This window comes from Leptospira neocaledonica (genome assembly GCF_002812205.1).
Classification (GTDB): Bacteria; Spirochaetota; Leptospiria; order Leptospirales; family Leptospiraceae; genus Leptospira_B; species Leptospira_B neocaledonica.
Genome location: NZ_NPEA01000006.1, coordinates 1 through 57,671 on the forward strand (window position 1 = coordinate 1; position 57,671 = coordinate 57,671).

51 protein-coding genes (1 of these 51 running past the window's edge) are annotated in these 57,671 nt (G+C 40.5%); 23 read left to right on the forward strand and 28 right to left on the reverse strand.

Translation table 11 applies throughout. The annotated features are described in order from the left end of the window. The first annotated feature begins 252 nt into the window (after nt 1–252). Together CH365_RS11255 and CH365_RS11260 are read left to right on the forward strand one after the other, a co-directional pair. Entirely contained in the window at nt 253–906 is a 654-nt protein-coding gene (locus CH365_RS11255; RefSeq protein WP_100768685.1) for a glutathione S-transferase family protein, read from the forward strand. Between the two features lie 112 nt (nt 907–1,018). Beyond that, nucleotides 1,019–1,255: a hypothetical protein gene (locus CH365_RS11260; RefSeq protein ID WP_086446559.1), complete on the forward strand. Its 237-nt coding sequence runs from the start codon at nt 1,019–1,021 to the stop codon at nt 1,253–1,255. 7 nt (nt 1,256–1,262) lie between these two features. On the opposite strand, the gene CH365_RS11265 is transcribed toward CH365_RS11260, so the two are convergent. Further along, a complete protein-coding gene (locus CH365_RS11265) occupies nt 1,263–3,227 on the reverse strand; it encodes a M3 family metallopeptidase (protein ID WP_425268553.1) in 1,965 nt (654 codons plus the stop codon). A gap of 98 nt (nt 3,228–3,325) precedes the next feature. Between CH365_RS11265 and lsa23 the strand changes: the two genes are divergently transcribed. Together lsa23 and CH365_RS11275 are read left to right on the forward strand one after the other, a co-directional pair. Then, complete coding sequence (gene lsa23 / locus CH365_RS11270; protein ID WP_100768687.1) at nt 3,326–3,925, forward strand: surface adhesion protein Lsa23; 600 nt, start codon at nt 3,326–3,328, stop codon at nt 3,923–3,925. A gap of 75 nt (nt 3,926–4,000) precedes the next feature. Then, nucleotides 4,001–5,176 carry a MaoC family dehydratase gene (locus CH365_RS11275; RefSeq protein ID WP_100768688.1) on the forward strand — a complete coding sequence of 392 codons (1,176 nt, stop codon included), beginning with the start codon at nt 4,001–4,003 and terminating at the stop codon, nt 5,174–5,176. 151 nt (nt 5,177–5,327) lie between these two features. On the opposite strand, the gene CH365_RS11280 is transcribed toward CH365_RS11275, so the two are convergent. Genes CH365_RS11280 through metK form a run of 3 tightly spaced genes read right to left on the reverse strand, consistent with a single transcriptional unit; the run spans nt 5,328 to nt 7,805 of the window. Further along, a complete protein-coding gene (locus CH365_RS11280; protein ID WP_100768689.1) occupies nt 5,328–5,642 on the reverse strand; it encodes an ATP-dependent Clp protease adaptor ClpS in 315 nt (104 codons plus the stop codon). Between the two features lie 43 nt (nt 5,643–5,685). Continuing rightward, entirely contained in the window at nt 5,686–6,645 is a 960-nt protein-coding gene (locus tag CH365_RS11285) for a transketolase family protein (RefSeq protein WP_100768690.1), read from the reverse strand. Then, on the reverse strand, nt 6,645–7,805 hold the full coding sequence (gene metK, locus CH365_RS11290; protein ID WP_100768691.1) for a methionine adenosyltransferase: 1,161 nt from the start codon (nt 7,803–7,805) through the stop codon (nt 6,645–6,647). Before metK ends, CH365_RS11285 begins: the two co-directional genes overlap by 1 nt. A gap of 195 nt (nt 7,806–8,000) precedes the next feature. Between metK and CH365_RS11295 the strand changes: the two genes are divergently transcribed. The 3 genes from CH365_RS11295 (at nt 8,001) to CH365_RS11305 (ending at nt 11,469) form a co-directional block, all read left to right on the forward strand. Continuing rightward, a complete protein-coding gene (locus CH365_RS11295) occupies nt 8,001–8,399 on the forward strand; it encodes a ParB N-terminal domain-containing protein (protein WP_100768692.1) in 399 nt (132 codons plus the stop codon). Between the two features lie 263 nt (nt 8,400–8,662). Beyond that, nucleotides 8,663–9,469, forward strand: a complete 807-nt coding sequence (lipL32, locus tag CH365_RS11300; RefSeq protein WP_100768693.1) for a major surface lipoprotein LipL32 — start codon at nt 8,663–8,665, stop codon at nt 9,467–9,469. A 245-nt stretch (nt 9,470–9,714) separates the two neighbouring features. After that, nucleotides 9,715–11,469: an acyl-CoA dehydrogenase family protein gene (locus CH365_RS11305; protein ID WP_100768694.1), complete on the forward strand. Its 1,755-nt coding sequence runs from the start codon at nt 9,715–9,717 to the stop codon at nt 11,467–11,469. Between the two features lie 99 nt (nt 11,470–11,568). Here the strand turns inward: CH365_RS11305 and CH365_RS11310 are convergent, their stop codons facing one another. After that, nucleotides 11,569–12,258: an oxidoreductase gene (locus CH365_RS11310; protein WP_100768695.1), complete on the reverse strand. Its 690-nt coding sequence runs from the start codon at nt 12,256–12,258 to the stop codon at nt 11,569–11,571. 83 nt (nt 12,259–12,341) lie between these two features. Between CH365_RS11310 and CH365_RS11315 the strand changes: the two genes are divergently transcribed. Next, the gene (locus tag CH365_RS11315; RefSeq protein WP_244283148.1) at nt 12,342–13,769 is read left to right on the forward strand and encodes an adenylate/guanylate cyclase domain-containing protein; all 1,428 of its coding nucleotides are present in this window, start codon (nt 12,342–12,344) and stop codon (nt 13,767–13,769) included. A 96-nt stretch (nt 13,770–13,865) separates the two neighbouring features. On the opposite strand, the gene amt is transcribed toward CH365_RS11315, so the two are convergent. From amt to CH365_RS11330, 3 genes are all read right to left on the reverse strand, one after another. Further along, nucleotides 13,866–16,139: an ammonium transporter gene (gene amt / locus CH365_RS11320; RefSeq protein WP_100768696.1), complete on the reverse strand. Its 2,274-nt coding sequence runs from the start codon at nt 16,137–16,139 to the stop codon at nt 13,866–13,868. 238 nt (nt 16,140–16,377) lie between these two features. Then, nucleotides 16,378–16,713, reverse strand: a complete 336-nt coding sequence (locus CH365_RS11325) for an Mpo1-like protein (RefSeq protein ID WP_100768697.1) — start codon at nt 16,711–16,713, stop codon at nt 16,378–16,380. A 79-nt stretch (nt 16,714–16,792) separates the two neighbouring features. Beyond that, nucleotides 16,793–18,304: a cryptochrome/DNA photolyase family protein gene (locus tag CH365_RS11330; RefSeq protein ID WP_100768698.1), complete on the reverse strand. Its 1,512-nt coding sequence runs from the start codon at nt 18,302–18,304 to the stop codon at nt 16,793–16,795. Nucleotides 18,305–18,512: 208 nt separating this feature from the next. Between CH365_RS11330 and groES the strand changes: the two genes are divergently transcribed. Together groES and groL are read left to right on the forward strand one after the other, a co-directional pair. Continuing rightward, complete coding sequence (gene groES / locus CH365_RS11335) at nt 18,513–18,800, forward strand: co-chaperone GroES (protein WP_100707090.1); 288 nt, start codon at nt 18,513–18,515, stop codon at nt 18,798–18,800. Between the two features lie 18 nt (nt 18,801–18,818). Next, complete coding sequence (groL, locus tag CH365_RS11340) at nt 18,819–20,459, forward strand: chaperonin GroEL (protein WP_100768699.1); 1,641 nt, start codon at nt 18,819–18,821, stop codon at nt 20,457–20,459. Nucleotides 20,460–20,514: 55 nt separating this feature from the next. On the opposite strand, the gene CH365_RS11345 is transcribed toward groL, so the two are convergent. The 6 genes from CH365_RS11345 to lipB all read right to left on the reverse strand — a co-directional run bounded on the left by CH365_RS11345 (nt 20,515) and on the right by lipB (nt 29,790). After that, on the reverse strand, nt 20,515–25,482 hold the full coding sequence (locus tag CH365_RS11345; RefSeq protein WP_244283149.1) for an LA_1737 family protein: 4,968 nt from the start codon (nt 25,480–25,482) through the stop codon (nt 20,515–20,517). Further along, nucleotides 25,475–25,696: a DUF167 domain-containing protein gene (locus CH365_RS11350; protein WP_208861204.1), complete on the reverse strand. Its 222-nt coding sequence runs from the start codon at nt 25,694–25,696 to the stop codon at nt 25,475–25,477. The genes CH365_RS11345 and CH365_RS11350 overlap by 8 nt, the downstream gene beginning before the upstream one ends. 20 nt (nt 25,697–25,716) lie before the next feature. Then, nucleotides 25,717–27,306 (reverse strand): murein biosynthesis integral membrane protein MurJ, encoded by a 1,590-nt coding sequence (gene murJ, locus CH365_RS11355; RefSeq protein ID WP_100768701.1) that lies wholly within the window; start codon nt 27,304–27,306, stop codon nt 25,717–25,719. A 37-nt stretch (nt 27,307–27,343) separates the two neighbouring features. Further along, nucleotides 27,344–28,048 (reverse strand): STAS domain-containing protein, encoded by a 705-nt coding sequence (locus CH365_RS11360; protein WP_100768702.1) that lies wholly within the window; start codon nt 28,046–28,048, stop codon nt 27,344–27,346. 6 nt (nt 28,049–28,054) lie between these two features. Beyond that, on the reverse strand, nt 28,055–29,035 hold the full coding sequence (locus tag CH365_RS11365) for an LIC_12071 family protein (protein WP_100768703.1): 981 nt from the start codon (nt 29,033–29,035) through the stop codon (nt 28,055–28,057). Nucleotides 29,036–29,100: 65 nt separating this feature from the next. After that, nucleotides 29,101–29,790, reverse strand: a complete 690-nt coding sequence (lipB, locus tag CH365_RS11370; RefSeq protein ID WP_100768704.1) for a lipoyl(octanoyl) transferase LipB — start codon at nt 29,788–29,790, stop codon at nt 29,101–29,103. Between lipB and CH365_RS11375 the strand changes: the two genes are divergently transcribed. The 3 genes from CH365_RS11375 to CH365_RS11385 all read left to right on the forward strand — a co-directional run bounded on the left by CH365_RS11375 (nt 29,768) and on the right by CH365_RS11385 (nt 31,699). Continuing rightward, a complete protein-coding gene (locus CH365_RS11375) occupies nt 29,768–30,301 on the forward strand; it encodes a type II toxin-antitoxin system antitoxin SocA domain-containing protein (RefSeq protein ID WP_100768705.1) in 534 nt (177 codons plus the stop codon). The two genes, lipB and CH365_RS11375, sit on opposite strands and share 23 nt — an antisense overlap. Nucleotides 30,302–30,306: 5 nt before the next feature. After that, complete coding sequence (gene panD, locus CH365_RS11380; protein WP_008592788.1) at nt 30,307–30,663, forward strand: aspartate 1-decarboxylase; 357 nt, start codon at nt 30,307–30,309, stop codon at nt 30,661–30,663. Nucleotides 30,664–30,850: 187 nt separating this feature from the next. Further along, nucleotides 30,851–31,699 carry a hypothetical protein gene (locus CH365_RS11385; protein WP_100768979.1) on the forward strand — a complete coding sequence of 283 codons (849 nt, stop codon included), beginning with the start codon at nt 30,851–30,853 and terminating at the stop codon, nt 31,697–31,699. A 69-nt stretch (nt 31,700–31,768) separates the two neighbouring features. On the opposite strand, the gene CH365_RS11390 is transcribed toward CH365_RS11385, so the two are convergent. Continuing rightward, a complete protein-coding gene (locus CH365_RS11390; protein WP_100709534.1) occupies nt 31,769–32,011 on the reverse strand; it encodes a hypothetical protein in 243 nt (80 codons plus the stop codon). Between the two features lie 151 nt (nt 32,012–32,162). Next, complete coding sequence (locus tag CH365_RS11395; protein ID WP_100768706.1) at nt 32,163–32,450, reverse strand: hypothetical protein; 288 nt, start codon at nt 32,448–32,450, stop codon at nt 32,163–32,165. 60 nt (nt 32,451–32,510) lie between these two features. On the opposite strand from CH365_RS11395, the gene CH365_RS11400 reads away from it, so the two are divergent. Both CH365_RS11400 and CH365_RS11405 read left to right on the forward strand, forming a co-directional pair. Continuing rightward, the gene (locus CH365_RS11400) at nt 32,511–34,046 is read left to right on the forward strand and encodes an HDOD domain-containing protein (protein WP_425268554.1); all 1,536 of its coding nucleotides are present in this window, start codon (nt 32,511–32,513) and stop codon (nt 34,044–34,046) included. Further along, entirely contained in the window at nt 34,033–34,833 is an 801-nt protein-coding gene (locus CH365_RS11405) for an ABC transporter ATP-binding protein (RefSeq protein ID WP_100768708.1), read from the forward strand. Before CH365_RS11400 ends, CH365_RS11405 begins: the two co-directional genes overlap by 14 nt. A 296-nt stretch (nt 34,834–35,129) precedes the next feature. Here CH365_RS11405 and topA read toward each other — a convergent pair whose 3' ends face one another. The 6 genes from topA to CH365_RS11435 all read right to left on the reverse strand — a co-directional run bounded on the left by topA (nt 35,130) and on the right by CH365_RS11435 (nt 42,392). Continuing rightward, nucleotides 35,130–36,974 (reverse strand): type I DNA topoisomerase, encoded by a 1,845-nt coding sequence (gene topA / locus CH365_RS11410; RefSeq protein WP_100768709.1) that lies wholly within the window; start codon nt 36,972–36,974, stop codon nt 35,130–35,132. A gap of 38 nt (nt 36,975–37,012) precedes the next feature. Continuing rightward, nucleotides 37,013–37,861, reverse strand: a complete 849-nt coding sequence (locus tag CH365_RS11415) for an oxygenase MpaB family protein (protein WP_100768710.1) — start codon at nt 37,859–37,861, stop codon at nt 37,013–37,015. A 176-nt stretch (nt 37,862–38,037) separates the two neighbouring features. Continuing rightward, complete coding sequence (cysK, locus tag CH365_RS11420; RefSeq protein WP_100723592.1) at nt 38,038–38,967, reverse strand: cysteine synthase A; 930 nt, start codon at nt 38,965–38,967, stop codon at nt 38,038–38,040. 123 nt (nt 38,968–39,090) lie between these two features. After that, on the reverse strand, nt 39,091–40,161 hold the full coding sequence (locus tag CH365_RS11425; RefSeq protein ID WP_100768711.1) for a hypothetical protein: 1,071 nt from the start codon (nt 40,159–40,161) through the stop codon (nt 39,091–39,093). A gap of 51 nt (nt 40,162–40,212) precedes the next feature. After that, complete coding sequence (locus CH365_RS11430; RefSeq protein ID WP_100768712.1) at nt 40,213–40,770, reverse strand: gamma carbonic anhydrase family protein; 558 nt, start codon at nt 40,768–40,770, stop codon at nt 40,213–40,215. A gap of 101 nt (nt 40,771–40,871) precedes the next feature. Further along, nucleotides 40,872–42,392, reverse strand: coding sequence for an LA_3751/LA_3752 family putative glycosyltransferase (locus tag CH365_RS11435; protein ID WP_244283151.1), 1,521 nt, complete (start codon nt 42,390–42,392; stop codon nt 40,872–40,874). Between the two features lie 125 nt (nt 42,393–42,517). On the opposite strand from CH365_RS11435, the gene lepB reads away from it, so the two are divergent. From lepB to CH365_RS11475, 8 genes are all read left to right on the forward strand, one after another. After that, nucleotides 42,518–43,075: a signal peptidase I gene (gene lepB, locus CH365_RS11440; RefSeq protein WP_100768713.1), complete on the forward strand. Its 558-nt coding sequence runs from the start codon at nt 42,518–42,520 to the stop codon at nt 43,073–43,075. Between the two features lie 256 nt (nt 43,076–43,331). Further along, on the forward strand, nt 43,332–44,339 hold the full coding sequence (gene gap, locus CH365_RS11445; RefSeq protein ID WP_100768714.1) for a type I glyceraldehyde-3-phosphate dehydrogenase: 1,008 nt from the start codon (nt 43,332–43,334) through the stop codon (nt 44,337–44,339). A gap of 3 nt (nt 44,340–44,342) precedes the next feature. Continuing rightward, complete coding sequence (locus CH365_RS11450; protein ID WP_100768715.1) at nt 44,343–45,533, forward strand: phosphoglycerate kinase; 1,191 nt, start codon at nt 44,343–44,345, stop codon at nt 45,531–45,533. Nucleotides 45,534–45,554: 21 nt separating this feature from the next. Then, a complete protein-coding gene (gene tpiA, locus CH365_RS11455; protein ID WP_100768716.1) occupies nt 45,555–46,307 on the forward strand; it encodes a triose-phosphate isomerase in 753 nt (250 codons plus the stop codon). 133 nt (nt 46,308–46,440) lie between these two features. After that, nucleotides 46,441–46,821: a preprotein translocase subunit SecG gene (secG, locus tag CH365_RS11460; protein WP_100768717.1), complete on the forward strand. Its 381-nt coding sequence runs from the start codon at nt 46,441–46,443 to the stop codon at nt 46,819–46,821. After that, nucleotides 46,757–47,521 carry an endostatin-like outer membrane lipoprotein LenA gene (gene lenA / locus CH365_RS11465; protein ID WP_244283153.1) on the forward strand — a complete coding sequence of 255 codons (765 nt, stop codon included), beginning with the start codon at nt 46,757–46,759 and terminating at the stop codon, nt 47,519–47,521. The genes secG and lenA overlap by 65 nt, the downstream gene beginning before the upstream one ends. 5 nt (nt 47,522–47,526) lie before the next feature. Further along, nucleotides 47,527–48,651, forward strand: a complete 1,125-nt coding sequence (locus CH365_RS11470; protein ID WP_100768718.1) for an LIC_12097 family sensor histidine kinase — start codon at nt 47,527–47,529, stop codon at nt 48,649–48,651. A 1-nt stretch (nt 48,652) separates the two neighbouring features. Continuing rightward, a complete protein-coding gene (locus CH365_RS11475; protein WP_100768719.1) occupies nt 48,653–49,648 on the forward strand; it encodes a response regulator transcription factor in 996 nt (331 codons plus the stop codon). 138 nt (nt 49,649–49,786) lie between these two features. Here CH365_RS11475 and CH365_RS11480 read toward each other — a convergent pair whose 3' ends face one another. From CH365_RS11480 to CH365_RS11510, 6 genes are all read right to left on the reverse strand, one after another. Then, nucleotides 49,787–50,875, reverse strand: coding sequence for a hypothetical protein (locus tag CH365_RS11480; RefSeq protein WP_100768720.1), 1,089 nt, complete (start codon nt 50,873–50,875; stop codon nt 49,787–49,789). After that, on the reverse strand, nt 50,872–52,128 hold the full coding sequence (locus tag CH365_RS11485; RefSeq protein WP_100768721.1) for a nicotinamide-nucleotide amidohydrolase family protein: 1,257 nt from the start codon (nt 52,126–52,128) through the stop codon (nt 50,872–50,874). The genes CH365_RS11480 and CH365_RS11485 overlap by 4 nt, the downstream gene beginning before the upstream one ends. Then, nucleotides 52,125–53,891, reverse strand: coding sequence for an arginine--tRNA ligase (argS, locus tag CH365_RS11490; protein ID WP_100768722.1), 1,767 nt, complete (start codon nt 53,889–53,891; stop codon nt 52,125–52,127). Before argS ends, CH365_RS11485 begins: the two co-directional genes overlap by 4 nt. A gap of 270 nt (nt 53,892–54,161) precedes the next feature. Then, nucleotides 54,162–54,935 (reverse strand): DNA repair protein RecO, encoded by a 774-nt coding sequence (gene recO / locus CH365_RS11500; RefSeq protein WP_100768724.1) that lies wholly within the window; start codon nt 54,933–54,935, stop codon nt 54,162–54,164. Next, nucleotides 54,908–55,264: an rRNA maturation RNase YbeY gene (ybeY, locus tag CH365_RS11505; protein WP_244283176.1), complete on the reverse strand. Its 357-nt coding sequence runs from the start codon at nt 55,262–55,264 to the stop codon at nt 54,908–54,910. Before ybeY ends, recO begins: the two co-directional genes overlap by 28 nt. Before the next feature lie 127 nt (nt 55,265–55,391). After that, nucleotides 55,392–57,671, reverse strand: partial view of an HD family phosphohydrolase gene (locus CH365_RS11510; protein WP_100768726.1) — the 3' portion only. 129 nt of this gene lie beyond the right edge of the window; the window shows 2,280 of its 2,409 coding nt (coding positions 130–2,409); its start codon lies beyond the right edge, outside the window — the gene reads right to left on this strand; it ends in the stop codon at nt 55,392–55,394.

Genomic DNA, 57,671 nt, shown 5'->3' on the forward strand with positions numbered 1-57,671 from the left:
TCTTTTGCGGCCAATTTAGAAATTTCGTAACCGATACCTACGCTGGCTCCGGTAATTAATGCTGTTTTTTTCATGATCTATAAGATTCCTTTTCGAAAGAGTAAAAGTGTTTTTTATCGCTGCCAATTTTAGATTTAGATTTCCTTTCAGGAAAGTAGAAATTGAAAATCCATACAAGTTCCTATTCTTTCTTATCGAATCCATGAAAAAGACTTTACCATACTACTTGTATTTGGATGATCCTAGGCTCTTATGATAAAATTATACGGATATCCGATCAGCAATTATACGAATAAGGTCAAATTGGCACTTTTAGAAAAAGGTTTGGAGTTCGAAGAAATTCGCACACCCTTCTCCCAAGACGAGGAGTTCCTACAAAAAAGCCCAATGGGAAAAATTCCATATCTTGAAGTGGATGGAAAATACCTGGTAGAATCCCAAGCGATCATTGAATTTTTAGACGACGCTTATCCGAATAGCAAACGTTTGATCCCAGCGGATCCATTCGAAGCCGCCGAAGTTAGAACGATTATATCCTTCATCGAAAATTATATAGATATTCCGGCTCGCAGATTGTATGAATCGATTGTTGAAGGCAAAACGATCTCTCCCGAAACTGTGGAACTAACAAGACTCTCCATCCAAAAAGGAGCAAAAGCACTTTCCAGGGTCGTGAAATTTTCTCCATATATTGCCGGCAAAGAAATTACCGCTGCGGACTGTTCCGCGTTCGCCACCTTTCAGATCATAAACGATCATATCGCAGATTGGATCTCTCCGAATCCACTTTTAGAAATTCCAGGATTACAAGCATATCTGGATATGATGATGCAGAATCCGAATGCAGCAAAAGTAGACAAACCAAAGTCAGTCGTGATGAAAGCTTTAAAAAGACTCCGCAAATAGATTGGATCTAATTTTGTGCGCTGCGTTTCCTATGAGAAAAATTCAGTTCAAACCTAGTTTCAAAAAATCTGGTTGACTGGTTCGGTTCGCAAATTAACCTGCAGGTGTCTTTATGGAAGCAGAGAAAGTCATTTCGGTCCCAATCAAAGAACTTCCTCACTTAAAAGTGATCCTAGCCGGATGGTACAATTTTTTAAAGGATAGTTACGATCAGAAAACGATAGATGCAAATGCCTTTAAAGACTCTTTAAAGACGAACGTAGTCTATAATATCGATTCCGACCAGGTAGAACTGTTGCTTTCCGGCACGGAACAATTGCTCCAAAGCTTCCGCAAAAAACTTTCTTAAAGTTTCTTTAAGCTACTAAATCATAGAGTTTTAATAGAGCGTCCGGCTCCGGATCTCGTCCTAGAAAACGTTTGAATAACACCATTGCGTTTTCGGAGCCTCCTTTTTCCAAGACCTCAGTTCTGTATTTTACTGCCAGGTCCTGATCAAAAATTCCTTTGGATCTAAACGCAAAAAACGCATCCGCAGCCAAAAGTTCCGCCCATTTATAACTATAATACCCCGCAGCATATCCTCCAGAAAAGATATGCCCAAATCCATTCTGGAACTTGTTATATTCCGGAGGAAAAAGAACACTCACTTCTTTTCGAACAGTATCCAAAATATTTTGCACTTGTTCTTCCGAATATTTTTGGAGATGGATCCTTATATCAAAAATTCCGAATTCTAACTGTCGAACCACTCCCATAGCAGCCAAAAAGTTCTTTGTATCTTTTAACTTTTGTGCAAGTTCCTTAGGGATAGGCTTTCCGGTTTCATAATGGAATGCAAAAAAATCCAGCACTTCCGGCTCATAAGCGAAATTTTCCAAAAACTGGGAAGGAAATTCTACCGCGTCCCATTCCACACCGTTTATCCCGCTTACAGGAGGTTCTTCAATTTTTGCGCATAGATGATGAAGAGCATGTCCCATCTCATGAAAAAAAGTGACTACATCGGAATGATTTAAAAGAGAAGGCGCGGAATCCTTAGACGGAGGAAAATTACAAATCACGAATGCAGACGGAAGGATCGTTTTGTTAGGAAGTTTATTACGGGTTTCCCAATGGTTCATCCAGGCACCGCCCTGTTTGTCCTTTCTCGCCTCCAGATCCAAATACAACCTTGCGATAATTTCAGAACCGTTTTTTACATGATACACTTCGGTTTTAGGATCCCAGACCGGAGCATTCGTCTTTTCGAATTTTAATCCTAAAAGTTTTTCCAAAAAGGAGAAGGTCCCTTTTACGACTGTATTTTTTTCGAAATAAGGACGGGTCTGTTCTTCGTCAAAATCGTAATTTTTTTTCTTTAACTTCTCGGAAACATAAGCGCTGTCGAATGCTTGGAAATCGGGAATATGAACGGATTCTGCAAATTTTTTGAGTTCTGAAATTTCCTTCTCCGCTACCGGCTTGGCTAACGTTCCGATTCTTTGCAGGAAGTCCAAGACTTGTTCTGGAGAATCCGCCACCTTTGTTGCTAGAGAAGATTCTGCATAATTTTTATATCCGAGCAATTTAGCGGATTCATCTCTTAAAGCTAGGATCTCTTCTAAAATTTTGCCGTTATCTGGGGCACGAGTTACGTACGCCTTGTACAATTCTTCTCTTTTGGAACGATTGCTTCCGTAAGTCATATAACAATTATAACTCGGAAACTGAAGAGTGAATGAATAAGTTCCATCCTCATTTCTGTACAATGCCTTGTCCGATTCAGGAATCTCTTTTACATCTTCTTCTGATTCGATTTTCATCTCGAAAGAATTAGTAGAATCCAAAAGATTTTGGGAGAATTGGTTGGAAAGATCGGATAACCTAAGTTGTATTTCTTGCAGACGATTTTTTTTATCCTCGGCGAGACCTACTCCTCCCAGTTTGAATTGAAGGATCGCATCTTCTAAGACCTTGTTTTTAGGTCTGTCTAATGAGGATTTTTCCTTTTCGTAAATTTGAGAGTATAATTTGAATAATTTTTCGTTTTGTCCTAACTCCGTATAAAATTCGGTAATCTCAGGAAGTATCTCGGTATAATGCTCTTGGGTTTCTTCGCTATTTTTAACACTATTTAGGTGAGAAAGTACAGTAAATTCCTCCTGCAATTCCTCCATAGAATCGTTTAGAGGTCGTATTACGGACTCGTAATTTACATCCTTCTTCTTTACAACTTCTTCCAAAACTTTTTTGGAGTTTTGTATCTTTTCTCTCACCTTCTCCTTTTGGACGGAAAGTGCGATTTGGGGAAATTCTCGGAATAGAACTGCTGGACTCATCGGCTCCAGTCTTTCTCTTCCCGAATGGAAAAGCACCTATTTTCCATCTTGACAAGATTGAAAAACTGATTCGAATTCCCCCATCCCGACCTATTCATATGAAATCTTATTTTCTTATCCCGATATTCTTTCTTTATATTGGCTGTACTAGTCCACCCTTACCTGTATTCCAAACCATGGAAGGGATCTGCCCCAAGTCGGATCTTTTTGTATTAGCCCAACCTGAGATAGATGTACAGACAGGGAACGACCTTGTAGGGATCTATTGTAAGGCAAATATCACTCCTATTGGATTTGAATGGGAAATTAGTCTAGTATTTCGGGACGAGATCCATCCAAGTACTTGGAAGGATTTTTTCTATAGAATCTATAGAAGGATCCGTTATGGTAGGACCTACGATATTGAAACCTTTTTGGTTCGACTGGAACCTGATGGTAAAACTTTCCAATTGGATCTGAAGAATGTCTACTCAGGAGATCAGATCTTTCAAGAGGACCCGGTTATTCATAAGGATAGAATACTTTCTTCTTCCCTTCTGGAAAATAGGAACTCACTTCCTATTCTTTATGTAAATACCTGGAATCATATGTTTGGGGAGAAGGATAATAATCCAGGGCTTTCCAAACAAGAAATCCAAATTTCCGAGTTTCGTTTTGGATCCAGAACCCAACTAGACGGGTATTTCGGGACGTACTAAAGGCGAAAAAGCCTTTTCCGGCCGGCGGATCTCAAAATCCTGGAAGAAACTAAAAACGAAGCAGGAGTTCTCACAATGGCTAAAATCCCTACTTCCCCCTTCGCGGAACTAGGTCCTAAAACTCCGGTGGAAACCGGGACCGTAAAACGGGGTATTTACGGTAGATATCTGGAAGAATTTACAGAAGGTGCAATTTTCGAACATCCGAGAGAACTGACCATCGATCGTTCTTTTGCTCAAGAGTTTGCCACCACTTTTATGGAAGCAAACCCACTTTATCTTTCCGCTCCTTACGCACAAGCTCATGGATTTAAGGATTTACTAGTTTCTCCTTTGATGGTGTTCAACGTGGCACTTTCTCTCGGAGTTCAAAACGATTCCGAAAAAGCATTGGCGAATCTTGGATATTACGACGTTCAATTCTTGAAACCTGTGTATCCTGGGGATACCCTTTCCGCTAAAACCAAAATTATCAAAATAGATGATAAGGGCGCGGATAAACCGGGAATCGTTCATGTTCGTACTCTCTGTTTGAACCAAAATCGGGAACTAGTACTTCAATACGAAAGAAAGATCATGATCTATCATTCTAACGGAAAACCTAAAGGGACTCCGAAACCTGTGATCAAAGACGCTTTCTTCCCTGAGACAGATAGTCCGGTTATAGAACTTCCAGAGTTAAAATTCCCGAAAGGTTTCGAGACCTCTACTTGGACAGATACCTATTTCGAAAATTTCTCTGCCGGCCAGATTTATATCCATCAAAACGGAAGAACAATCACCGACGAACATTTCCCTTGGACCTACAGAGTAGGAAATACTCACCCACTTCATTACGATAAACTTTACTCTTCCGGAATTTCCGGGCCAATGGGTGGAGAACCAGTCGTTTACGGAGGACTCGTATTTGCATGGTTATGCGGACTTTCTTCCAGAGATGTGACTGAGAATGTCATTTGGGATCTTGGATTCACCGAAGGATATCATACACAACCTTCTTTCAGCGGGGACACTGTGACTGCGATCACCAGAGTTCTTTCTGTAAAAGATAGAGGAACAGAATTCGGAATTCCTGCAGGAGAAGTTCATCTTCAGTTCATCGGTCTGAAAAATATCAAGGCAAACGATGCCTTCGAAAAATTCGGAGCGGATCTATTCTTAAAGGAAAACGATAAGAAAAAACATGGTAAGGAAAAACTTCCTGAGAAAATTTTCGAAATCGAAAGAAAGATTCTAGTTAAGAAGAAGTAAGAGATTCAGAGGTTAATAGAGTCGCTAAGATTTTTCCACACAGAGCCACGAAGACACAAAGAGATTTCTTTAGTTTAATAAACTAAGAAACAACTCCGTGGCTCAGTGCCTCTGTGTGAGACTGCCCCTGTGCCTCTTTTACCTCTGTGGCTCACCCTTCGAGCGTCGCACTCATGGAGCCTTTGGAAGCCGGAAGAAGTGGATCCGGCCCGTAATTTAAAATTAGATCTTGGATATGTTCTGCGTGTTCGAGTTCGCCTGCGAAAACTACAGTTTTCTTTTGGGCATCTACTTCTACAGCGTGACTGAACGCTTGTTCTGGAGTCATTTTACAAACATCGATAAGCATCATGATTACGTATTCGTAAGTATGTTCATTATCATCCCATAAAACCACTCTCCAGGGTCCCCCGATTTGCACCGGATCTTCTGTGGTGGTTTCTTCTATCGAGGGTGAGTTAGGCATGGCACGAAAAACTTATACCCGGCGAAAACACCGGGTTTGTTTGTTATTTGGATTGGACTGCTTTTTTTGCTAGTTCCACTATGTTTTTGGATCTAAGACCGAAATAATCCAGAAGCCCGGACCAAGTTCCGGATTTACCGAAACTGTCTTTCATTCCTAGTTTCAGAACGCGCACAGGATGCTCTTCTGATAAGAACTCACTAACCGCGGAACCGAGTCCGCCGATCACATTATGCTCTTCGCAAGTGACGACTGCACCGCAAAGTTTAGCATATTTTAATATAGCTTCTTTATCGATAGGTTTGATGGTCGCCATGTTTAAAAGAGTGGCCTGGATGCCTTCTGCTTCCAGTTCTTTTACCGCGATCATTGCTTCATTTACCAGAACTCCGTTTGCGATGATAAGAACGTCTTTACCTTCTCTCATCACCTCCGCTTTTCCAATCTCGAATTTATAATTTTCTCTTTCGATCAATGGAAGATTCGGACGACCTACTCTTACATAAACAGGTCCCTTATAATCTGCGATTGCATGGATGATCTGCTTAGTCTCATTATAATCGGAAGGGCAGATCACCACCATTTCAGGAATGGCTCTCATAGTGGCAAAATCTTCGATACATTGGTGAGAAGCTCCGTCCTCACCTACAGTAATTCCGCCATGAGAAGCGACTAATTTTACGTTTAAGAAAGGATAAACTACACTATTACGCACGACTTCCCAGGCTCTTCCGGATAAAAACATCGCGAAAGAAGAAGCGAATGGCACGTAGCCAGAAAGAGCGAGTCCGGCTGCATGTCCCACTAAATTCTGCTCAGCAACTCCTACGTTGAAAAAACGATCCGGAAATGCTTTTGCGAATTTATTGGTTTTAGTAGAACCGGAAAGATCCGCGTCTAGTACTACGATATCGGGACGACTTGCACCTAATTCGTGCAATGCGTCTCCGTAACCGTCTCTGGTTGCTTTTTGATCTGCGCTAGATGCGGATACTGCTCCCATTAACCTTTCAATGCTCCCGCTTTATCAGTTCTTTCCCAGGTAAATGTTTCTCCACTTCTTCCGAAATGTCCGTAAGCAGCGGTTTCCCTATATTTTCTTCCTTTCTCCAATAATTGTAAGGACTCAGTGATCCCTCTTGGAGTCAGTTTGAAGTTTGCTTTAATTCTTTTAACGATTTCTTCTTCGGAAAGTTTACCTGTTCCGAAAGTGTCAACGTGAACCGAAACAGGCTCTGCAACACCGATCGCATATGCCAACTGAACTTCGCACTGAGATGCAAGTCCTGCTGCCACTATATTTTTAGCGATATATCTGCCCATATAAGCTGCGGAACGGTCCACTTTGGAAGGATCTTTTCCGGAGAATGCTCCACCACCATGTCTTCCGTATCCACCATAGGTATCCACGATGATCTTACGTCCGGTCAGACCGGTATCCCCATGGGGACCACCGATGATGAACTGTCCAGTTGGGTTAATAAAATATTTCGTATCTTTTAAGAAGTTGGCTGGGATTACCTTCTTAATACATTCTTCAATTACAGATTCTTCGATCTGTTTATGAGAAACTTCAGGAGCATGCTGAGTAGAGATAACTACGGTATCCACACGAGATGGTTTCCCATTTTTATATTCAACAGTTACCTGAGACTTAGCATCCGGACGAAGCCATTTCAATTTTCCGTCATGACGAAGACCGGATAAATGTCTTACTAATTCGTGGGAATAGTAAATCGGCATAGGCATAAGTTCAGGAGTTTCGTCGATCGCGAAACCAAACATCAAACCTTGGTCTCCGGCTCCTTGCTCTTTAAAAAGACCTTCTCCCTCAGTAACACCTTGAGAAATATCAGGACTTTGAGCATGAATATGGGAAGAAACTACGGCAAACTCCGCATCGAATCCAAGAGAAACATCATTGTAACCGATATCCTTGATTACGTTTCTTGCGATCTCTACTGCGTCGATTTTTCCCTTGCTGGTTACTTCTCCGGCAACTACTACCAAGTTGGTAGTCACTAAAGTCTCACAAGCTACCCTGGATCTAGGATCCTGAGCTAAATAAGCGTCCAAAATTGCATCGGAGATTTGATCGCAAACCTTGTCCGGATGTCCTTCCGATACGGATTCCGAGGTAAAGATGAAGTCTTGAAGGGACATTCGATTGTAATTCCTGTTAAAATTATTTCTGAGGGGAGAATCTTCCCCGCCTAAAACTATAAACCTATGCAAGTCGTCACTGTCAAGTGAATCCGCCCCAACCTTTTCCAATACTATGGGGGTTCGGACGGAAATTTAGTCAAAACTTCTGAAATTGGTTTGTAGGATTTATACGGTGAAAAAAGCATTTCTTAGATGAAAATTCGGGTCTCCGATATTAAGGTAAAGAACCGCATTCGTAAAGATTTAGGTGACCTACACGGCCTAAAATCTTCCATACAAAACTTAGGGCTTTTGCATCCGATCATTATCGACCTGGACAATAAATTAGTCTCCGGCGAAAGACGCCTGGAATGTGTGAAACTTCTGGGCTGGGAATATGTAGATGTACGAATCGTAGATGTAAGAAGTAAAAAAGAAAGAGTTCTGATCGAAGCCGAAGAAAACAATGTGCGGCTACCGTTTACCCCGGAAGAACAGGAAAGGGCTCAAAAGCTATTAAGAAGATATTCCCACACTGGGATCCTTGGTAGATTATTTGCCTGGCTTTTGGATCTTTGGGAATGGTTCTGGGCCTGGCTTTTCAAAAACTAATCCTAAGAATAAACCCTACCTAAATCGAAACGTTTCCATTCGGGAGACCTGGAAATTTTTTTACTCTCCAAATGGAACCCGTTATATGATTTCGCTTAACTATTGCTACTCCGGAACATAAAACCCAATCGAATATTCGAAATCCCATTTTTTTAGATTTTTGCACCGCCAAAAGGGATCAGGAAACAAAAATTTATTAATTAGATTTACAAAAAGGAATCTCTTCTCTATCTTGAGCAATCCATACCAAGGAGATCTCTCGAATGAAAAAATCTTCGATCCTTATAATCTCCACCGCTATACTGGTCAGCTTTGCTGCTTGTATCGGTGGACTCCCCGGCCTACAAAGTAATTTCTCGGTCGGAGAGCAAGACATTCCAGGAGTAGGAGTTAAGAAGCTTTTCGCACCTTATTCTGAAACTGTGAACTATTGGGGATACATCAAACCAGGACAAGCCGCTGACGCAGTAGTAAACGGAAAGAAATCATATTTCCTTTATATTTGGGTTCCAGCAGCTATCGTTGAACTAGGCGTTCGCTTAATTTCCCCTACCGGAGAAATCGGTGAGCCATCTAGCGGCGACTTCGTGAGTGAGGCTTTCAAAGCTGCAACTCCAGAAGAAAAAAGCATGCCAAACTGGTTCGATACTTGGATTCGCGTAGAGCGCTTAGCAGCTATTATGCCGAACCAAATCGAAGGAGCAGCTAAAGGAAAAGCACTTCAAAATCTTGGCGACAATGATGATGGAGACGATACTTACAATGAAGAGCGTCACAACAAGTATAACTCTTTACTTCGTATCCAAATTCCTAATATTCCAAAAAGCTTGGATGAACTGAAAAACATCGACACTAAAAAACTTTTAGTTCGCGGTTTATACAGAATTACCTTCACTACTTACAAAGTAGGCGAAGTTAAAGGTTCTTTCGTAGCTACTGTTGGAGTTCTTGGCCCTCCAGGTGTTCCAGGTCTTTCTCCGATTCTTCACGCAAACCCAGCTGAATTGCAAAAATTGGCTGTTGATGCAGAAGAAAAATTGAAAGCTGCAGTTGCTGGAGACAAGAAGTAATCCTTCTTTTTCCTGCTTTGCTGAAAGCCGAAAGCCGTCGGGTTAAACCGGCGGCTTTTTTTATACCTTTTCTCTTTAGCGCTTTTCACCTCCGTGTTCTCTGCGCGGAGAACCGAATAGTGTTCATTTCCAAAAAAGGGTACATCCTCCTATTTTTACCTTTCCAGATACAAATCATAAATTAAGGCTTCCTTAAGAAACGTTATCACACTGAACAAAAGTTCATTCTCCAACGGAGCATCCTCATGATTGAAAATAATTATTTCCTGGAAAACGAAGACCTAAAACAACATTTCGATTCCTTAATAGACTGGGAAGAGATAGTAGAAGCATTCGAACAGGGTTTTTCCGACAAAAAAGAATATGAAAAAACCGGAAAAGAAGAATTCGCTTTAGCCCCGGGAAGTAAAGGAGAAGCGATCGAGTTTTACAGATCCGTCTTGGAATCCGCGGGAGAGATTGCCGGAAAAGAAGTGGCTCCTTTCGCTCAAAAAATGGATGCAGAAGGTTTAATATACGAAAAAGGTAAAGTCCGCTTTCCTAAAGAAATGATAAGCGCGGTCAATCAGGTCAAGGAGGCAGGAATCCTTCCCTATTCCATCGGACGTAAACACGGAGGATTAGGACTACCCTGCACAGTTCAAGCAATGCTTATGGAAATATTTTCCAGAGCGGACGGCTCAGTTGCCATCGCAATAGGTTGTATGAATCTTGCGGAGACTATCGAAAGATTCGGCTCCGAAGAGATGGTAGAGACTTACGTTCCTAAAATGGCGGCCGGAGAACTCTGCGGAGCCATGGCTCTCACCGAACCGAATTACGGATCCGACCTCCCCAATTTACAAACGAAAGCAATCAAAGGAGAAGATGGAGTCTGGAGAATTACAGGAGCAAAAAGATTTATCACTCACGGTTGCGGCTTCGATGACAAACCTTCCATCATTCTTACATTAGCAAGGACAGGAAGTCCGACAAGCGGAGCAAGAGGACTTTCCTTCTTCTTAGTCAAAAGTGAAGACGTAGAGATCGCAGGTATAGAAAAGAAAATGGGGCTACATTGTTCTCCCACTTGCGAAGTAGTCTATGAAAACACTCCAGGCTTATTAATCGGGGAAGAAGGTTACGGACTCGTAAAATATTCCATGGCAATGATGAACGGCGCAAGACTTTCTATCGCAGGACAAGCAATGGGAATCGGAGCCGCAGCTTATTACGAAGCCAAAAAATACGCAGATGAGAGAGAACAATTCGGCAAGAAGATCAGAAATATTCCTGCAGTGAAAAAGATGCTGGATTTCATGGACAGAGAAATCCTGGCGATGCGTTCTATTCTACAAGAGGCCTCCAGATCCATAGATCTCTATCATTGGAAATCAGAAAAAATGAAAGAGAATGCAATCGATGAAAGAGAGATCAAAAAGGACGAAAGTATCAAAAAATGGGAAAAACTCGCAAACCTATTCACTCCATTATCCAAATATTATATTACGGAACAGGCAAACAAGATCGCATTCGACGCTCTACAAATCCATGGAGGAGCCGGATACACGTATGATTACGATATTTCCAGGATCTATAGAGATGTAAGAATCACCAATATTTACGAAGGAACCACACAATTACAGGTTGTGGCAGCCATCGGGGGAATTGTCACAGGACTCGGTTCAAAAGGGATCTTACGACAATATCTAGACGAAGAAATGTCCAATATCTCTCCTTCCAGAGAACTTATAGAAAACCGCAAAAAATTAGAAGAGTCTCATACAATTTATACTTCATTGGAAAACGGCCTGTCTAAGGACGAGGTGGCTTTCGAATTAGTCGAATCTGCGACCAGGGTCATCGTCGGAGTAATTTTAGAGCGAGGGTTGAGAAAGTTAGATGGAGAAGCGAAGGTCCAGAGAGAAACTTTGATCCATTCTTATAATCTAGATAGCTCGGCCCTATTAGAATATAATAAAATTAGAATTCAAAATAAGAAGGAAGTAATATTGGCTTAATTTTTATCACACAGAGACACTGAGACATATACGATGTAGGAACTCCAACAGCACCTTAAAATCACTCACTCTGTGACTTGGTGCCTCTGCGTGTGAGAATCAAAGAATAGAATGTAAATTCGCTCTAGCAGAAGAAGATCCTAAAACCTGAATCTTATCCGATTCTATGATCTTTTTTCCTTTTTGAGCGGACCAAGCTAAATTTAACATGGATTTAGCAACCGTCTTTGCATGAATAGATCTGTATTTTTTCAGGGGACCTAAAAGCAGAGGATTGATCAAAAAAGCAAGTTTAGACCCGATCTTCTCCGCTAACCTGAATTCCTTTCGATCTCCTTCCAAAAGAGAAGGCCTAAAAATCCCAAAAGTTTCAAAACCAAGTTTAGAAATTTCTGTTTCTACTTCTCCTTTTACCTGATTATAAAAAGCAAAAGAGTTTGAATCTGCTCCGAGTGCGGTCACAATAAAAAAAGATTTTACACCATTTTCCTTGGAAGCTTTCGCAAAACGAGCCGGATACTCCAGATCCACTTTTTTAAAATTTTCTTTAGAACCTGCCTTGCCTATCGTAGTACCCAAAGTGCAGAAAGCATCCGTTATACCTTGTGGAAACTCGGGAAGTTTTTCCCAATCGGTAAGAATCAATTCCAATTTGGAATGTGTCCATTCTAAAGGTTTTCTGACGAGAAGGTAAACCTTGTCCCAAGACGGGTCTATCAATAATTCCTGTACAAGTTCTCCACCGACGAGTCCAGTCCCGCCTGCAACGATTGCAACTCTATGATTCATTCTTCCATCCTGTTCTATCCAAGGTTCGGATTGATCTTGGTTTTGTATAAAAGTTCCACTGATTCGGTTCTTATTTAGAAATTATGATGTTCCTTTTATTCTCCGAGTCAGTCGAAAACAATAAGAAACGATTGAACCAAAAATGGAAAGGAGTATTTTCGGAAGCTATGCCTATAAGAGATTATCTACCAAAGTTTCTTTGTAATATTTTAGAAATAACGGATCGTAGTAAAATGGACGATTCAGTCCGTAAGGTTTTAGAAAACGAAGAAATTATAGGCGCATACGTATCTAATGCCTTTCGATATCTTCTTCTTCTATTTTTTGCAGCTCAGTTGGCTCTGAACTGGAAAAGTGGAGATGCACTCGTAAATGGGATCGCATTTTCAATTTTTACTGCAGTTACGATCGGGCATACATATGTGATACGAACCTGCACTCATTGGGCAATCAAAGGTTTCTCCTATCTTGCATTGGTCTCAGACTTCTTTGTAATTAGTTCTTTATTATTGTATTATACTCTTCACCAAAATTCTTTCGATCTTGGATTCGCGATTAAAAATCCGATCATGAATTTTCTATTTTTCCCTCTCGCGTTTTCATTGATCCAATTCAGATTAAGATACGTGGTTTTAAGTGTAATCTTATTCTATCTGGTTTATTTCGGGATCTTCTCCTATGCCCTCCTATACGATAAGATGGTGTTCGCTAAAGATTGGGGAGATTATGTAATGGGACCGAATGTTTTGGTCACAGATGCATTATTCGGAAGGCCAATGGTCTATCTGATCTTGGCATTTTTCTTTTCTTTCGGGATCTTAAGAACTCTTATCATGATCCGGCGCATCGGAGAAGGAGAAGCACAAAGATCCCTACTATCCCGTTACTTCTCCCCTGGAATGGTGGAAGAAATGATGACCAATCCAAACGTATTGGAAGGAAGAAGACAAACTGCCACCATATTATTTACCGACATCCGTAACTTCACCACTCTTTCTGAAAATATGGATCCGTTGGAGTTAAGCAAATTCCTTTCCTCTATTAGAGAAACATTAACTGATTGTGTTTTTGAATTCGGTGGCACCTTAGACAAATATATCGGAGACGCGGTTATGGCCACATTCGGCACACCGTATCCTTCTGCAGATCCTGCCTCTGACGCGATTCGTGCGCTACAAAGTGGACAAAGAATGTTGGAAAAATTGGGAGAATTCAATAAAGTAAGAGAATCCAAAGGACTAGAACCCGTAAGGATCGGGATAGGAATTCATACAGGAGAAGTATTCTCCGGAAATATAGAAACAAGTAAAAGTTCAGAATTCACAGTGATAGGGGACGCAGTGAATACCGCTTCCAGAATAGAATCTCTCACTAAAAACTTCGGAAAAGAACTTTTAGTTTCTGAAGAAACCTGGAAACTTGCGGGAGCAAATTTTATAGGAGAAACTCTTCCTCCTATCCAGGTTAAAGGAAGAGAAAAGTTAGTAACTGTGGTTGCAGTCGGAGCTTGATGAATCAGAAATTAAGGATCTAAGATTATAGAAGTTTAAACCTTCTATTTCTGATAACGGCATGTCGGATTCATTCTGTATTAACCGATTACATTATTAACTAATCTTAGGTCCGATTTGAAAAATATCCACAACTCGGTGCATTCGAATCGTTTGACCGCTTAACATAAGGCTCATCTTCTGGAGATCCTCGAGCAAGGAACCGATCCGAACAGCACCGTCTTCAATTTCACAGAAAAAATCCCTCATTTTATTCAATTCGGAATAACGTTTTTCCATATCTCCAGCTACGGATTCGCTCATATATGCCACGCCTTGGATGGAAGTTTCCAAATCTTCCGATCTGGAAGAATAATCCCGAACTGAATCGAAAGCACCCTTCATTGTTTTTGAAAGTTCCGGGATCTGCGTTAAAATCGCCTTAAAGGAATCGACTGTCTCAGCTAAAGACTGCAAGGATCCGTTAACGGTTTCCCAAATTTCCTTTAGATATTTAGTCGCTTGTTTCGCGTTAGATGCCGTTTTTTCGGAAAGTACTGAAATCTGTTCTGCGACCACTGCAAATCCCTTATCCCCTCCTCTTGCAGATTCGATGGATGCATTGATAGATAACATCCCGAGTTGTTCTGCTATTTTTTGCAGAATTCCCACAAGCTCTTCTACCTTCTTCGCGGAACCGTTCAGTCCTTGCATACTTTTTACAGTTTTTTCCAGAGTTCTTTCGCCGGTGAACGCAATGGATTGTATAGAATCGCTGATCTGTCCGGAAGTCAAAATGTCGGTCTGTAATTCCCTCATTCCTTGGGACATTTCTTCGGACATTCTTCTCATTTCAGAAGACCTTCTCCTCTCCTCTCTCACCAAATCCAAAACTGCCTTTAATGAGGATTCAAGTAAGTCGGAAGTTTCTCGGACCAATACTGTTCTTTTCTTCTGTTTTTCGATCTCTTTCGTGATAGCTAAAGTCGAATTTTCTAATAGTCCGGATTCATTTTCGATCTTATCGGAGTTTTCTTTTACAACTCCTATGATTTGCGTTAAACTCAAAAGTAAACGATTGAATAATTCTGCAACCGCTCCCGATTCAACACCGGGATCCACTTCTATTCTCTTTCTCAGGTCCTTGGAATCTGCGACGTATTTCATTGCATTCATCAAATCCAACCAAACGGTTTTAGCACCGTGTTCCGATTCGTTTAATCCTCTGTCTTCTTCTTCCGAAGTCACCCGAATGGATATAGTAAACTTCATTAAGAAAAATAAAATTAATCCCATACTAAAAGACCAGACCGCACAAACTGCCACTCCCACAAGTTGAGCCTGCCATTGATTCCAGCTACGTAACACTTCTTCTTGGGCAAATATACTTACCGCAAGTGTTCCCCAAATCCCGCCGACCCCATGGACAGGAAATGCGCTCACTACATCATCTAACTTTAATAAATTTTCCATGATCCAGACTGCAATCTCAGCAAGGACCCCGGCGATAAGTCCTATTAGCAAAGAAGAACCCGGACTCACAACGTCACAACCTGCAGTAATTGCTACTAATCCAGCGAGAACTCCGTTAATCGCACCTCCTACATGCGGAACACCTTTGGTAATATAATCGAATATGATCGCAGAACTACAGCCTGCACAAGCAGCAAGGCTAGTATTGACTATAATTTTTGGAACAGCATCCGTTAAAGAAAGAGTACTTCCCCCATTAAATCCGAACCAACCGAACCATAAAATAAAAGTTCCTAATACGGAAAAGGGAAGATTATGACCGTATAATTCCCTAGGTTTTCCTTCGGAATCGAAACGATCCTTTCTGGGCCCAAGCACGATTACACCTGCAAGAGAAACCCAAGCGCCAACGGAATGTACGACCGAACTTCCGGCAAAATCATGAAAGCCGGATTTGGAAAGCCAACCGCCTCCCCAAGCCCAATGCCCGAATACAGGATAGATCAGCAGAGAAACAAAAATGGAACAAACTAAATATGCTTGGAATCGAATCCTTTCCGCAACCGCACCGGAAACAATCGTTGCCGCCGTACCCATAAAGGTAACTTGGAAAAGAAAGAATGCGAATTCTTTTCCAGTATTCAAACCTTCTAAAAGAAATAGATCTTTACCGACCCAGCCTTCCAAACTGGTGCCATACATCAAACCGTAGCCGATTAGAAAGAAGCAGATGGTTCCTACTACATAATCGAGTAAATTTTTGATCGCAACATTGATCGAATTTTTGGAACGAACTAATCCGGATTCTAATAGTAAAAAACCGGCTTGCATAAAAAAGACAAGAGCGGAGGCAATAATCACCCACAAGGTGTCTACATTCTTTGCTAATTCTTTGGCGGCGGGAAGAACGTGATCCAATGAGAGAACCTCTCTTCGTTCTAAGAATGAGCATATGTATCGATTGATCTTGGATTGAGAAAGGAAAAAACGTCAGACGATAATAATTTATGACGTGTAATTAATAAACGAAGTCGATGTATTTTGTTTTCAGAATTGGAGAAGTATCCCCCAAATGAGGTAGGCAAGAAATGCGAAATCGCAGGTAACGTTTTGATCCTTAAAAAAGAAAACCTTGCGACTTCGCGTTAACGAAAGACTATTTTACTCCCGCTTTTTGTAACTCTTTACCTAGCTGACCGGTAATCGTACAAAAATACATTCTCCAATCACTTACAAAAGATTTGAAAGGGTACGTAAATGTGGCAGGACGGTTTTTTTCTAAGAAGAAATGTCCAATCCATGCAAAAAAGTATCCGCTAAATAATGCTCCCAGCAAGTACCAAGCGTTTAGATAGAAGATTGCAGAAAGAATGAACACTAACGCACATGTGGTTCCTATAAAATGGAATATCCGGTTCATTTTGTTTGAATGTTCTCTTAGGTAGAATGGCCAGAATTCCTGTAGGGTTTCGTATTTTTTGTTTTCAGTCATCTTTGTCCCTCCGGAACTACATGATACGGCAGGGAAAAAGAATCCGCAACAACTTCTCTTTTCTTTATAATAACAGCCGTTATTTAAAAAACGGGAGTTCCGACATTCCTTCCAGAGACCGGATATACTCCAGATACGGTTTTAGTTTGAATTTTTTGGAAGTTGAATCCGAGGACATATAACGGATATTTCCGAATACTGCTCTTTCCGGGGACCAAGGTCGGTCGAATGCCCCAAAACACCATAAAATTCCCGTATAAGAATTCGGATCCCTACCATCATATGCATATTTATGATTCAAATCTTCTAATGTACGAAACGCTTCTTCCGGAGACGGAGACCATTCTATTACTTTTTTGCCCCAAAGCATTCTAAGATAATTTTGGATCGTCCCTGTAAGAACTAATTCTTTCTGCGCAGCGTTCCAGATTGGATCGTGAGTCAATGCCTTCTCAAATTCTTCCTTAGTATAAATGTATTCCCTCTTATCACCTCTATGAGCTTCCAAGGAAAGTCTGGCCCAATTCGGAAGAATAGAGAGATCTTTTCTGAAACTAGGGTCCTTATAAAACAAAAGATATCCCAGTTCTCTCCATGTTAGAAGTTCATCTAAAAAAGAATTTATATTTGGGCTCGGATGAAAAAAACCTTCGTTCTTTCCTCTATAAGAATGATTTAAGATATCGGGGCTCCAGGTGATCTTAGGATCCGATTCCAAGACCGATGTGACAATTTCTTCTACGGATATCATCCCAAAATGTAAATAAGGAGATAGATAAGAAGATTTGATCCTTTCCGGTGGTCTTGGTTCACTTCTCTCTTCCGAATAAAAAGGAAGTCCTTCCTTCAGGAATTTTTTAAAAAGTTTTAAACTTTCTTTCCTTCCTCCCAATCTACCAGGAACAGGAAGTATTTCCGGAAACTTGGAACTCATCCTTTGTAAATACGAAGAAATGTCTTCTTTCTTTCCGGAAAATAGAAAATTAGGCTTTTTTAAAGTATTAGAATTTGGAATTCCTTTCGAATTAGGTTTTGGATTCGATCTACACACGTATGATTCTACGAATCTATCATGAAGTTTTGGCCTCAAGACCCTTGCATACCCGAAAGATTTTTCGTAAGAAGCCAGAGGAGTAATAGAATTTGAATCCACGAGAAGAAGTTTACAATTTAGTCTCTCTGCAAGTTTCTCCGCATGTTCCGGAAGAAAAAAACAGGGAAAATCATCCGTAATCACAATAGAAGCTTTTTCTAAAATGTTTGGAATTATCTCGGAAAGTGAATGCTCTTTTGTTTCTACAAAAGGCCAATAGACAAATCCTGATTTTTCCGCATCGGCAGACGTATCACAAATTCCTTCTAAAAGAAATTGATGGAGCCTGGGAGAACTCCACTCGAAATCCATCATCACCGATTCAAAGATTACCAATGGTTTCTTAAATTTTTTAGCTAGGTGGATTGAATAATCCAAAGAATGATTCCAGGCCAACCTTCGATTCGCTCGGATCCAATAGAAAATACACTCTCCTTCATCCAGAACCGGTTTTCGATTCCCCTCCCGGACTCTGATTAAATTTTTCTCAGATAACAAATGATCCTACTTACTCTGCTTCTCTCGATTCGCTCTTAGACTTCTTCCCACTGAAAACGGGAAATGAAAAATTCGGGTCTTATTCCGGATTTTGACGAATATTTTGGCACTCTTTGAGTGAAAGTGCTTGACCGCCTACCCCTGTTTCGGATTTCCTGGAATTTATATTCAAGCACTCATTTATTTCAAGTGCTAAAAGGAGAAAGTCATGGCGATTAAACCGCTAGGTGACCGAGTTTTGGTCGAGCCTAAACAAGACGCTGAAGAAAAGATCGGCAGCATCTTCGTTCCTGATACGGCTAAAGAAAAACCGCAAGAGGGAAAGGTTGTTGAAGTAGGAAGCGGACGTTATGAAGACGGAAAGCTTATACCACTAGAAGTTAAAGCTGGTGATGTCGTTCTATACGGCAAATATTCCGGAACTGAAATTAAATCCGAAGGTAAAGAATACTTAATCATCCGCGAAAGCGACATTCTTGCCATCGTGAAAAAGTAATAGGCTGAGGAAATAAAAATGGCAAAAATTATCGAGTATGATGAAACAGCTAGACGTAAACTTTTAGAAGGCGTCAACAAACTAGCGAACGCTGTAAAAGTTACCCTTGGTCCTAAGGGAAGAAACGTAGTAATCGACAAAAAATTCGGATCTCCTACCATCACTAAGGACGGAGTTACCGTAGCAAAAGAAATCGAACTAGAAGATTCCATCGAGAACATGGGTGCTCAGATGGTAAAAGAAGTTTCCACAAAGACGAATGACGTTGCTGGAGACGGAACTACCACTGCTACTATTCTTGCTCAATCTATCGTTAACGAAGGATTGAAAAACGTTACCGCAGGTGCAAACCCAATGGCACTTAAACACGGTATCGACAAAGCGGTTAATGCTGCAGTAGAAAGTATCAAAAAACGTTCAGTTAAGATCGAAAACAAAAAAGATATCGCTAACGTTGCGACTATCTCCGCAAACAACGACAAGGATATAGGAAATCTGATCGCAGATGCTATGGACAAAGTCGGAAAAGACGGAGTTATCACTGTAGAAGAAGCAAAATCTATCGAAACCACTTTAGACGTGGTGGAAGGTATGCAATTCGACCGCGGATACGTTTCTCCATACATGGTAACCGATCCGGAAGCTATGATCGCTACTTTAAGTGATCCTTATATTCTGATCTATGATAAAAAGATCTCCTCTATGAGAGACCTTCTTCCTGTATTGGAAAAAGTTGCTCAAGCAGGAAGACCTTTAGTTATCATCGCAGAAGAAGTAGAAGGAGAAGCATTAGCTACTATCGTAGTAAACACTCTTCGTAAAACTATCTCCTGCGTTGCTGTTAAGGCTCCTGGATTCGGAGATCGCCGTAAATCGATGTTGGAAGATATCGCTATTCTTACCGGTGGACAAGTGATTTCCGAAGACCTCGGAATGAAACTGGAAAACGCAACAGTTCAACAACTTGGACGTGCTAAAAAAGTTACCGTCGACAAAGAAAACACCACGATCATCGAAGGACAAGGTGCTTCTAAAGATATCCAAGGCCGCGTAGGTCAGATCAAAAAACAAATCGAAGATACTACTTCTGAGTACGATCGTGAAAAACTCCAAGAGCGCTTAGCTAAATTAGCTGGCGGTGTTGCAGTAATCCATGTTGGTGCAGCTACCGAAGTAGAAATGAAAGAGAAAAAACACCGTGTGGAAGATGCACTTTCAGCTACTCGCGCAGCAGTAGAAGAAGGAATCGTTCCTGGTGGTGGATTAACTCTTCTAAAAGCTCAAGAAGCAGTTTCCGCTCTTAAATTAGAAGGTGACGAAGCTACTGGAGCAAAAATTATCTTCCGCGCATTAGAAGAGCCGATCCGTATGATCACTTCTAACGCTGGCCTGGAAGGATCCGTAATCGTTGAGCAAGCAAAAGGTAAGAAAGGAAACGAAGGTTTTAACGCTCTTACTATGGTTTGGGAAGATCTACTACAAGCTGGAGTCGTTGACCCTGCGAAAGTAGTTCGTTCTGCACTCCAAAACGCTGCTTCAATCGGATCAATGTTGTTAACTACAGAAGTTACAATCACCGACAAACCTGAAAAAGACGGTGGCGGAATGCCTCCTATGGGTGGAATGGGCGGTATGGGAGGAATGGGCGGCATGATGTAATGCTTGCTCTTTCCTTTCGGAAAAGCCGAAGCCGGGGAGAAATCCTCGGCTTTTTTTATAACTTTATCCCAAGCACCCTATCAATTTCATTTCCATCCTTTGTAATCGTATGACTATATAATAAATTTAGAATCGAATATTTACTATATTTAGTCTTAGTTTCGTATTCCCAATCCCAAAGAAGGCCACCCATTCCAGGAACCGCCAAAATTCCCATAGCATGTAAACCATTCATATTATTTCCATATTGTTTATAGTAGAATAACCCGGGGCCTACAAGCATCAGGTCTTCCTCTTTGGAAATTTTTTGATTTCGATAATATAATAATCCTAGACCGAGCATATCGAATCTTCCGTCTTTTTCGGAAGAAAAATATCCTAATACCGGAGGAATTAAAGAAGCAGTGCCTGCAGCATCTGAATGATAATAGTAGATCGGAAGGAAATTTGCCAGAGTCTCGCCTGGAACAGATTTCCAACGCAGCCATAAGAAATTCGTATCGGAATAATCAGGACGCCTTTCCAGTCCAGCGAGTAGTCCACCAAAAACCGCGATCCTGGTTCTTTGCTCTTCCAATTCTGTATGGATCAAACCTAAGAATAGATTCAGATTCCTTCTTTTATAAGCGGATTCGTAATACGTATCAAAAATTCCAGCAAAACCCCAGCGTGATAAATCCTTATCTTTATAAGCATACCCCCCTAAGAAAAACCATAATCTAGTATCATTCTCTTTCCAAGTAAAGGCAAGCGGTGCCAAACCATATACAGTACGATACGAATTATTGAAATAAAAAGCCGGGCCTATTACCAATCTTTCTAAACCTGAATTTCCGGATTTATAATCCGTAATTAATAAAAAGTTTAAGTGTTTTTCCTTTTTGAACGGATCGTTCTCCGATTCGAATCTATATATCGGAAAAAGATAAGACTTAAAATACGAACTAGTCGTTTCTTCCTTTTTGATATCCTTAACCGTATGTAATGTATTCGAAAAAAGGAAGAATGCCGTAAAATCTCTCCATTGATCCACAACCTTATCGGTGCTACCTTCTTTGAGAGAAATGGATTCATATTTGGAATAATCGATCAATTTCAGAAAGGTCACATCCCTTTTGAAATATTCTCGGTTTTCCGAATTCTGTTTTTCTGAATTGGTGTATAAAAGCGGGATCGGTAAAAAATAAAAAGAAGAACTTGATTCTAATGTTTTACTTCCCGACGAAGAAAAAATCCCGAACGGATTCGCATTGAAAGAGTTCCAATTTCCATCTTGGAATTCCGATCTATCCGAATAATATAAAAGTCCCCAGGTAACTCTTTCTTTATAAACGTTAGGTACATTTTTCTCTTTGTTAGAGTAAAAAGGATAAATTGCGAAAGAAGTCTCCTGATCAGAACCCGATCCGCTCAAAAGCCCTAATACATTCCATCCGGAGAGATTTCCTTTTTTATAACCGTGATATAGGATAGGTATGGTCGTATAATATTCGTTAATCTTCTCTCCCTCTTTTTCGGAACCTGAAAAATAAAAAGGAAATATATGGAATGAGCTATAAATTTTCCCTCCATTTTTCTCCGCTGAAGAAGAAACGAGACCTAAAAAATTACCCTTCGAAACAGATGGAGAAGATTCGCTATAATATCCTAATACAAAAAGTGTAGATTCCGTAGAACTTCGCTTAGAGTAGATCGTCGGAAAAAACAAAAAGTCCACTTTAGTAGCTTGTTCCGATGTTTCCGAAGCCCTCTTCGATCTAGAATAATAATAAAATGGAGTAAGAAGAGAAGAGAATTCTTCTCCATTCAATTCCTTCTTACTAGAATAAGCAGATAATAAAGTATAAAACTTAGATTCGTAAGATTCTCCAGACAAGGTTTGCACCTTAGATCCATAAGTCCAATAAATCGGTAGCAAGAGGCTATAAGACTTTTCTACGAACAAATCTTGGTTTTGACTGGAATCGGAACCGGAATGGAACAAAGGCAGAAGTAATGAATGAAAGGACCTAGTTGTAGTTCCACCTTCGACAATTCGTTTTCTATAATACAATGGGGAAATTGTCCTAGAAAAATCTTTGGACTGATCATGAGCAACTAAAGGAAAAATCCTAAATCCCCAAGCATCCGGCGAAAAATATAACCGAGTAATTGGCCATAAGACTGAATAGTCTCTTACTTCTCCCTGCTTTCCTCTTAAAAAACCGAAAAGTAAATAAGCCTCTTGGAAATCTGGCCCTTTATCCTGGCGTGCGTATAAAGGTAAAACAACTCCTGCAGCCAAATAAGACTCATCCCCTATCTTACTCGAGAAATAAAATGGTGCGAGCATATTAACCTTATCCGAATTCTTTTCGGACCAGGAATACCAAGCAAGCGGAAGAAGACGGATATGCTTTCTGTCATCTCCTTGCTCATAACTGAAAATCCCAAATAAGGCACTCACTCCCCAGAAGGAACGAACTTTTTCCCTAGTTAATCTATTATATTTGTTTAAACCTTCACCCTCTTCCTTCTTTTCGACAGAGGCATCTCTTTTAATCGCCTCGACCGGGATCTCTCCAGTTGGATGTTTAGATTTCCAAAATTCCAAAGTTCCCTTAGAAATAGACGATCTTGTGGAAACACTAAATAGATTATAGAACAGAGAAACATCCGTATCTAAATAATAATCCTTTTCCGTAGATCCTCCCCCCGCTGCAAAATTTCCGAGAGTCTGGGAAGAAGAATAGGCAAGCACAAGCTCTAATGTTTTATCAGCTTCTTCGTATTTTAAGTAAAAAGGAAGTATGATATTCCCTTTGCTACGAGGATTGTCCCAATTCCAATAGAGTGGGAACCAAGTAGAGAATTCCTCCTTACGGACCTTATCCACATTCGAAAACCATAATAGAGGCCAGACCCAAGTATTGTCCTTTTCGGGAGACCGGTTCCAATAATGTAAGATTCCAAAATGAGTATAATGTTTCTCGTCATATCCTAGACGAAAGAAGAAAGGAATCAGGAGCCTGAAGCTATCTCTTTTATAAAAATAGAGTGGGAAAGCATAACTGTATTTTGTATCTCCGGCCTTATCAAAACCTCTACCCGCCAAACCGAGCACATTCCAATAGGAATATTCATTTGTAGTATTGGAGAAATAGATCGGATAAACTCTTCTTCTGGATTCCTGGTCGGTATCATATTTTTCATACAACGTAACCAGTGAATATTTTTCAATTTTGGTCTTATATTCTATAGAATAAGAAAGTGGAGTTATAAGTTCTTTATATTCGGAAGTATCGTTCCATTGGAAAATCGGAAGAAGTGTATAACTTTCAGACTTATTATTTTGCCAGTTATCTCTATAAAAATACCAGAAAGGAAATACGATCAACCTTTCAAATCTATCACCAGCTTCGTTTTTCCTGGAATAAAATGGACCTACCCAAGTCCGATCTTTATCCCAATACGTAAACATCGGAATGATCCAGGTGTATTCCTTTCCAGGCTGATTTCCTTTTGCCCATATCGGTAAAAAATGAAAATGCTCACCCGATTTATAAAACCAAAGTGGAAAGAAAAAGGCCCTCTTAAAATCTCCGTTATTATCCCAAGAAAGATACGTATTGATCAAATAATTTTGAGAAGCGACCTTTTCTTTATTTCTGTAATATAAAAACCAAGGAAGTAAGGTAGTTGTTTCGGAGGAATCGGAAGAATAATAAGAAATCGGAGTGATTACTTTAGATTCATTCGGCTTAAACGAATGATAATACAGAGGGAAAAACAAAAACTTAGAGTTCCCCTGCCAATCATTAGAATAATAAGAATTTAATGCATAAAAATTAAATTCGGTCGCAGTACGTTTATGATAAAAGGGGACCGGAAATAAACCAAATTTTTCGGTTCCATTATCAAAATAAGCGGGCAATACATATAAATAATCGTTTTTCTTATGAAACCAGAAAGGAAATAAATAAGAACGGTCATATTCCTCCTTTTCGTTGGAGCTCCAACCGCTAATTAGTATTACATTTGTTTCTGCTCCGCTACCCTTCATCCAATTACGATGAAATACGATCGGGATAGTTGCATTATAATTCTGTAATTCTCCATTAGAATATTTTCGATTCAGGAATAAGAGCAGATAATAGGAGAATTTATCTTCTTCCTTCCCTCCTCCCCCAACCATCGGATTTTCCTTCCAAGTTTGTCCGAAAAGTGGAGTGAAAAATGCACCTTCTTCTCCTCCATCCCAAGAATTATAAGAGAATAAAGGAAAGATCGTAAAATGGAAATTTTCTTTATTTGAGTAACTATTGTATTCAGTATTATAGAAAAAAATCGGGAAAAAGCTAAAATGAAATTTTCTTTTACCGAAACCCCAATACACTAAAGGTAAAACGGATCCATAATTGGACTCCCGATCTTCACCCCAATGAAAAATGAGAAAATGGTTCCAGTTATCATTAAGATTACGATTCCGAAAATATAAGAAAGGAACTGCAAAATAAAATGATTCTTCTTTACCACTTTCAATTGTTTTACTTCTACCGAACAATGGAAGAAATGAAGGAAAGGATAACCAACTCTCGGAAAATTTTTCTCCTCTTGATTCATACGAATTATAGTGGAATAAGGAAATATTAACTCCCGAATCCGACTGAGATTCCTGGACACGTTGAGCATAATAAAAAGGGAAAAAATAAGAACGATAGGACTGGTTTTCTTTTGCGGAAAGATGATCGAATAAGGGGAAAAAACTGGTCTGCTTAAATTTAGGATAATCCGTATATGTATAAAGAATCAGAAAATTCAAAGAATAATGAGGCCCCCAATTCTCTATACTTGCAAAAGGAGGAAGCCTGAAGGAATATTTATCTTCTTTATCACTTCCTAATATAGGTTTTTTTTCAGAAGTAAGAGTATCGAAATAATCAGATGCACCGATCTCGGAAGAAAAACAAATCAGAAGAATCGGGAAAAATAGGATAATACATCCGACTTTAGTAGAAAAAAATTTCAGAAAATTCTTAATCATAAACTTCCAGAAGTTTTAACTTACTCTTTTCTCCCCTGAGAATTTTTACCTTAGAAGGAGCTATTCCTAATTCTTCCGCAATCGCCCGGACCACGGCATCATTGGCCTTACCTTCGGTGGCTGGTTCTTTTACCGCAACGGTCCAAATACCGTCTTCCCCTTTGGTCACGGAGGGTTTTTTAGAATTCGGTTTTACTCGGACCTGAATTTTCACCGCGGATCTTCCGGGCAAAATTACTTTTTACGAAATAATTTTCCAGCTATTAACCTTATCTCTTCCAGTCCCAAAATCAGACTCATTAGGAAAAAAATTACCATCCCCGGCACGACAGCTGCGCATAAAGAGATCCTGGAAGAATTCGCATAACTCAGGCCTTTTTCGGAGAGAAAACCTAAGGCACGAAGATGGACAATCTCCTTATAGAAGAATAAAAATGCAGCCATGGCTAAAAGAGGCAGGACCAATTTTGCGATTTTAGAAAGAAAACCTTCCCAGGGAAAAGAAACGTCATGCTTTTTCAAATTATTCGAAAGTAAAGTCCAGGTAACGACAGTAGAAACTGCAGAAGACAATGCGATTGCGGAATGTTTTAGAAAAAAGATCAGAGAAAAGTTCAATGTTAGGTTTAAAACAAAAGTGAATGCTTGGACCCTTAAAGGAGTTTTAGTATCTTGGAAAGCATAATAAGTAGAAATCAAAACCTTATTCATGCTATAGAACGGAACAGCTAACGAATAAAATATTAAAGGTAAGATTGTAGTTTCCGTAGCGAGATGATCCCATCTTCCTCCATAATAAATGGAATCCAGGATTGGTCCGGCCAAGATACCTATCCCGAGAGCGGCAGGTGCAGTTAAAAATCCTGCAAAACCTAAAACTCCCAACATTTCCTTCGGAACCTCGGAATGTTTATTTTGTTTTAAGGAAGAAAGTAAAGCAGGTAGAGTTGTGGTTGCAAGTGCCACACCTATGATCCCGGTGGGAAGTTGCACCAATCTCTGCGCATAATCTAAACTAACAACTGCACCTAAGCCGGGATTTGTATTCTGTACATAGTTTGCTAAAAATATATCCACCAAAAGTCCAAGTTGGTAAAAACCTCCACCGACAGCCGCAGGTAACATCAGTTTGAATATTTTCGAAATAGCAGGATGTTTATAATTGAAGGAGAAGATCGGGCCTTCTCCATTTTTAGAAACATACCAAGCCTGAACAGCCAACTGTATGATCCCTCCTCCTACGATTGCAAAACATAAAACCCTGACCTTAGTTAAAAGTTCCCAATCTACAAAGGGGAAAATTCCTAAAAAAACAGTGAGGTAACTTAAGTTCAGAATGATAGGAGAAAGAGAAGGAACAAAAAATCGATTCTTAACGTTGGAGATCGCCATATAAATCGAAGATAAACTTGCGGTAACAATTAAGAAAAAAAGAATATAGGTAAGTTCTACTACAAGCCCTGAATATTCGGGAGTCCCGCCTACAAGTATCGGAAGAGCAAAGGGCGAAAACGTAAATACGATTACTACAAAACTTAAAAGGATTACAAAAAGAAAACTTAATACAGCACCGCTCATTTTTCGAGCGGCGATAACCCCTTCCTTCTCCGCATCCGAGTATAATGGCATGAAGGATTGGGAAAGAGTTCCTTCCGCCAATAAATTGCGAAACATATTCGGCAATCTATAAGCGACTGAAAATGCAGAGGCCACTGTGCCTGTCCCGAAAGACACGGCCATAAAATGGTCTCGGAACACTCCTAAAATTCTGGAAACGAGGGTGTAAAAAGAAAGAGCGAAACTTCTTCTGGCAGCTTGGGACAAGAGATCCTACGTAGTCGGTGTTTCCGACGGATTGAAACTAACCTAATAGTTTCTCCAAGTATCGAACTCCACCGGTGCGACTCACGTCAAACTGAATTCCGCAATTAGGACATTGGTGACGACCAAGAGTTTTAATCCTAAGTCTTGCCCTACATGACTCGCAGTATAAGACTCTTTCTTGGATGTTTCTCGCCTGCTCCAAAGAATGATCTAGATCTTTTCCAATCTTAGTCTTTTCTACTGGTTCTTGCCCTGGAATGGGAACAGTACTGATCTCAGGAACATAAACGTCCGACTTAGTTAAAGAAGAAGAAGGACTAGAATAAAACTGAATCGGTTTAGTCTGCCTGAGAGAAGAAATACTTTCCGATTTTTCGGTTCTAGTCCTTCTATCCTCGATCTTCAAAGAAGAAAGCCAAACCTCAGCGTCTTTTTCGTTCCTGAAAAAGTTCGGACTCTTATTCAAACCGAATAATCCTAAAACTAATAAACCTTCTTCATTCCAATCGCTGAATGCAATATTACCGCCGAATTTTTCGAAGAAGTTTTTCAATTCCACAAGAGCGGAGATACCATCTTCTTCTATATATTCCACAAAATGAGAATTGACGAGTACAAGTCTTTCCCCTTCTTCCCAGCGTGTTTTAATAAAACGCACGAGGTCGAATGCGGAATAGGAATCCAGAACCCCTTTCGGAGTCACCTTCAGTATATGTCCCAGTTTTGTAGTATGAATTTCCAAAAAAGTTTATCCTAGATAAATAGCGTCTATAATTTCCGCTTTCTCCCGATTGACCGCTTGTGCAGGAGAAGAAGAAGCCACCGGAGGAACAGGAATACTTCTCTCTACGGGTGCCGGGTTTTGGCTTTGGTAAGAAGGAGAAGAAGAAGAAACATTTTCTCTCCAACGGATCGGCCCTTGGGTTTGAGCAAAGTCGACCTTCTCCCATAAAGGAGGAGCAGATGGATGTTCTGCGATATACCTTCCGTCCTGAGTAAACGATGTACGAACACTCTTAATAAGTAAATGAGCAAATCCTAATACAAGAGCGCAGATAAGAGCGATGATCGTATTATTTTGCAAAGTCCACCAGAAAAGTTCGGTCTGGATTTTCACAAAATGTGCAAAGTTCCCTCTTTCATATTTCATATGGAGAGAAGCTACTCTTTCCAATTTTTCAGGATGATATACTGCCATGGAAAGAAGAACGCTTGGCTCGGAAATTTCAGGAAAATAAGGAGAAACAATCTGCATCAGTTTATCATTTTGGAAAGTATTCTTATCTCCTAAAAGGATTGGAGTTCCTATCTGCCATTTTCTCAAATGATGAGCCGCAGTATAATTGGTAGATAAAAACTTAGGTTCCGGTTTTCTTTTAACTCTTGGATCGGACACATAATCTTCGTTAGATGATGCAAGAACGACACCTGAATCATCTGTCATACTAATCTCTGAAATGATAAATCCTTCTTTATCTCCCGAAGTCACTTTTACAAGTCTTGTGAATGCAAAATTCAGATCTTCCAATCTATCTTTGCTTAATTTTCCTTCGCTGGATTTAGAAATAGCACCGATTGTATCTCTGGCTCTTTGGTCCGAAAGATTTTTGATCTGCTCGAAAGAAGCAAGAGAGGATTCCAAAAAGGACCATGCAGAGGCTCCGGCGGCGATCCCTTCACAAACCAAAAGTGCTAAAATAAAAAATAGAATATGTTTAAAAATTTGCACCTGAGAACCTCTCTTCTTTTAAAAATCGGCCGATTTCGGCTTTTTTCTAAAGAATAAAAATCCTTTTAGGCGCGGATTCTCTCTTTTACGGACTTTAAATTTTCTAGAAATCTGGACTGAAAAGCCAGGATCCATTCCTTCTTCTTATCTTCTCCGCTTGGAAGTCCCAGTTGGGAGACCGAAATCATAGATTTCCAGTCCTGTCCGCAAGGATGGATACATTGGAAGGCGGAAAAATCATTAGAAACATTGAGGGCAATCCCGTAGCTCGTGAACCAGGACTTGAACAAAACTCCCATAGAAAGAATTTTGCGATTGGGAGAACTAGAAAGATACAGCCCGGGAGCGTTCGGATTTTTTACCAGATCCAGACCCCAAACTTCCTTCGTGGAATAAATTGCAGATTCCAGGACCTGATCCAGAAATTCCGAGATGGAAATTTCTCTTTTTTTTAAGTCCAAATGTACATAGGTAACGATCTGTCCGGGTTCGTGAGCGGTATAATCCCCGCCTCTTTTTATGTATTGGAGAGAGATCCCGTGTTCGGAAAGGAAGTCCTCATTTCGGAGAAGATTGTCGATATTATAATTGATCCCACCGGTTATCGTAAGAGGGTGTTCCAAAAATAGAATCGATTCCCTTCGATTTTCCCGGGACTTCTCCTGGAAGCGGACGTAATCTTCGTACGGAAGGGGATTTTTCAGGGAAAAAGCCTGCACACTCGTATTATTTATGGAAAAGCTGCTCGAAGTCATCTCCTTTATACTCCAAAGATCTCCCAAAGGAAGAAACCGTCAGGAACTTGCAAAATTGGTTTATCTTTCCGATGGAGTATTCTTCCAAAAATACGCCAAAGTAATTACGGAGCAAAAGTACATCCATCTGGAAGATTCTCCGTATCCGATGGAATTGAATCAGGCACTTCTCCACCTGAAAGAAAATCGTCTAATAGATGTGACCCCGAAATTGACCGAGACCGGGATCTCGGGTTATTTATTAACCTGGGTTGGAACCGAGCATGAGGACGAGATAGACCTGAACCGCCAGGAGAAAAGAATACTTCGCAAGGTTCTGGAAAATTTCAAAGGAAGTGTTTACGACGAAAATAGAGTGTATCCGAATTTATACGAAAATTACGTGATCACTCCCCTTTTCTCGGAAATAAAGTTTAGCAAAGAAACTATTAACACTAAAATCCATTTCTTTAAGAGAAAAACGCTTTTGAATATCTCGGGCAAAATATTTAAGGTACTTTTTAGCGAGTAAACCGAATGCTCATCACTGTTTGCAAAGGTAAAATCCATAGAGCCACCGTAACCGACGCGGACCTGAATTATGAGGGAAGCCTGACGGTAGATATGGATTTAGTAGACGCCGCAGGAATGTTTCCTTACGAAAAAGTTTCCGTTGTGAATGTAAACAATGGATCCAGATTCGAGACATATCTGATCGAAGGCAAAAGAGGTTCCGGAGAGATCTGTTTGAACGGAGCTGCTGCCCGCCTCGGAATGAAAGGAGACAAAGTAATTATCATCTCCTACGGTTCCTTGGAAGAAAAGGACCTACCAAAAGGTTATAAACCTCAAGTCGTTCTCGTGGACGATAAGAACCATATCAAAAAAGCCTAATTTCTTAGGCTTTCCCCAAACTGTAATCCGCTGGACTAAATCTAGGACTCGGGTAGAATCGAACGGTTTTCATCCCGAAATGGAAATTCTTCTCATTTTTTTGAGGAAAAACGAGAAGTAACGGCTAAGTTTCGGGGCTTAGAAGTCGATATTCAAAATGAAGAACCGTACTGGGACATTAAATCGCATGAAATCCGTCGCAAAATTTTCTTTTATCTTATTATTCTTAATTTTGGGAAATGGCATTTCCGGCCAAAACAATGCGGAAAAGGAAAGTAAAGGTTCCGAAGGAGTGGAATATTATCCACTCGCCTATTACGACGATAGACTCTTAGTCAAAGAGGTTTCCTTTTTCCGTAGACATGCGGATAACGGAAAAGGCGAATTCATGGACGTAATGGTTGAACTCGAGAACAGAGACTTCGACGCAGCGAACTTCTCCATTTATATTTTAGCAGTAAACGAAACTCCACTTTCCAGAGTAGATGATCGCAGAGAATTGGTCCCCTTCCCTAAGTGGAGACAGTACGATGTGGAAGAAGAAACAAAGGTAGTAAACTTCCAGAATTTAGTTCCTGTAAAACTGGACAGCAAAAACGTTTGGGGAGAGAAGAAGTTCGCAGACGTGAAAAAAACCTACGATGAAAAGATCGCGAGGGGAGAAAAAGTAAAATTCCCGAATCCGAATCTGGACACCCTGGTTCATTATCTCACAAATAATCCTAAGGATGCACTTCCAATCGTTCTTTACGGAGAAGAAGGACCTGCAAAAGACAAAGTCCTGATCAGCAATTTCGTGCCTCAGACTGCAGAAGATCTGCAAAAACAAAAACACGATACTTTAAGCAAACATACTTATACCGTATACAATGCTAAGTATAAATCCACGATCTTCTCTCACCATTACACTGAGTATCGTCCTGGATATTTTACATTTAACAAGGTTGTAGTTTTGATCTTCAATCCACAAAAAGAGAAAAACAAGTTAGTTTATCGTAAGATCATAGACATCAACGGTTTGAAATTGGTGAACTAAGACTTAAAGATCGAGACTCTCAAGTCTATATAATAAAAAAGGACCCAGAAAAGGGTCCTTTTTTTGTGCTCAGGGACTTTGACCAGATCCTGGTCTACGGTAACGATCTATACTGCCCGGAACGAATCTTGTGGTCCATTGTCCTCGGTCGATGTTTTTCTCCACCCAACCTTTTCCATGATCCCATCTACCATCCGATATAAAATCGAAAAAGTAAGAGGAGTTCATGTACCGATAGGAGTCCATGATATCTAAGATATCTCGACTCTCCGAGTCCTCAGGAGCCTCTTCGAAGAAGAAGTTGCTATCCATTCGCCTCTACCATGAATCGTTCCATACAAATGTCCATCTTTATTTATAGTCCGCCTCAAAACTTATGTCATCGAATTTGTACCGGGTCGCGGGCTTCAAGAGCCTGAAAGGCTCTTAGCTAATGAGAAAATAATCTAGGGTTGGTCTCATATCAAGACTCATCCCCTGATACTTTAGACTCCGGCTCCTCCCTGTTCCCCTCCCGCTGGTTGGAAATGGAATAAAGAAAAGGCAAAAATCCCTGGTTTTTTTCAGGAATAGACTCCTTTCTCAAAAACTTGGATCGGGTCTTTCTGTAAGATTGTTTGGTTTGCCTGAACTTCTCCGCCTCGTCCAAAAGCCCATCCAATCGATTCTCCAGAAAAAATCTAAGTTCTTCCTGTAAATCCTCGCCGATTTTTTCGGATCCTTGTTCTGAATTTTTTGGCTCCTTCTCCATTTCCGGCCCCCAAATAGTATTTTAGGTCTCCCCCGGACAAACAGGTGCCCAATTCGAAAAATGGAGCGCATTTTTTTTCTTGCGACAAGGGAGTTTAGACCCAAATTTGAGGGAATGCTAAATCCGACAGAACTCACTGAAACCCTTGTCTCCGGGAAAGATATCGAACTGGAATATAGATTTATTTCAGACGAGGACCATCAGCAGATTTATCTTCTGCTACTCCAGGTTTTGGGAAATCTGGACAGATTATTTCTCACGGAAGTGGTTTCTACCATTCTGAAAGAACTTTTGATGAACGCGAATAAGGCGAACGCCAAGAGGCTTTTTTTCCTTACGGAAGGACTGAATATAAACGAAGCATCTCATTATAATAAAGGGATGAAACGTTTTCTGGAAGATATCATCCATAAATGGGATGAACAGGAGAAGGTACTCAAAGGTTCCAATCTATCAGTTCGTCTCCGCGCAAAGATCATGAACCAGAACCTGATCTTTTTGATCGAGAACGATGCGGCACTTCTTCCCCAAGAGTCCGAAAGGATCAAAGCAAGATTAGAATCGGCGAGTAAGTTTAACGATCTATCCGATGCATTTCTTTCTATGGCAGACAGCCAAGAAAGTGCGGGGCTTGGACTCGTTCTCATACAGTTATTATTAAAAAACTCAGGCATAGGTTCTGATAAATTTAAGATAGAAACAGATGGAAAGATCACTAGAGCTACCTTAGTGATCCCTAAACAGATCGTTCCATTGGATGTGGCTACCAAACTCAAAGACAGGATCTTGGCAGAAGTGGATGGACTTCCCCCACTTCCTCATACTCTGACACGAATAATAAATCTTTGTAACAATCCTGATTCCGATTTAGGAGTTATCGCTAATGAGATAGAAAGAAATCCTGCCATCAGCGCGGACCTTCTAAAACTTTCTAACTCGGCGGGTTTCGCGAGTAGGAATAAAGTAAATACTATCGTCCAAGCTGTTAAGGTTGTGGGACTGAAGAACGTCCGAAATCTTTTGTATGTATCAGGCGTACGAAAGATCATGGAAGGAAGATATTCCAAACTCCAAGAAGTATGGAATCATTCCAACCTTGCGAGTTATTTCGCGAGGCAGGTTTCTCAAAGAGCTGGACTCGGAAAACTTTCCGATATCGCAGCAGTCGGTGCCTTACTCCATGATTTAGGAAAATTCATTTTGCTTTCATTGGACCCTACATTATTCAAACGTTTGGCGTCTTACCAAAAGAATAGGGACCTTTCCAATTCCACGATCTTAGAAGAAATTTCCACAGGTATTTCTCATCCCACCCTGGGAGCAATGCTCGCCAGAAAATGGGATTTTCCTCCGGACCTTGTACATATGATCGAATTTCATCATAGAGCCTTCATGGCGACTAACACGATTTATACGGATTTAGTTGATTCTGTATACGTTGCAAATATGATGTGCGATTATCTGGATAAAAAAACCAGCTATTATGCCGCTGACTCGAGTATACTAAAAAAATTCCAGTTAGACGATAAGGCAAAGTTCGAAGAGACCTGCGAAAAATTGGCAAAGGCCTACGAGATCGCGAATGAAGAAAACTGAATCTAATAACCTACTCAATTTACACGGAATTAAGTTTTATAGATCCGGGACTCCGATTCTGGACGGGATCGATTTTCAGATCAATTCCGGAGAGCATTGGGTACTTTTAGGCCGGAATGGAGCCGGGAAAACCACTTTGGTAAATTTGATCTACGGTTCTGTATGGCCCACAGCAGGTAGGATCAATCTTTTCGGCGAGACCTTCGGAGAAACTCCTTTGCAAATCTTACGTAATAAGATAGGAATCTTGGATTCTTCCCAGCAAGAAAGCGCGCTTCAAAAAAGTCTTACAGTTTATGATGTACTTCTAACCGGTTTTTTTCATACCATAGGTTTTTATAGGGAATCCAATGCCTGGGAAGAAAAAGAAGCGGAACGAATTTTAGAAGAGAACGGTTTCGGCGCTAAAAGAAACCAACTGTTCCGCACTTTATCTTCAGGAGAAAAGAAGAAAATACTCTTCTTAAGAGCAATGTGCACTTCTCCTGAATTTGTAATTTTAGATGAGCCATGTTCCGGACTGGATCTGACAGCCAGAGAGGAATTTATAGACTTCTTAGATGAATATAAGAAAAATCGAAACTTCACTTCTATTTATATTACCCACAGGATCGACGAAATCCCCCCTTTTTACGAACATGCTGCTCTTTTAAAGTCAGGTAAGATCCTATTCTCAGGAGAGATCAAGGAAGCATTTAGCTCCGCAAGACTTTCCGATCTATACGACCGTAAGGTAGAAGCAGAAAATCGGAATGGCACCTGGGTAGCAGTTACTGAAAGAAAGTAAGCAGGATTTTCGCACGGAGTCCATAGAGAATACGGAGAGGATTTGCGATGTAGAAACTCCTACATACGAAAAATTTATAGTAGAACACTTGTAGGAGCTCCTACAATATCTTTGCCAGATCTAATTATTTCAAAAACGATTTAAGAAATATACATATACATGGAGTGAATTCTTTACCTGAGAGCGAAGTCAGGATGGCGAAGCGCCCCGGAGCTCTGCACAGGAAGTGCAGGCGAAGGGGAAGGTAAAGAATTCACTCCAAAAATACGTTTCTTAAAGCGTTTTTGAAATAGATTTTAGATATATTCCGCATAATCACATTGCGGAAATCTAGAACAGATATAATATTCTTTTTTCTTTGAAGATTTTTTTCTAACCCTCTCCCCTTCTTTGCATACGGGACAGTTCCCATATTTGGGAGTTTTCGGTTTTTCTTTTAGCTGCTTATTGATCGCGATTATATTCGTTTTTTTTAATTGAGAATCCAAGATGGAATAAAACTCGGAAAGCACCTTGGATCTACTCTCCTCTCCCGAAGCGATAGAATCCAATTTTTGTTCCATTTCGGAAGTAAATTTTTCTCGGAATAGATCCGCAAAGGCCGCCTGTAAAAAAGAATTTACCTTTTCTCCGAGAGTCTCCGAATATAATTTTCCTTTTTCCGAATATACGTATTTTCTTTTGTATAATGTCTCTAAGATAGAAGCAAATGTAGAAGGCCTACCAATTCCTTCTTTTTCCAATTTGGAGACAAGACTTGCTTCGGTATATCTGGGAGGAGGTTCTGTGGTTCTTTCTTGGATCTCCCATGGTTCAGGAGTTAAAGTTTCTCCCTTTTTCCAAGCGGGAAGAATATCCGCATATTGATTATAGATCTTTTTATAACCTGGATCTAGGGTAAAAAGTTTTTCTCCTTCCCAAACTTCTCCGCCTGCGTTTGCTATAAATGTTAATCTTTTCCAAGTTTCCGGCTTCATCTGAGAAGCAAGGGTCCGCTTCCATATCAATTCATATAATTTTTTAGAATCCTTACTAAGATTACGATCTCCAAGTTCGGATACGAAAGAAGGCTCTAAAAATATATCTACCGGTCGAATCGCCTCATGAGCATCCTGGGATTTTCCCTTTGTTTTTTTGAGTCTATAAGTTTGAGTTTTGTCGGATACAAATTCAGGACCGAACTTTGAGCCGATCTTCCTACGAATGGATCCGACTGCTTCTTCTCCAATCCGAACCGAATCTGTCCTCATATAAGTAATCAGTCCTTGGGATTTTCCTTTTCCCAAATCTATTCCCTCATACAATTCTTGGGCAAGTTTCATCGTTTTAGATGCAGAAAATTTTAAGATCCTAAACGCTTCTTGCTGCAAAGTGGCAGTAGTAAAAGGTGGAGGCGGAAGTGTTTCTCCTAACTTTTCTTTTTTTTCCGTAATCTGTAATACTTTTGTTTTTTTTAATATAGAATCCAGGAACTCCGAAGCTTTTTTTTGAGTGGAAAAGGCGTCCTTTTGCGGATAAAAAACGATTTTTTCATTTTCTCCCGATCTGTAAAACACGGTTGCGGAAACAATCCAAGTGGTTTCCGGAATAAAGCTGCGGATCTCTTCTTCTCTTTCACAGATCCATTTGAGAGCGACTGATTGAACCCTTCCCGCAGAAAGGCCTTCGCCTCCTACTGCTCTCCATAAAAAGGGACTGATTTTGTACCCGATGAGTCTATCTAAGATTCTTCTTGCCTTTTGGGAATCTACCAAATCCAGATCGATCTCGTCAGGCTCCGAGATTGCCTGTAAAATTTTGTCCTTATGTATTTCTTGGAAACGAATTCGAGAAATCTTTACCTTCTTCCCTAATTTTTGGGCAAGGATATAACCTATAAACTCACCTTCTCTATCCGGGTCGGTCGCAATTAGTACGGAAGAATGTGATTTGGCCTCCTTTAAAATAGAAGATAGAACTTTCTTTTTTCCCTTGAGAGGAACATACTCCGGCTCGAAATCCTTTTCGATTTTGATCCCAATCCGATCCACAGGAAGATCCAAGATATGTCCGAAGGTGGCGAGCACCTTGTATTCTTTTCCCAAATAGGAAGAGATCGTTTTAACTTTGGTGGGAGATTCTACAAGTACTAGAACAGACATTTCGGAACGGACCGGAAATCCAGCCCTTCCGTATTTTTCTAATGAGGTCCTAACTCTTCAATCAAATATCCGTTCGGATAACTAGGGTTATTTCGTTTGGTAACGTAATAAGGAGTTTTTCGAGGTGGCCAGAAATATCGTAAGAAAAATGCTCTGAATTTTAAAATCGAATAGGTTAAACCAGCTACGATCGGATTCGGTTTCGGAAATCCCATCGCTTCTCTAAGAGGTTTGTCCATAAGAGAATACACTGCATTATAAACCAAATATTCCAGACCGGGAATTTTTGGAATTCTGGAAGAAGCGATCTTCATCGTTGCGAGAGCAACTTGTTCTGAGTCTTTAGTTCGGTAGAAGTTTTCCTTTTCGAATCTCAGATTGAATTCCAACATTTCTTCGTAAGTTTCCGGAATATTTTTGATATTCATCTTTTTTCCGATCTGTTTCCAAAGATAAAAATTAGCCAATCTTTCTTTTTCAGTGCTCTTTCTCCATCCGAACTTTTGGTTCCAACGATCCGGCTCGAATATAAAAGTAGTGAGTGTATATAAGAAGTCTTCGTTCTTGATATCGTATTCCTTATGGATCTGGTTTAGCCTTCTCATGGCTTCTCGTCCTCTTTCGCTGTCCAGTCCGTTCTCTATAAATTCCGCAAGGATTAGAGCGGTGTCATCGTATCTTTTTTGTCCTGCAAGTTCGAATCGTTTAGTAGTATTTAATATTTTTGAAATAGAAGGAATTGCAAATGTCCTGAAGAAAGAGATAGCAAGTGAGATCTCCACATCCTGAGGAAAATCATAACTTCCTGCAAGAAATACGATCTTCTGTGCATCCTTCTCCGCATCCAATTCATTAATTTGTTTTAATATTTTCAAACGGTTGAACATCTGTTTATTTTTTCCTTTGATACCGAACTTTTACTTTTTCTACTTTTTCGCACAGATGTTCGGTTTAATTCGCAAAGCAAGTAATTTATTATAATACTTTTATAACAAACAATGAGTACAAAAAAATCCCGACGTTTTACCGCCGGGATTTTCTAAAACAGACTTAGATTGAGATCTTAGCCGTTAGAAGGAACTGGGAAAAGTCCTTCGATAGAAAGGTATCTTTCTCCAGTATCGTAGTTGAAGGTAAGAACTGTTGCTCCTTCCGGAAGTTCAGGAAGTTTTTTAGCAACCGCTGCTAAAGCTGCACCGGAAGATACTCCTAAGAAAATTCCTTCTTCTTTTGCTGCGCGAAGAGCGTATTGAAAAGCCTCGTCCTTAGAAACTTGGATTACTCCGTCGAGTAGATCAGTGTGCAAGTTTTTAGGAATGAACCCAGCTCCAATTCCTTGGATCGGGTGTGGTCCAGGCTTTCCTCCGGAAATTACTGGAGAAGCTTCCGGCTCAACTGCGAATACCTTAGTTTTAGGGAACTTCTCCTTTAGAACTTTAGCAACCCCAGTGATATGTCCACCTGTACCGACTCCGGTAATCAGAGCGTCTACTCCATTTGGAAAGTCTTTCAGGATTTCTGCTGCAGTGGTTTCAATATGAACTTGAATGTTTGCTTCGTTCTCGAATTGTTGAGGCATCCAAGCTTTTGGATTTTCAGAAACTAGTTGTTTTGCTCTTTCGATTGCTCCAGGCATTCCTTTTTCACGAGGAGTAAGATCGAACTCAGCGCCGTAAGCAGCCATAATTCTTCTTCTTTCAACGCTCATAGACTCAGGCATTACTAGGATCAAACGATATCCTTTTACTGCCGCAACAAGAGCTAAACCGATACCAGTGTTTCCGGAAGTCGGCTCGATGATTACTGTATCCTTAGTGAGTTTTCCGCTTTTTTCAGCGTCCTCGATCATAGAAAGCGCGATACGATCCTTGATAGAACCGCCCGGATTGCTACGCTCTAATTTAGAATATACATTGTATTTAGATCCAAAGAGTCGGTTGATTTTCACATGGGGAGTGTTACCGATCGTCTCTAAGATATTATTTGCTTTCATTAGGAATTCCTACCTCTGCAGCTGGGTTTTTGTGAACTTGTCAATATATTAAACATCTTTTTCAATATATCAAATGCGATCAATGAAAAAAGATCAAAACTGTCGGGATATTTCTAAGACCGGTCATACTTCTTTCAAGACAATTCCGGCTAAAAAGGATTCTGTTTCTGGCCCGAAGGAAAGTCCCAATCCCTTATAAACTGCATAGATACTAGAAATATGTACGTTGGAATCTCCAGGCGTAGCGGCATATCCTCGCACTTCTTTACCGTTCACTTCCAATGCCGAAAGTGGAAATACAGCATGTGAGAAAATTCTGCCGTACAACCCTCTATCTCTTCCGGAAGAGAAGATCGAATTTGTAGAAACAAGCTCAGTTGTACTTAAAAACGGATCATTGTCTATCTTAGAAACAAGCCATTCTTTAGTGATTTCTCTTTTTAAGCGGAGATGAAAGCGGATCAAATGCATATAAGGAGAATTGATCGTTACAGAAGAAGATCCCAATTTAATTTTAAATCCCAAATCAGAATATACTTCGTTCAACAATCTTCCATGATGGGTGCCTGTTGGCGATTCCGGAAGAACAAGTAAAGGTCCTGTCACGTGAGGATCGTTTTTTGCCATGTCTGCATCTCTTCGTATCACGAAAAAGTCGGCTTCTTCTAATATGTTTGTCAGCTCTTGTGGTTTTTCGGAGTAGAAGGGCCTAAGTACTCCGGCTAACGTATGAGTATTACATGTGGAAACATGAATGAACTTGGGCGGATTTTTTTCCAAGAGTGGAGCACTTTCCGGATATAAAAACTGAGGTCCGAAAGAATGTTCACTTCCCTGAGCGATAAAAATTTTGATCTGATCGTAAATCGGTTCTGAGTATTCCGATTTTCTTTTATCTGCTACTCCTGGAGGAGAAGAATCGCACACTACCTTAGATTGGGACAATGCGATTTCTTTAGAGATCCATTCCGGGAAAAAGTTCCGGACCCCATTGGAACCATCGTCTACAATGATCCCACCTTTTTCGAGTAAGGAAAGTATCTGAGGTATTTCGGATTTTTGTAATTTGTACGGTTCTACAAAGACCTGGAAACCGCCAAATTTATTCTTTAATACTAATAACAAAGAAGCCAGAGGCCAACCGATGACCCCTGTTCCTCTCAGGTATACTCCCGGAGTTTTTGTTTCGCTCACATAGTTAAGTATTCTGCATATTCCCTAAACGTATAGGAAAATTTTGGAAATTTAAACTATGCTAATCCTATAGGAAAAATCTTGCAGATAATTATTCTTATAGGAGACGTAATTTGCAGCGGTTCTTTCTATCAAATTCCGTTCTTCTTCCGTAATATCTCTAATGATCTTTCCGGGAGACCCCATCACCATCACTCCTGGTGGAATGATCTTGCCTGGGGTTATCATTGCGCCTGCAGCCACGAAGGAGTATTCTCCCAGTTCGACTCCATCCATAATGATCGCTCCCATTCCTACGAATGAATTATTTTTAAGTTTGCATCCGTGAAGGACTGCTCTATGACCCACGGAAACATTATCACCAATTTCTACCGGATGAGTGTTTCTGGAAACATGGACCACTGTCATGTCCTGTATGTTTACATTGTCTCCGATCCGAATATAATTTACGTCCCCTCGGATCAATGTTTGGAACCAGATAGAGGAATCTTTTCCGATCACTACATCCCCTACTACTAAAGATCCTGGAGCTAAAAACACTCCGTCTTTGTAAATAGGTCGTTTACCCATGTATTCTAAAATATTTCCGGACAGATGTACTTCTTGCATATATTTTCCCTCAATCGCGCCCTTATCTTACAACATAATTCGGCCTGCACAAGTCCAAATTATGGATTCTCAGGGAGTCCTCATTACTCTTATATCAAAATCTAATTACGTACAAATTTTAGGATTTCTATCTTATCCAAAGTTTGTTTGGATCCTAATATCCATCCGGATCTCAGAAACCAATTCTCCATTTCAGTTCCGATTTCTTGGGAATCATTTTTTTTAATGGTCTGCATTAGAGATGATGTAATAGACTCGTAACGTGCCATAGATATGGACCCTTTTCTTGTGGAAAGGATGTTCTTCAGTTCTGGCAAATCTTCTATATGTTCTATCTTTAATATCTTTTTACGCAAAATTTCCTGACCAAATAATGCAGACACACTTGAATCCGTTGTTATATATATATCAGGATTCGAATTCAACAAGAACTCATTATATTTTTTATACTCTCTGGAAAGTTTCGCCTGGGCTAAAAAGTAAGTCCTGGTAAAAAACAAAGTTACTAAAAACAAAATTCCTGTCAAAATCCATACTGTAGTCGGGACTTTTTCTGAATTGTTTTTGGAAAAAAATAAAACTACTGCCGGAACAATTAACCAGGAAAGATATCTGGTCCCCCAATCTATATTTGAATCATTAGGTGCAAGATAGGCTCCTAAAAAGAGAGAGATCAAGATTGCCAAGGAAAGTTTTCTTTCAAATTTTTCCAGATCTTTCCATCGAATAAAAAAGTATACCAACCACAAAAGGATCCAAGGACAGAAGAATAAAAACCCGACTCTACCGTTTCCAAAGAAGAGTAGAGAGGAATATTTCTCAAACCCGGTATTCCAACCGATTTTAGCATTGGCTTCGATTCTAGTCCCGATGACGGATCCATATAAAGAATAGTTTATGATTCCGTAAAATACGACTCCTATACCAATCCCGATCAGTAAAACCAGTCTATCCTTATCTTTTGTAGAAACTCCCGAATTACCTTTATGAATAAATTCTACAAGATGGAATACTCCCAGTAAGAAGTATAAAATTGTATTTTCAGGTCGGAAGAAAAAACCGAATCCTACAAATAGTCCTATAAACAATCCTAACAGTTTCGTTTTCACCGGGCAGGCATAAAAAGTAAGTCCAACGCAGGTTAAAAGGAAAGTAATTGAATAATCCGGGAATAATGCGGAATGAAAAAAAGCAGGACTAAAACTCAAAAAAATAAGCGCAGCCCATTTTAAGTTCAATTCTAATTTTAAGAAGAATACTCCGATCCAAAAGAACAAAATAGAAACGTAAAATAGAAAACTGTAATCTCCTAATAGCCCGAATAAGGAAGCAAATAGAGAGAATGCTACAGGAAAAGGCCCCGAAATACCGTTAGGCAAAAGGAGCTGCCAGCTCGGAAAAAATTTACATCCGCCCAGATCTTCTAATATTTTACAACTCAGGTATTGGCTTCTGTATCCTGAATCTATGAATGCTTGCGCCTGTACTATTTTGTTCTGGTTATCGGAGACTAAAACTGAATTTGCATCTACCTTAAATAGGAAAAATGCCGCGAATATAATGGGACAGATAGGAAATAGAAATTGAAGTTTAGAAATTTTTTTTCCGCCGAATAAATCCAAAGAGAAATCAAAGTCCTTTTAATTATTGATTTCGAATATCGGACCTTCGAAAAGCCGATATTTCAACTCTTTTTCAAATAAAATCTACTTTGACCTTTTTTTGCGGATTCATACCTTAGTTCCAAATGTTCTCATTAAAAAAAGAGTTCGCAGAGAAGGAAAAAAAATTCGATCGAAAGAAATTCGCTCAGATACTTTCGATCTCCATCGTGATTGGATTCATATTCGCTGCCTCTGTTCGGATTTGGTTCCTATTTCCATTCGTCCCGGAAACAGAAGAGATGTCTCCTGCATTCCCCAAAGGAAAAAGAATTTATATCTCCCGCTTTGTTAGGGACTCTTCCTTGTTTTTAGGCGATGTGGTCCTAGTCGAACATCCTACACAAAAAGGAAAAGTAGCCTTGGTCCGTATCATGGGAAAATCGGGAGACCAGATCGCAATCAAGGACAAAGTCCTGTACCGTAATGGTATCTCTGAGGCTCAGGAAAAATCCGACTTCTCCTTACAATACAAGGACGCAAGACCCGCTTTCTCCGGAACCTATTCTAGCCGGGATAATCTTTCTAACCTAACGGTAGAAGATCGAAATTACTTTCTTCTATGTGATAACCGAGACGACTGCGTGGATTCGCGAGATTTCGGCCCTTTGCCTTTTGAAAAGATCATAGGTAAGGTATTTTAATTCAATATTCAATCTCGCATCGGAACCGCGACAGTGATGCGCAGGGTTTAGTCTCAAAGAGACCGAAGCGAAAGCGTAGCCCGTAGCAGCGCGGTCCGAGCAAAGCGAGGGGTCGCCCTACTTCCGCTCAATTAGAATCCATCCTAAAATTCGCGAAAAAACGGATTTTCAGGATGGTTTTGTTATAAAAACATGTATTTGAAGAGCCAAAGGCTCCTGTTTTATCAAATAACATGAAGGAAATAAAGGGAAGAAAATGACAAGAATCGCTATCAACGGTTTTGGCCGTATCGGTCGCCTGGTATTCCGTTCCGGGATCAAAGACCCAAATATTGAATTTGTTGCAATCAACGACTTAGTAACTCCGGACAACCTAGGATATCTTTTAAAGTACGATTCTACTCATGGCCGTTTTAACGGGACCGTGGAGCATACTGACGACGCACTTATCGTAGACGGTAAAAAAGTTCTTTGTGTATCCGAAAGAGATCCTGAAAAACTCCCTTGGAAAGATCTAAAAGTTGACTATGTGATCGAATCCACCGGTTTATTTACCGATAGAGTCGGCGCAGAAAAACATATCAAAGCCGGAGCTAAAAAAGTAGTGATCTCCGCTCCTGCAAAAGACAAGGACATCCCTACTTTTGTTATGGGAGTGAATAACGAAAAATACGATCCAAGTAAGGATCATGTGGTTTCCAACGCTTCCTGTACTACTAACTGTCTGGCTCCAATCACTAAAGTGGTTCTGGACAATTTCGGAATTGAAGAAGGTCTGATGACCACTATCCACGCTACTACTGCAACTCAACCTACTGTTGACGGTCCTTCTAAAAAAGACTGGAGAGGTGGAAGAGGTGCAATGCAAAACATTATCCCAGCTTCTACAGGTGCTGCAAAAGCTGTTGGTCTTTGTATTCCTGAAGTAAACGGAAAACTGACAGGTATGTCTTTCAGAGTTCCAACTCCAGACGTTTCCGTTGTGGATTTAACAGTTAGAACTACTAGAGAAACCAGCCTAAAAGAAATTTCAGCAAAAATGAAAGAAGCTTCCGAAGGTGCTATGAAAGGGATCTTAGGTTACACCGACGAGATGGTTGTTTCTAACGACTTCTTAAGTTCTACACTTTCTTCTATCTTTGATGCGGACGCTTGTATCGAGTTGAATTCCAGATTTTTTAAATTGGTTTCCTGGTATGATAACGAGATGGGTTACTCTAATAGAGTTTTAGACCTGATCCGTTATATGGCTAAAAAAGGCTAATCGATGCAGCAATTACCCAGACTCGAAAACGAGGACGTCAAGGGGAAACGAGTTTTTCTGAGGGTCGATTTTAACGTCCCTCTGGATAACGGTAAAGTTTCCGACAAGACTAGAATTGAAAAGACACTTCCTACCATTGAACTTTTGGTAAAAAAAGGTGCCAGGGTGGTGATCGCAAGTCACCTTGGCCGCCCTAAAGGTAAACCGGATCCTCAATATTCTATGGAACCTGTTTACGAAGTTTTTAAAGAATTAGTTAAAACTTCCGTAATATTCTCCAAAGACGTGATCGGAGAAAATGCCGTAAAACTTTCCAAAGAACTAAAGGATGGAGAGATCCTGGTCCTGGAAAATTTACGTTTTCATAAAGAAGAAGAGGAAAATGCTCCCGCTTTTTCCAAAAGCCTGGCAGCACTTGCAGATGTTTATGTAAACGATGCATTCGGTGCGGCTCATAGAGCTCACGCTTCTACGGAAGGAATTGCACATCTTCTACCTTCTTTTGCAGGTTTGTTGATGTACAAGGAGATCACCGAACTTTCTTCCCTTCTTTCCCGCCCTGCAAAACCTTTCGTGGCAATCATCGGAGGTTCCAAGGTTTCTTCCAAGATCAGCGTGATCAAAAACCTGATCGAAAAAGTGGATCATATTCTGATCGGCGGAGGAATGGCTTATACCTTCTTAAAATCTAGAGCTATTCCTGTGGGAAACTCCTTAGTAGAAAGAGATTTCGAAGTGGAAGCTTTCCAATTGATCGAAAGAGCCGGAGTCGCAGGTGTAGATTTCCAACTTCCTGTGGACCATGTGATCGGCGATAAATTCGATGCGAATGCTAAGACCAAAACCGTTGATAAGATGGGAATTTTGGACGGTTGGATGGGAATGGATATCGGTCCTAAGACAATTTCAAATTACGAAAAAGTAATTAAGAACGCCGCTACGATCGTTTGGAATGGTCCTATGGGAGTTTTCGAATTCGATAAATTCGCTCCAGGTACCATGGCGATCGCAAAAGCGGTTTCTAAGTCCAAGGCAAGAACTGTCGTAGGCGGAGGAGATTCCATCGCTGCGATTAATAAGGCAAAAGTGGAAGATAAGATCACTCACGTTTCTACTGGAGGAGGAGCCTCCTTAGAATTTTTAGAAGGAAAAAAACTCCCTGGAGTTGTGGCCCTTCTGAAAGAAAAAACCTAAAACGAATCAAAGGAAATACATATGCGCTCTAAAATTATCGCCGGTAACTGGAAAATGAATCTTTCCGAAAAGGAAGCATTGGCTCTCGCAAGCGGCCTAAAAGAAAAGTTTTCTTCTCTTCCAGATAATAAAAAGGCGGTTGTATTTCCTTCTTCTATTCATCTGGCTGCGGTTGCGAGAATATTAGAAAATTCGAAAATTGCGGTCGGTGCTCAGAATATCTACCCTGCCCCTCTCACCGCAATGACTGGAGAAACCGGTCCGGATCAACTTTCCGAATTAGGTATCAAATTTGCACTCGTTGGCCACTCGGAAAGAAGACAGTTTTTAGGAGAGACTAGCCTTTTCTGTAACCAAAAGATCTCTTATCTTACAAAACATGGTTTTACCGCTGTGTATTGTGTGGGAGAAACTCTGGCTGAAAGAGAATCAGGTAATACCTTCGAGGTTTTGAAAAAACAAATCCAAGAAGGTTTAGGTTCCATTGAAAGCGACCAGTTCTCTCGTATCTGGGTGGCCTACGAACCTGTTTGGGCAATCGGTACGGGAAAAGTAGCAACTCCGGCTCAGGCCCAAGAAGCTCATGCATTTATAAGAAAGGAAATTTCCGGATTATTCCAAAATGGGAAAACAATCTCGGATGTTATGCCTATCCTTTATGGCGGTTCCGTGAAAGCCGATAACGTGAAGGAACTCCTATCCCAAGCGGATATAGATGGAGGGCTCGTAGGCGGGGCCAGCCAGAAGCTGGAAAGCTTCTTAGCTTTATTCTAATTTCTTTCTACCGTAATACAAGCCGCATGGGAAACTCCGAAACGGCTTGTCAGCCTAGGCCATGGCGGTAGTTTGGATTTAAAGCGGATTATTTCGCCAAAAACAAACCTTTTTACCTTTAGGAATTCGACTCATGGGCTTTATTACCGGAACCATCCTTGTTCTTTTCGTTTTTGTCAGTCTATTTCTGATCCTTCTTGTTATGATCCAAACAGGCAAAGGAGGAATGGGTGGAGTTCTTGGTGGAGGAGCAAGCCAATCTGTTTTTGGTTCCTCTACTGCGGATGTTTTGACTAAAGCAACCAGAGTTGCTGGACTCACTTTTTTGGCCTTGTCTTTGATTCTTTCTTTCCTTTTTGCGAAGACTAGTGGATACAATACCACTCCAACGCCTGATATTCTTCCTCCACCAGCTGCGGAAGAGGCCCAGGGCAACCAAGGAGGGACCAATGCCCAAGAATCCGCGCCTACAACCGCACCAAGCACTGAAACTCCGGCACAACCTAAGCCTTAATTTTACTTCTTCTACGAAGGCGGCCCCGAAGGCCGTCTTCCTTCTGCTCCTTCTTCTTTCCTTTCTTTCAATCAACGCTCAGAGCCAGGATGGGACAAAATCCCAGAACAATTCTTCCTCTTCTTCTACCCAAATGTTGAATCAGAGGATCTTACGTGCGTATGAAAGTTTGAGTGTTGCCAGAGAACTTTTGAAATTCGAAAGAATGGAGGCTCTTCCTATCGGAACCTTGGTGACTTGGGTGGGAAATTACCCGAACCGGAAAGGTGTGAAGATCACTAAGTTCTCAGTGACTCAATCCCCTACTCCAGGCGGGATAGAAAGAGCAGAAGAAAAGTCCATTCTTCTGGAATTTAACGGATCTACTCTTTCTAAGGTGGTTTCCGAAATCAAAACTGCGAATTATTCCGCGGAAGATACCATCATGATTCGTATGACGGACAATACTCCTTTGGATAATAATGTGGACGATCTGCTGATCTATGCGGATCGAAACGGTAAAGAGGCAGAATATCCTTTGAATTACCTACCTGATGAGGGGGTAAACCGGGATAGATCCGAGTTTAAGAAAGAATTTTATTTAAAACTGATCGAGGATTTTTTCGTGCATGTTCTAAGGCTTCAGGAAATGCAGGCTCAACATTCTTCCAGAAATCAAAAAAAATTACTGCAAAGTTATAAAGAATCCCTAGAATATTGATCCGGATGTCATCCCTAATGGAAAACCTCCACGAAAGAGCGGAGGAACTCCAAGCTATTTTGGACGGAATCACAGAGCCCCTAGTTTTGATAGACTCGGGCTTCAGGGTTCGTCGTGTAAACAAGGCCACTCTTGAATTTTCGAGTGAGCCCGACTTCCCTTCTACTCTGGGCAGAAAATGTTACGAGGTTCTGTACAATCGTTCCGCGGTTTGTCCTTATTGCCCAATGAAGGACCATCATGAAAATGAAACGGACTTCGACGCACAATTCGAAGGTAAGGGAGAAATTGGACGAGAGATCTTTCATGTAGCCAATGATCAGAAGGAAACCTTATACTTAGATTTTTTCCCAATTCGTAAGGATGGGAGTATTGTCTCCATAGTGGAGAAGATCAGCAATATCACGCGCATCAAAGAGAAAGAAGAAGAGAACCTTAGGATCCGTAACCTGGCTTCTCTCGGTATTTTTATCTCAGGTGTGGCTCATGAGTTGAATAACCCGCTCACCGGAATGAGCCTCACTCTTCAGAATCTGATGAATAATTTATCCAGTATGGATCCAGCTTTTTTTCGAAAAAGATTGGAGATGATCAAAGAAGATCTTACCCGAGCAGCAATGATCGTTTTAGATGTGATCAGCTTTGCTAAACCTGATAAATTAGTCACTACCACTGCGGATATTCATGAAACCATAATGAAGGCAAAAGACTCGGTTACCTGGGTCTATCCGGTTCTTTCTAAAAATACTGAATGGGAAATTTTAAGTGAACCGGGTATGACATTCCAATTCAATCCGGTCAAGATGGAGAGACTCTTCATCAATCTATTCAAAAACTCTCTACAAGCTTACGATTATGGAGAAGGTAAGATTAAGGTAGAAGTTAGGCGCACTCGTAATATGATGCATATTTTTGTGGAAGATACTGCGGGGGGAATTCCGGAAGATATGCTGGATAAAATTTTCTCTCCATTCTTCTCCAAAAACAAGTCAGGGATAGGAACTGGTCTTGGACTTTCTATCTGTCATTCCATTGTAAGAGAACATTCTGGAGAATTGACGGTGCGTTCTTATGATAGAAAGACCAGATTTAAAATTTCTCTTCCCTTAGTACAACCCAAAGGAAACTAAATTGTCCAATCATCGTATCTTAGTAGTAGAAGATATACATTCCATCCGGGAGGCGGTAAAAGATATCCTAGTCCGAGATTACGAAGTTTTCGATGCGGAAAATTACGATGAGGCGGTTAAAATTCTTTCTAACGAGCATATAGATCTGGTCATCACCGATATTCGTATGCCCGGTAAATCGGGATTAGATCTGATCAAAACCATCCAAAAGGAATATCCTTCCGTGCAATATTCCTTGATGACCGCTTATAATATTAACGATTATATTAATTTCGCCTACCAACACGATATCTGGAATATTATTCCGAAATATTCATTTTTAGACATCAATCTGATCACAGTGATGGTCAAAAAACTTATTTATAGAGATATCTTTGGTGTAGAAAAATATTTCGGACCTGACTTCAAGATCTTAGAAGGAGGCAGCGAAGAAGAATTTTTAGTTCCACCTGAAAACGGGATCGTATTCCGTAAGATCAGCTCCGATAAGGATCGGAATTATATTTGCAATCGTGTAGGTAAATTTCTGATCGAAAAAGGAGCACCTAACGCAGTCCAACAAATCTTGGAAGAGTTGACTTCTAATGCAATGATCCGCGCTCCGAGAGACTCCAAGGGAAATTCTAAATACCAATATGAACTTCCTTCTCGAGATCTTCTTGTTCCTCTGGAACATATCCAACTCGCCGAAACGGATTATTTTGAGATCGGTTACGGGATCGCTGAGAATTCTTATATCGTAGTAGTCCGAGATCATTTCGGTTCTTTGAACAAAAAGGAAATTTTAAAACGTTTGGACAGGCATATCACTGTGGATAGTCCGACCGGTTTGCCTGCTGGACTTGCGGATTCTCATGGTCGAGGTTTGTATATTTGTAGAGAGATCTCCGATCAGTTGATCTTTAATATCGAGAAGGACACAAGAACAGAAATTATAGCGCTATTAGACAAGCAGACAAATAAGGGCTATAAGTCCTTGTCTATTTACGAGGTTTGAAATTTAAGTCACTGAGTTGGGAAGAGTCACTAAGATTTTTTCACACAGAGGCACAAAGTCTCCGAGAATTATATCTGTAGAAAATTCCAGCATTATAAGACCCTTCGTGGCCCTGTGCGAAAATAAACTCTACGACTCTTATCTCGACAGTTCCTTATAAAGCACGATGTCGTTCCCTCCTTCTAAGAACGCTTCTCCTTTACGGCCAGAAGAATAAAAACGAAATGGTTTTTCTCCAGTGCGGATCTTTTCTTCTTTCAGGATAGAACCGTCTTCATCTAAAAAAAACAAGTTACCTTCCCATTCTCCTGCAAACCAAGAACCTGAATGGAATACCGTTTGGTAAACTGACTGTGCCTTGTTCCGATTTTTTTCGAAGAGGACTTTTCCTGATTTGGAATATAAAGTAAGTTTATCGGAGAAGCCCGCAAGCACTCCACCGCTATCTGAAACTGCGAGATTCACTTTATAAGGGATCACCCTGCCGAGATTCCATTCTTCGGATTCGGAACCGTCTCTATCGTATACCCGGATAAAGTCCCGGTTATTTTTCAGAAAATGAACTGCAATCTTTTGGCCATTTGCGGAGATCGAAATGCTTTTAGCAAATACCGGTTCTTTCTCCCCTAACTTTGCTTCGAATAATTTTTCTCCCTTCCCATCTAAAAGGAATAATTCCCCACCGGAAAATAGGACTGCTGTTTCTCCGTTAGAAATTCCTTTAGGAGCAAAGGAGATATCGGTTAAAAATCTACCGTCCAATTTTTTAGTACCCAAAGAATTTCCATTAATATCGGAAACCAAAACTTGGTTATTATCTCCGGACAAAAATAGGACGATGTTCCCATCAGGATGAATACGAGGATAACTTTTATAATCCTTGGCCCAAAGTAATTCTCCTGCTTCTGAAAAAAATTCTACAGAACTGCCAATCTTTTTATAAGCTAAATATCCTTTCGCTCTAAGAGGATATTCTATCCGGATCGAATCGTCAGTTGGGAGAGCTTCTCCCCATGGGATTCTGATATAAGAAGTTTTGGTTTTATATCCATTGAGAGTTCTTTCCGGATCAAAATCACTTCGTGGATCTGGAAAACTGGCCAACTTGGATTCTTTGTTCCAATACCAGGTTTTCTGCACAGTTCTCGCAGACTCGTATGGATTGCCTAAAAAATAATAAAATCCTAAAAAGAAAATAAAACTTAGGGCCAAAATCCTAGAGATCATACGAGTTTCCTCAATCGATTGTACATTAAATAAAGAGAAGTAGCGGCCACCACTTCCCGGAACAACTCCCTTTTAAAAGGTAGGAAGAGTTCCTTCACTTCCGTTTTCTCACCCTTAATATGGGTTCCTATAAATACAGTTCCTACTTTTTTTGTAGGAGTTCCGCCACCAGGACCAGCGATCCCAGTAATGCTAATTGCTAAATCCGTTCCGAGAAGTCTTGCTCCGTTATCCGCCATTTCGATGGCGGTTTCAGCACTAACCGCTCCGTGAGCTTCCAAAGTTTTCTTATTAACCCCTACTAGATTTTCTTTGATCAGATTGGAATAACTGACCACTGATCCTAAAAAATAATCAGAAGAACCTGCACGGTCAGTAAGTATTTTAGCTGCAAGTCCACCTGTGCAACTTTCGATCGTTCCGATGGTGAGTTTCTTTTCTGAGAGAAGTTTAGGAAATTCTTCGAATAAGTCCCCGGTACAGAGTCCTTTATACTTCTCTTTGGTCTTTTGGATCAGTTCTTGGACTAAAGTTTTGTCTTCTGATTGGTAAGTGACTCGTATAAATCCTTTTTTGGCGGCAACTCCCCAAACTGCTTTTCCGTTCTTTAAGGCCTCGATATCTATTATAAATTCTTGTTGGAATAAGGACTCGCTCATTCCCCAGATAAATAGAAAATCAGAGTGCAGTTCTCCAGAATGGAATTGTTTCTGGATAAGAGGAACCAATTCTTCCTTGAACATGGTTACCATCTCGGAAGGAACCCCAGGCATACATGCTAAATAAGCGCCTGGTTGGAGTTCCGACCAGAATCCCGGAGCAATTCCTACCGAGTTATTCAAACCGGTAGAATTAGATGGAATAGAAACCTGACGTAATGCAGTAGTCAGCGCTTCTTGGAATCCTTTTCCACGAAGACGATACAATGCCTGGAGCCTATCATGTGCTTTTTCATTTAGTACAGGTTGAGAAGAAGTGAGTTCGCAGACTACCTCTAAGGTATAATCGTCTTCCGTGGGTCCAAGTCCACCGGTCATCACGAGTAGGACCGGATTTTCTGAAGAGGCTGTAGCAGCTAAATTTTTTAGTTCATCGGCGATCAGTTTTGGATCATCAGGCAATACCAGGAATTTTTCAGTAGAATATCCTAATCCAAAGAGTTCGTTTGCGATCCAGGAAGAATTTGTATCTTGGCTTCTTCCCGCAGTCAGTTCAGAACCTGTGGAAATGACTGTGACCCGAGGTGGATTCAATCTTCTTTCTCCAATCTTTCCGGAGCGGAAACACCGAGTAGAGCTAAACCTTCTGCGAGTACGACACGAACCGCTTGGCAAATTCTTGCGAGTCCGAGTCTTGTAGATTCATCCGAATCTTTCAGCCTATTATTTTTTGTTATATAAAACTGAGTGAATGCTCTTGCAAGATTCTGGAGATAATTCGCGATACGATGTGGTTCCAAGGTGGCAGCAGCATCCAGCACTTCTTCCGGGAAACGAGAGATCCAGAAAAGAAGTCTTTTTCTTTCCTCTGTCATTTCAAGGTTTTCTAATGCTTTTTGATCCGAGTTAGTCCCTACTTCTCTGAATATTGAACAAACTCTTGCATGAGCATATTGTAAATAAAATACGGGATTTTTATCCGACTCATCTTTTGCCAGATCCAAGTCGAAATCCAAAGGAGAATCCAAGGACCTCATAGTGAAGAAATAACGTGCAACATCCTTAGCATGTTTTCCCAAATAACCGAGAAGATCTTCCATGGTCTGGAATTCTCCTGCACGTTTACTCATCTTCATTTTCTGGCCGGCCATGAGAAGATTCACTTGTTGAGCAATGATCACTTGGAAATTTTCTTTAGGATAACCTAAGGCCTGCACGGCACCCGCAAGCCTTGCGATGTAACCGTGATGGTCCGGCCCCCAGATATCTATAATTTTCTCATAACCTCTGGAAATTTTATCATTATGATAAGCAATATCTGCGAGAAGGTATGTAGGACGTCCATCGTCTCGAACGACTACACGATTTTTATCGTCTCCATAGTCCTCGGATTTAAAGAGTTGTTTACCTTCTTCTTCAAAAATTTTTCCAGATTTTTTTAAATCTTCCAATACACCTAAAACTTTTCCGGCCTCATGAAGTGTGGTTTCGGAGAAGAATCGATTGAAGTTTATTCCGAATAGATCCAGGTCTCTTTTTTGCCAGACCAAATTGGATTCCACAGTCCAACGGGAACATTTTTCAGCGAGAACGGAATATTCCTTTTTCTCTAGATGGGATTTGATCTCTTTTCCAGTATTCTGATTTTCTAATAATTGGTTGGCTATGATTTTGAGGTAATCTCCCCTATATCCTTCCGCTGGAATCACATTTTGAGAAAGTAATTCTTCAATAGATCTTCCGTCCTCTGCATTCTCTTGGATAGAAGAAGATTCTCCCAAAATTTCCCGGATCCTTACCATCGTGGAAACTCCAAGTAAAAACACCTGGTTCCCATAATCGTTTACATAAAATTCCTTATCTACGGAATGCCCGACTGCCTTGAGCAAGTTTGCAAAAGCTTCTCCGGTAGCGGCAGCTCTTGCGGAAACTATATTTAAAGGTCCGGTAGGATTCGCGCTTACGAATTCTAAATTTACTTTTTTAGGATTTTCTAATTTAGGAAAAATATCATTTTTTTGGATCGTAGATTCTAAGAAACGGATCAGAAAAGAAGAAGAAATTCTAAAATTCACAAAGCCAGGAGAAGTAAAATCCACTTTTTCAAATAAATCTGTTCGAGCCTGCAGATAACCTACAAGAAGTGCCGCCGAATCCAAAGGTTTTTTGCCTAAAAGTTTAGAATTTTCCAAAGCGAAAGAAGTGGAATAATCACCGAAGGATTCCTCTCTGGAATATTCTATTCGGATCCTAAGATCTCCAAAGGAAACGTTATGCGCTTCCTTTTCGCAATAGAGTTTTACCCCTTCCTTTAAAGCTTCTAAAACGAGTTGTTTGAGCGTTTCCGTTTCTTTCATTCTATCTTTTGTAATAGTTCCTATTTTTTAAGGGAGTTATCATCCCAATCCGGAAACAACCTTTTGCTTCCAATCAGTTTCCAACTTTTATCCAGGGCCCCAAGGACCAGATTTTTCTCTCTAAGGATACATTCAAGATATTGGCAATTTCTGCCGGCCTCGGCGATAACAGGGCGAGGCGGGACGTCTTTTTTCCCCCACCTTTCCTGAAGGACGATCAGAAAAATCAGACCCACAGTATAGATAAGTAAAAACGCAGTTTTAAAAAGTTTATCCAAGATTTTCCCCTAATGATTCGTACAACATAGGTTCCGATTTGAGTCTTTTTCCAAGAAGAGGTTTTAAGGCCCGGTTGCTTAAGCTATCCGCCTCCTTCAGGAGTTCAAGGGAAATCTTTTTGTCCTTCAGATCCCTGTATCTCAATGCCAGGCAATCTTGGACGAATAATACGAGTCCAAACTTGTCAGGTTTAGGCGTTCCACAATCGCCGCATACGATCTCAAAATGGGTCTCGTCCAAACTGCAAGATTGGATCTCCGAGAGATTTTTTCCGCAGCTAGCGCATTCCATTTCCTTGGATAAAAAACCGCCTACATATAATAATTTCAGTTTGAAAAAAGGCAAGAAGACAGGTTTGTAACCATCTTCATCTAATTCCTTCAAGGCGCCCAGAAGAAGTTTATATTCCATTGGATGAGAACCCCCTTCCGTCAAAAAGGAAGAAACTAATTCCACCAGATAAGAAACCAAAACAGTTCCTGAATATCCTGTTTTAGCTTTATCGAATCTTCTGATCAATCCGATCTCTTTTACGTTAAACGTCTCTCTTCCTTGGGTGAAATAATAATCTAAAACTGTTAACGATCCTGGTTCTACTGCAGCGATAGGTCTTGTTTTACTTTTTTTGATTCCTTTTACTCGAAAACTTCCTACTTCTCCTTCTTCCGGTAGAAGGCGCAAAAATGCATCCCCTTCCGGAAGGATGCGACTTTCCATTACGATTCCTGTCGTTTTTTTTAAGGCCCCAGGACCAGATCCAGACATAGATCCTCCTTCTCCTTCATTAGAGCCTCGTCCTCTTCTCCTCGTTCATGATCATAACCGATTAAATGTAAAAATCCGTGCACAAATAATCTGAAAAATTCATCCTCTTCACTATGGCCGATACTCTTTGCCTGAGCCTTGCATGTATCCCAGGAGATCACAATTTCTCCTAAACTCAGGATAGGTCCAAAATTTTCTTTTTTGCTCGGGGGAAGTTCCCAAGGAGTAAGATCAAAACTTAAGGGAAAAGAAAGAACATCCGTAGCATAATTTTTAGCTCTTCTGACTCGATTTAATTCTCGAATAGATTCATCGTCTGTCAGAACCAAAGAAAGATGGGTAGTTACATTAGGAAAAGCGAATGCACTTAGGACTTTCCAGCGAGACTCAAGAGAAGATTCAGAAAGCCAAGAAGGAATAGAATTCGGATCGAAATCCGAAGAGAATTCAAACAAATCAATGACTCTTAGGGGCGTGTTTCCCCAGAATATTTTTGTTCTTCTCCTCTAAAGCTTTTGTGTCCTCAGGTTTAGGATATTTAGGCCTAGAGTGAAGACTAGAAAGAAGAACTTCTTTAAAGGAAAATTTTACAACTTCCAAATCTCCTAAGGTTAGTCCGCATTCGTCCAATTGGTTTTCCGCTAATTTACCGTTTACGATCTTAGTGATAAGAGTATCTAAGGATTCCGGAGTCACCTCTTCCAAGGATCTACTCGCAGCTTCCAAACTATCAGCAATCATCACGATCGCAGTTTCCTTTCTTTGAGGTTTAGGTCCCGGATATTGAAAATCGGCTTTTTTAAGTTTTTTCTTTTGAGCGGGAGAAAGTTCCGCAAGTGCCTTATGATAAAAGAACGCCATGGTAGAAGTTCCATGATGTTCCGGAATAAAATCGATTACTTCTCTAGGAAGTCTCGCCTTCTTCGCCATCTCAATTCCATCCAAGACGTGATCTATGACGATCTTTGCAGCCTTAGCAGGATTGTTCTTATCAATGTTTTCCTTTTTAGGGATCAGGTGCTGGTTCTCTACGAAAAATCCTGCATTCGGGATCTTACCGATATCATGGAAATACACACCCACCCTGGTCAAAAGCCAATCCAATTCCAGATTTTGGGCGGCTCTTTCCGACATAGCAGCTACCAAAAAAGTATGGGTATAAGTAGAAGGTGCCTTGGTTAATAATTCCTGCAATAACGGGTGGCCTGTATCCGCAAGTTCCATGAGTTTAAATCTAGTTGGAATATTGAATACGTACTCATAGATAGGAAGCAATAGCTGAGTCAAAGTAGAACAGACAAATCCATTCACTAAACATAATAAATACAATCTGAATATATTCGATTCCCAAAGGTCTCTCAAATGGGAGCCGGACGGAACAGCCACCCAATAATTCCTGGAATCGAACAGATAACCGGAAGAAGAGATCAACATTTGGACCAAGGCCATATAGAACCCAGCCTTGATAAAATCGATCCTCTTTCTCATTTTTCTTCCATATGTAGCCGCAACCACAGTCATTACGAAGGCAAGAATGAAAGAAGTCGGATTATATCTGGAAGCAGCAAACACAAAGAAGGAAAGGAAAAAGCCTATCGCAATCGATAATTGTTCGTCATAGATCATGGACAGGATCAAACAAACCATTCCGGTCGGAATCACAAGAGCGAAGTAAAAAACAGAATCGTAACTATTCTCGAAACTAAAGAATGCCTTGGACGCCAAATAAGTCCAGAGCACCAAGGACCAGATCAATGTGAACACAATCACATTACTCGAAACGTCGTTCAATCGTTTCGGATTATACTTCTTCAAGAACGCATATACTATGATTACAAAAATAGATTGAATAAGGAGGATGGAGATAATGGATGCGATATTTGCTCGAGTAGCATATCTGTTCACTATCTGCATTCTCTGATAGATATCCGGAGTGATAATTTCTCCGGCTTTTACTATGGTTTCCCCAGCATTTATCCTACTGCTAATAGGCTCCGTTCTATCCATAACGGCTTGTTTTTGGTTTTTAGTTTCTTCTGCGTTATACGTACAGGCGGGATTGGAATACACATAAGTCAGTGCAAGTTTTTGGATGACTGCGAGTAGCTGAGGGTCTGTGGCTTGTAACTTCTCTGCTGCTAAACGATTCAGAGTTTCTATCGTGGCATTATCTCTATACAGATACATGCGAGGAATTACGAGTGTCCCTTCAACTGAGGAAATTTGTTCCTTATTCCCGCTTGCACCGGAGTTACGTATCCTTGCTTCCGCCGCACGAATAGCGGAATAATCAGCAGGCTGGTCCCTCAGAACACAAAAATTAGAAAAAACTAAATTACTATATTGCTGGACCAGATCTCGAACTCTAGATTTGCCTGGTGTCTTAAGTAGGAGTTCCAACTCTTCTTTGGATCTATTCTTCCATCTAGGAACAGCAGCCAATAATTCTGCGGAAGTTTTCACTTCTCCCGTAGGTTTTGGCTCCCTATACTTCTCCATATCCTCTTGGATAGCGGGACGAATTATATCTATTAGAACTCTATAATCTCTGTCAAAAAAATTCGGAGCGGATTGAAACGCCTTTAGCCTTTTGGCCTTCGTTTTTTCTTCGTCTTCGTAAACTATATCTTTGGTGGAAACAACCTTATCCAAAGCATTCTTGCCTTCCGAATAAGGACCGTCTTGAGAAAGATTAATTTTATCCTGACCGAAAAATGGGATCGCCAGCATCCAGGT

What these genes read in the sequence shown, in the direction of transcription:
- CH365_RS11255 (WP_100768685.1), top strand. Translation starts at nt 253, where the DNA reads ATGATAAAATTATACGGATATCCGATCAGCAATTATACGAATAAGGTC.
- CH365_RS11260 (WP_086446559.1), top strand. Translation starts at nt 1,019, where the DNA reads ATGGAAGCAGAGAAAGTCATTTCGGTCCCAATCAAAGAACTTCCTCAC.
- CH365_RS11265 (WP_425268553.1), bottom strand. Translation starts at nt 3,227, where the DNA reads ATGAGTCCAGCAGTTCTATTCCGAGAATTTCCCCAAATCGCACTTTCC.
- lsa23 (WP_100768687.1), top strand. Translation starts at nt 3,326, where the DNA reads ATGAAATCTTATTTTCTTATCCCGATATTCTTTCTTTATATTGGCTGT.
- CH365_RS11275 (WP_100768688.1), top strand. Translation starts at nt 4,001, where the DNA reads ATGGCTAAAATCCCTACTTCCCCCTTCGCGGAACTAGGTCCTAAAACT.
- CH365_RS11280 (WP_100768689.1), bottom strand. Translation starts at nt 5,642, where the DNA reads ATGCCTAACTCACCCTCGATAGAAGAAACCACCACAGAAGATCCGGTG.
- CH365_RS11285 (WP_100768690.1), bottom strand. Translation starts at nt 6,645, where the DNA reads ATGGGAGCAGTATCCGCATCTAGCGCAGATCAAAAAGCAACCAGAGAC.
- metK (WP_100768691.1), bottom strand. Translation starts at nt 7,805, where the DNA reads ATGTCCCTTCAAGACTTCATCTTTACCTCGGAATCCGTATCGGAAGGA.
- CH365_RS11295 (WP_100768692.1), top strand. Translation starts at nt 8,001, where the DNA reads ATGAAAATTCGGGTCTCCGATATTAAGGTAAAGAACCGCATTCGTAAA.
- lipL32 (WP_100768693.1), top strand. Translation starts at nt 8,663, where the DNA reads ATGAAAAAATCTTCGATCCTTATAATCTCCACCGCTATACTGGTCAGC.
- CH365_RS11305 (WP_100768694.1), top strand. Translation starts at nt 9,715, where the DNA reads ATGATTGAAAATAATTATTTCCTGGAAAACGAAGACCTAAAACAACAT.
- CH365_RS11310 (WP_100768695.1), bottom strand. Translation starts at nt 12,258, where the DNA reads ATGAATCATAGAGTTGCAATCGTTGCAGGCGGGACTGGACTCGTCGGT.
- CH365_RS11315 (WP_244283148.1), top strand. Translation starts at nt 12,342, where the DNA reads ATGATGTTCCTTTTATTCTCCGAGTCAGTCGAAAACAATAAGAAACGA.
- CH365_RS11325 (WP_100768697.1), bottom strand. Translation starts at nt 16,713, where the DNA reads ATGACTGAAAACAAAAAATACGAAACCCTACAGGAATTCTGGCCATTC.
- groES (WP_100707090.1), top strand. Translation starts at nt 18,513, where the DNA reads ATGGCGATTAAACCGCTAGGTGACCGAGTTTTGGTCGAGCCTAAACAA.
- groL (WP_100768699.1), top strand. Translation starts at nt 18,819, where the DNA reads ATGGCAAAAATTATCGAGTATGATGAAACAGCTAGACGTAAACTTTTA.
- CH365_RS11345 (WP_244283149.1), bottom strand. Translation starts at nt 25,482, where the DNA reads ATGATTAAGAATTTTCTGAAATTTTTTTCTACTAAAGTCGGATGTATT.
- CH365_RS11375 (WP_100768705.1), top strand. Translation starts at nt 29,768, where the DNA reads ATGGAAAAGCTGCTCGAAGTCATCTCCTTTATACTCCAAAGATCTCCC.
- lipB (WP_100768704.1), bottom strand. Translation starts at nt 29,790, where the DNA reads ATGACTTCGAGCAGCTTTTCCATAAATAATACGAGTGTGCAGGCTTTT.
- panD (WP_008592788.1), top strand. Translation starts at nt 30,307, where the DNA reads ATGCTCATCACTGTTTGCAAAGGTAAAATCCATAGAGCCACCGTAACC.
- CH365_RS11385 (WP_100768979.1), top strand. Translation starts at nt 30,851, where the DNA reads ATGAAATCCGTCGCAAAATTTTCTTTTATCTTATTATTCTTAATTTTG.
- CH365_RS11390 (WP_100709534.1), bottom strand. Translation starts at nt 32,011, where the DNA reads ATGGATAGCAACTTCTTCTTCGAAGAGGCTCCTGAGGACTCGGAGAGT.
- CH365_RS11395 (WP_100768706.1), bottom strand. Translation starts at nt 32,450, where the DNA reads ATGGAGAAGGAGCCAAAAAATTCAGAACAAGGATCCGAAAAAATCGGC.
- CH365_RS11400 (WP_425268554.1), top strand. Translation starts at nt 32,511, where the DNA reads ATGGAGCGCATTTTTTTTCTTGCGACAAGGGAGTTTAGACCCAAATTT.
- CH365_RS11405 (WP_100768708.1), top strand. Translation starts at nt 34,033, where the DNA reads ATGAAGAAAACTGAATCTAATAACCTACTCAATTTACACGGAATTAAG.
- topA (WP_100768709.1), bottom strand. Translation starts at nt 36,974, where the DNA reads ATGTCTGTTCTAGTACTTGTAGAATCTCCCACCAAAGTTAAAACGATC.
- CH365_RS11415 (WP_100768710.1), bottom strand. Translation starts at nt 37,861, where the DNA reads ATGTTCAACCGTTTGAAAATATTAAAACAAATTAATGAATTGGATGCG.
- cysK (WP_100723592.1), bottom strand. Translation starts at nt 38,967, where the DNA reads ATGAAAGCAAATAATATCTTAGAGACGATCGGTAACACTCCCCATGTG.
- CH365_RS11430 (WP_100768712.1), bottom strand. Translation starts at nt 40,770, where the DNA reads ATGCAAGAAGTACATCTGTCCGGAAATATTTTAGAATACATGGGTAAA.
- lepB (WP_100768713.1), top strand. Translation starts at nt 42,518, where the DNA reads ATGTTCTCATTAAAAAAAGAGTTCGCAGAGAAGGAAAAAAAATTCGAT.
- gap (WP_100768714.1), top strand. Translation starts at nt 43,332, where the DNA reads ATGACAAGAATCGCTATCAACGGTTTTGGCCGTATCGGTCGCCTGGTA.
- CH365_RS11450 (WP_100768715.1), top strand. Translation starts at nt 44,343, where the DNA reads ATGCAGCAATTACCCAGACTCGAAAACGAGGACGTCAAGGGGAAACGA.
- tpiA (WP_100768716.1), top strand. Translation starts at nt 45,555, where the DNA reads ATGCGCTCTAAAATTATCGCCGGTAACTGGAAAATGAATCTTTCCGAA.
- secG (WP_100768717.1), top strand. Translation starts at nt 46,441, where the DNA reads ATGGGCTTTATTACCGGAACCATCCTTGTTCTTTTCGTTTTTGTCAGT.
- lenA (WP_244283153.1), top strand. Translation starts at nt 46,757, where the DNA reads ATGCCCAAGAATCCGCGCCTACAACCGCACCAAGCACTGAAACTCCGG.
- CH365_RS11470 (WP_100768718.1), top strand. Translation starts at nt 47,527, where the DNA reads ATGTCATCCCTAATGGAAAACCTCCACGAAAGAGCGGAGGAACTCCAA.
- CH365_RS11480 (WP_100768720.1), bottom strand. Translation starts at nt 50,875, where the DNA reads ATGATCTCTAGGATTTTGGCCCTAAGTTTTATTTTCTTTTTAGGATTT.
- argS (WP_100768722.1), bottom strand. Translation starts at nt 53,891, where the DNA reads ATGAAAGAAACGGAAACGCTCAAACAACTCGTTTTAGAAGCTTTAAAG.
- recO (WP_100768724.1), bottom strand. Translation starts at nt 54,935, where the DNA reads ATGTCTGGATCTGGTCCTGGGGCCTTAAAAAAAACGACAGGAATCGTA.